Below are 56,537 nucleotides of genomic sequence, written 5' to 3' on the forward strand. Positions count from 1 at the left end.
TCACGGGGCGCGTGTGGCGCGGCTCGGCGTTCGGTGGGGTGAAGGGGCGCAGCGAGCTGCCCGGCTACGTGGAGCGTTACATGAACGGCGAGATCAAGATCGACGAGTTCATTACCCACGATATGCCGTTCGAGCGGATCAACGAGGCGTTCGAGCTGCTGCATGCGGGCAAGAGCATCCGCACCGTGCTGCACTATTGATTGATAGGCGCCCGGACCCGCGCCCAGTCACAGGCGCCGCTTTTCATCACGCCTAAAACCGCAGGACACGCGAAGGGCGCCGGGTCCGATTGCCATGAGAAGGACCCGATACGCACCCGAATCGCGAAGGGGCCGAGACGTGTCCGGCACCGAACGAGTCGCCGGCACGCGCCGGAAGTCCCACGATGCAACGGCCCTGTTCGTAGGGCCAAGGAGTCAGCCCATGAGCCTGTTGGAGACCCTCCAGCGCTGGTTAGGCGGCAAGCCGGCCACCACGAACGCCACCCGACACACCGCGACACGCACGACGGCGACGCCGAACACACCCCGTACCCCGCCTTCCGCAGCAGCAAACCCCTCGACAACGACAACACCGGGGAGCCGATCCACCATGAGCCACCACAGCGTTCACATCCACCCTGCCGTCGATGACGGCGTCAAACGCGGCAACGACAGTTTCACTGGCGGCAAGCTGTATTGCCATTGCAGCAGCGACCAGGTCGAAGTGACGGTCGACGCGCAATGCGCCCACAACCATGTCTGCGGCTGCACCAAGTGCTGGAAGCCCGAAGGAGCGCTGTTCTCGATGGTCGCCGTGGTTCCTCGCGACAAGCTGCGCGTCACCGCCCACGAGGAGAAACTCGAGGTAGTCGACCCAACTGCCGCCATCCAGCGTCATGCCTGCAGGGAGTGTGGTGTACACATGTATGGCCGCATCGAAAATACCGAACATCCGTTCCATGGCCTGGACTTCATCCATACCGAACTCTCCCGCGACGAGGGCTGGGCCGGCCCCGAGTTCGCCGCGTTCGTCTCGTCCATCATCGAATCCGGCGCCGATCCGCAGAACATGGATGCGGTGCGCTCGCGGCTCAAGGAGCTCGGCCTGCCACCCTACGACTGTCTGTCGCCGCCGCTGATGGATGCCATCGCCACGCATACCGCCAAGTCGAAGGGGGGGCTGTAAAAGGCCGATATGCCGCACGGCGGACCGGCAGATAGTCCGCCGTGCCTATATACCGACAGCTCAGTGCCGGGCGGTTCCCGCTGCCTGGCGCTGCCTCGTTCGCTCCTTTTCCACTCGCCAGGGCCGATGCAGAACCAGGTAGGCCGCGCAACCGATCACCACGCCCCAAAAGGCCGACCCCAGGCCGAACAAGCTCATGCCCGAGGCGGTAGCCAAAAAGGTAATGATCGACGCCTCGAGATGCTCCTTCTCGGCGGCGGCCGCGCCGAGGTTGCCGGCGATGGCGCCGATCAGCGCCAGCCCTGCCAGCAGCGCGACGAAAGTCGCCGGCAGCGAGGCGAACAGCAACACGATGCTGCCCGAGAACAGCGCCCCGAACAGGTAAAAGACGCCGTTGGCCACGCCGGCCACGTAGCGCTTGTCGGGATCGGGATGAGCCGCCTTGCCGGTGCACAGCGCCGCGGTGATGGCCGCCACCACCGTGGTGATGCCACCGAACAGCGCCATCGGTATCGACACCAGGCTGGTCACAGTGAGGATCGGGCGAGCCTGGATGTCATAGCCGGCGCCGCGCAGGATCGCCATGCCCGGCAGGAACTGGCCGGTGAGACTCACCAACGCCAGCGGTATCGCCAGCCCCAGCGTGGCATGCAGAGTCCACTCGGGGCGAATCGGCTCGGGCGAGGCCAGTTGCCACGAGACGCCCGCCAGGCTGGCCCCTTCCAGCAGCACCGCCAACACGATCCCCACCAGCAGCAACAGCACCAGGAAGTAGCGCGGGAAAAGCCGCTTGAAGACCAGATAGGCCGTCAACATGCCCAGCGCCAAGGCCGGCGCGCCCTCCAGCGCGGTGAACACGCCGACACCGAACTGGAACAGGATGCCGGCCATCATGGCCGCGGCGATGCCCGGCGGGATCAGCGCGATGATGCGGTCGAAAGAACCGCTCACGCCGATTGCGAAGACGATGAGCGCCGCGGTGAGATAGGCCCCCACCGCCTCGTTCAGCGACAGCTCGGGAAACAGGGTAACCAGCAGTGCCGTGCCCGGCGCCGACCAGGCGGTCACGACGGGCACCTTGAGCCACAAGCTCAAGCCGATGCCCGATAGCGCGGCGCCGATGGAGATCGCCCACACCCAAGAGCTCATCATCTGTGTGGAAATCTCCGCGCTCTGCGCGGCCTGGAAGAAGATCGCCAGCGGGCCGGCATAGGAGATCAGCACCGCCACGAATCCGGCGGTAACGGCCGACAGCGACCCATCATGACGCAACGACATGCTTCACCTCGTCTTGGTGGTATCGGCAAAAAAGGCCCGCAGCGAGGTCATCGGCAGCGGGCCAAGTGGCGTTTCGAACCGGTGGCCAGCCACCAGCCTTAACGGTTTCTGGCCTCAGCGCGCCGAAGCGGCAGCCCTGCGCGAGGTGACGGATTCACGGGAGAAGTCGAAGTCCCTGAATTCCACCAGTAGGGAGAGCCCCGCCCCCAGCACCAACGCCCAGAAGGACGAGCCGACCCCCAAGATCTGTATTCCCGATACGGCAATCAGGAAGGAGAACATCGCGCCCACCTCGTGCTTGCCGGAAAAGGTCATGTGCATCGCCGAGCCGATCACCCGCAGCAGTGCCAGCCCGGCGATGATGGCGATGAAGTAGCTCGGCATGGCTTCGATCAGGCTGAACACGAAGCCGTAGAAGGGCGCCGCCGTGATAAAAATGATGCCAACGATGACCGCCGCCACCCAGCGCTTGTCGTGACTGCCGGCCTCCGGCCCTGAGCAGATCCCGGTCATCGGTGCGGCGATGCAGGTGCTGTGCAGGTTGAAGAAGGCCGAGATCATGGTACCGAAGCCCCCGAGGGCAGTAATCGCATTCGCCGGCGCGCTCTTGTAGCCCATGCCTTTGACCAGCCCCACCCCGGCGGGTGTCTCCATGCCCACGAGAATCAGCGCCAGCGGTAGGCCGTAGGCCAGGAAGGCCTCCAGGGTAAAGGCGGGCATGATGAACTCGGGCAGCTTGAAGGAAAGCGTCACGCTGGAGAAATCGGCGCCGGAGAGCGCCATGTAGCCGACGCCCACCAGCAGCGTGACCACTAGCGGCGGCACCCGGCGCAGGTAGCGCGCGGCGAAGAAGAAAGAAAGGATCATCACCGACGCCGGCAGCAGCGCATTCTGCAGCGGCATCACCATGTTGGTGCCGAACTTGAGCAGTATGCCCGCCACCATGCCCATCACGATGGGCATCGGGATCAGTCGCATGACCAGGCTCATCCACCCCGCCAGGCCCACTACCAGTGCGATGGCTCCCGCCATCAGCGTGGCGCCCAGCGCCTCGTTGAGTCCCACCACCGGAATGATGGCGGCGAACAGCAGCGCGCCGGGAATCGAGTTGGCCATGGGGAGCGGCAGCCGGTAGTAGGCCGGCAGGAACAGCCCGAACAGGCCGTTGATCATCAGGTAACTGATCACCCACAACAGGGTGAACTCCTGGGGAAGCCCCGCCGCGGTGCCGGCGCTGATATGGATGACACCGGCGCTGAGGCCGAAGATCCCGGCCACCACGCCGGCACTCAGGTTGTCGGCGTTGAGGTCACGGACGAAGTCGCGTGGCGCCGTGGTGAGTCCGGCGCCCTTCTCGATATGTTTCACGTTGTGCTCCAGGGGATTTTTTATGATTGAAGTGTTGGCGCGAGTAGTGGAACGTGCTGCGTACGACCAATCAGCCGCTATCACCTCCTGCCACCGGCAGCACGCTGCCGGTGATGTAGCCGGCCTCGCGCGAGGCCAGGAACAGGATCGGGCCGGCCTGCTCGTCTAAGGTGCCGTAGCGCCCCATGAAGCTGGTGGCCTTGGTCTGGTCGATGAGCTGCTGGTACCACGCCTTCTCCCGCTCGCCGGGCTCGGCCGTATTGCGCGGCGTGATCCGTGGCGGCGCCTCGGTGCCGCCGGGGGCGGTGGCGTTGACGCGAATGCCGTGCTCGGCGTACTCGAAGGCCAGCGCCACAGTCATGGCGTTGACGCCGCCCTTGGCCGCGGCGTAGGGCACCCGATTGATGCCGCGAGTGGCCACCGAGGAGACATTGACGATGTTGCCCCGGCTCTTCAGCAAGTAGGGCAGCGCCGCGCGACAGCACCACAGGGTGGGGAACAGCGAGCGACGCACCTCGGCCTCGATCTGCTCGGGTGAATAATGCTCGTAGGGCTGGGCCCAGATGGTGCCGCCGACGTTGTTGATCACGACATCGATTCGGCCGTAGTGCTCCTGGACCTGGCGCATCACGCCATCGGCGCCCTCCCAGGTTTCCAGGTCGGCCTTGAAAGCGATCGCCTCGAAGCCCGCCTCGCGCAGCTCGGCCGCCACCGCATCGACGTGCTCGGCGCGATCCACCAGCGCCAGCCGGGCGCCTTCGGCCCCGGCGCGCTCGGCGACACGCCGGCCGATGCCTTGGGCGGCACCGGTAATCACTAGCGTCTGTCCCTCGAAACGCGCGCTCATGCCACCGCCTCCTTGGCCGCTTCCGGGGCCAGGCTCGGCGTGAACTTCTCGTAGTGGAAGCTGGCCGGGGCGATGCCCTGCTCGCGGAAGTGAGCGAGCACCGCATCGACCATCGGCGGCGGCCCGCACAGGTAGACGTCGACCTCGCCGTCGTGCAGCAGCTCGGGGGCCATGTGGTGGGTCACGTAGCCCTTGCGCGGATGCCCGCTGGCCGCGTCGGCCACCACTGTGGTGTAGGCGAAGTCGGGCAGCGCCTCGACGAAGGCGTCGAGCTCGTCGAGCTTGACCAGATGGTCATCGACGTTGACGCCGTAGAGCAGGCGCACCGGCTGGTTGCAGCCGCGCGCCTGCAACTGGCGAAGCATGGCCAGGAACGGCGCCAGGCCGGTGCCGCCGGCCAGCATCAGCACGGGACGCTCGACTTCGCGCAGGTAGAAGCTGCCCATGGGCCCGGTCAGGGTCAGCGCATCCTCGGGCTTCGCCGTCCCGGTGAGATAGCCGCTCATCAGTCCGTCCGGCACGTTGCGGATCAGGAACGAGGCGCGCCGCTCGCCGGGCAGCGAGCTGAACGAGTAGGAGCGGGTCTCGTCGCTGCCCGGTACCTGGATGTTGACGTACTGGCCCGGCAGGAAGACGAGATCCTCGCCCTCCTCCAGGTCGACGATCAGCTCGAAGCTATCCTCGGAGAGGCGCGAAACCTCGGCGACCCGACCGGGGAACTCACCGACGCCGGTCTTGCACAGGGTCGAGGCCACCGGTACCTGCACCACACAGTCGGATGACGGCACCATTTGGCAGGTCAGCACCTTACCTTCGGCGACCTCCTCGTCGGAGAGCGCCTCGTCGATGTACTCGTCACCCAGATCGAACGCACCCTGCTCGCAGGTGCCCTTGCAGGTGCCGCAGACGCCGTCGGAGCAGTCCATCGGCAGGTTGACCTTGTGACGATAGGCGGCGTCGAGCACCGTCTCGCCGTCCTTGCAGCGGATGAAGCGGGTCACGCCGTCTTCGAAGTTGAGGGCTATGGTGTAGCTCATGCTCGTCTCCTCCCACCGGGCTCGAGGTCGCTCAGATGTGGTAGATGTCGATAACCTGGTGGATGTAGTCGTTGTTCAGCACCACCTTCTTGTAGGTGATCAGCGGCGCGTCGCCGGACACGTCCAAGGTGTAGAACGAGGTACCGAAGTAGGCGCTGGTCTGCTGGTAGCGATGGCTCAGGGTGTGCCAGTTGAAACGCAGCTCGACCGTGTCGCCCTGCTGGGAGAGGACCTCCAGGTTGGTGACCTGGTGGGTGGTGCGCGGCTCGGGAATGCTGGTGGCGCCGGAGCGCTCGGTCTTGATGCGGTAGACGCGGTCCTCGAGCCCCTCGCGGTTGGGGTAATAAATCAGCGAAATCTCGCTCTGGGGGTCCTCGGTCAGCCGGTCGTCGTCGTCCCAGGCCGGCATCCAGAAAACGACGTCCTTGCTGTAGCAAGTCAGCCACTCGTCCCACTCGCGGTCGTCGAGCAGGCGAGCTTCACGGTGTACGAAGGCCTGGATGGCCAGAAAGTCGATGCTCATGGTGCCCTCCTCAGGATGCGCTTGTTGCGACGGGCGTGGTGGCGATGAATTGGCTGCGCTCCTTGTCGATGGCGCGCAGCATCTCCTCGACCCAGTGCTTGTGGTGCAGCACGTAGAGCCCCTCGTCCTCGGGCGAGGCGCCACTGAGCAGCGGCTTCATGTCGATGGCCTTGGCGTTATCGTCGGCGCCCTCGATCCACTGCCTGGCCCCGCGCGAGAGATCGTTCCACTCGGCGTCGAGCCCGGCGTAGCCGTTCTGGCAGGCGCGGAACTCCTCCAGGTCGTCGGGCGTGCCCATGCCGCTGACGTTGAAGAAATCCTCGTACTGGCGGATACGCAGGGCGCGGTTCTCGGCGGACTCGCCCTTGGGCGCGAAGCAGTAGATGGTGACCTCGCTCTTGTCCACGGCGATCGGCCGAATGACCCGGATCTGAGTGGAGAACTGATCCATCAGGTAGACGTTGGGGTAGAGGCAGAGATTACGGGTCTGGTTGACGATGGAGTCGGCCCGCGCCTCGCCGAGCTCCTGCTCGATGCGCTCGCGCTGGGAGTAGACCGGGCGCACCTCGGGATTGAGCAGGCGGGTCCATAGCATCATGTGGCCGTTCTCATAGGAGTAGAAGCCGCCCATGCTCTTCGACCAGCCGTTGGCGTCCACCGCCTTGGTGCCACCGGCGTCGTAGTTGCGCCGTTCCATGGTCGAGGCGTAGTTCCAGTGCACGGTGCTGACGTGGTAGCCGTCGGCCCCGTTCTCGGCACCCAGCTTCCAGTTGCCGTTGAAGGTGTAGGAGGAGGTGCCGCGCAGGATCTCGATGCCCTCCGGGGCCTGGTCGACGATGTTGTCGATGATCTTGGTGGTCTCGCCGAGGTACTCGGTGAGCGGGGCAACGTCGGCACTGAGGCTGCCGAACAGGAAACCGCGATAGCTCTCGAAGCGCGCCACGCGCTTGAGGTCGTGGGAGCCCTCCTGCTTGAAGCCCTCGGGGTAGGCGCCGGTCTTCTCGTTCTTGGCCTTGAGCAGCTTGCCGTCGTTCTTGAACGACCAGCCGTGGAACGGACAGGTGAAGGTGCCCTTGTTGCCGCGCTTCTTGCGGCACAGGGTCGCGCCGCGGTGGGCGCAGGCGTTGATCAGCGCGTGCAGCTCACCCTGCTTGTCGCGAGTGATGATCACCGGCTGGCGCCCCATGGTGACGGTCATGTAGTCGCCCGGCTCGGCGATCTGGCTCTCGTGGGCCAGGAACAGCCAGTTGCCTTCGAAGATGTGCTTCATCTCCAGTTCGAAGAAGGCCGGATCGGTGAACATGCTGCGGTGGCAGCGGAAGATGCCGTTCTCGGCGTCGTCGACGACGGCGCCGCGAACGCGTTTCTCGAGACGATCAAGCTGTGCGGTCATGGCTCCAACTCCTCGTGGCTCTTGTCAGGGTCGAGGCTCCCCTACCCGCCGGCAGGCGCCGGCGGGTGGTTCGCTTCGTGTCGTCAGTCAGGTGGCGTCAGGTAGCGGGCGCTCAGGCCTCGGCGGGCTCGCGCCTGGCCGGTGCCGCCTCGTCCTCCAGCGCCCGGGGGCGCTTGTGGCGGCTCTGCCGCTCGGGGTCGGCGGTGGGCGCGAGCTCGACGTCGAACACCACTTCGGTGAAAGGCGCTTCGAGCCCGCGCTTGGCGGCCTCGCCGGCGTCCTCGATGCGGGTGGCATCGACCACCAGCTCCTCGCGGGTGGCGAAGGCGAAATCGTCCCAGGTGTATTCGTCGCCGGCCAGGTTGATCTGGGTGGTCAGATGACGGTGGCCCGGGGCGGAGACGAAGAAGTGGATGTGCGCCGGGCGCTGGCCGTGACGACCCAGCAGCTTGAGCACCTGGTCGGTGGGGCTGCCGGCCGGCACGCCGTAGCCGGAAGGAATGATGCTGCGCGCACGATAGCGACCCTCGGCATCGGCGAGGATGGTGCGGCGCAGGTTATAGTCCGACTGCGACGGATCGAAGAACGAGTAGTTGCCCTTGGAGTCGGCGTGCCAGATCTCCACTTGGGCGCCGGGTACCGGCTTGCCCTGGGTGTCGCGCACCTGGCCGGTCAGCCACATGACCTCGGCGCCTTCGTCGCTGCCGTCATCCATGCGCGCCTCGCCCTCGCTCACCGGCGCGCCGGCCACATAGAGCGGGCCTTCGATGGTGCGCGGCGTGCCGCCGGTCAGGCCGGCCTGCTCGTCGGCGGCGTCCATGCGCATGTCGAGGTAGTGATCGAAGCCGAGCCCCGGGGCCAGCAGGCCGAACTGCGACTCCTTGCCCAGCTCGTTGAGCAAGCTCACCGCCGACCAGAACTCCTCGGGACTGACATCGAAGTCGTCGATCAGGCGGTATACGTCGGAGAGCAGGCGATGCAGGATCCGCTTGGCACGGTGGCTGCCGCCCTGCTCGTCGAAGCCGGCCACGGCCTTGAGAAAGTTCTGCACGTCGGGGGTGTCATGGATCTTCACGGTCATGGGTCTTTCCTCGTTGTCATTGGTCGCCCCGCGGGGCTGGCGTGGGCTGCCGGATCAGCTGTCGTCGTCGCGGATGGATGACGGATGGCGGCACAGCGGCTTGACGCCGATCTCCATCCAAGGGAAGAGCGGCAGGCCCGCGACGATTTCCTGCAGCTCGGCGTTGTCGCGCACGTCGAAGATGCTGACGTTGGCGTAGCTGCCGGCGACCCGCCATAGATGGCGCCACTTGCCCTGGCGCTGCAGCTCCTGGGCGTACTCCTTCTCGCGCGCCTTGATCTCGGCGGCCTGTTCCGCCGGCATCTCTGGCGGCAGCTTGACGGTCATTTCCACCTGAAACAGCATGCGTGAGACCTCCGGTTACTTGCGTGTGAAGTGGGCGAGCTTGTCTTCATCCAGGGCGATTCCCAGCCCCGGCCCGGTGGGCAACTCGACGCCGAACTCGCCGTAGGCGAGCGGCTCGGCGACGATATCGTCCTTGAGCAGCAGCGGGCCGAACATTTCGCTGCCCCAGGCCAGCTCGGGCAGCGTGGCCCAGGCGTGCAGCGAGGCCGCGGTGCCGATGGAGCCCTCCAACAAGGTGCCGCCGTAGAGACCGATGCCGGCCGCCTGGGCGACCTGCGCCAGCGCCAGGGCACCACGCGGGCCGCCGGCCTTGGCGATCTTCAACGCGTAGGCGCCGTTGAAGCCGGCCGCGGCCAGCGCAAAGCCGTCGCGGGCGTCGGCCACCGCCTCGTCGGCCAGCATCGGCACCTCGAAGCGGCTGGCCAGGCGCACCAGGCCGGCATGCTCGCGGGCGGGAATCGGCTGCTCGATCAGGTCGATACCCGCGGCTTGCAGCGCGGCGATGCCGCGCACGGCGGAGCTCTCGTCCCAGGCCTGGTTGACGTCGACCCGCACGCTTGCCCGCTCGCCCAGCGCCTCCTTGATCGCGGCAACGTGGCGCACGTCGTCATCCACGGCGTTGGCACCGATCTTGAGCTTGAAGTCACAGTGACGGCGCTGCTCCAAGCGCTGGAAGGCTTCGTCGATGTCGCGGCCGGTGTCGCCGCTGGCCAAGGTCCACAACACCGGCAGGTGGTCGTGGTGCGCGCCGCCGAGCAGCTGGGCCATCGGCAGCCCCAAACGCTTGCCCTGGGCATCGAGTAGCGCGGTTTCCAGTGCCGACTTGGCGATGGCATTGCCGCGGGCATGACGGTCGAGGCGGCTGCGCAGCGCGGCAACAGCACCCGCCGGCTGGCCAATCAGCAGCGGTGCCAGATACGTGTCGATGTTGCGCTTGATGCTTTCGGGGCTCTCGGGGCCGTAGGCGAGCCCGCCGATGGTGGTGCCTTCGCCCAGGCCCTCAATCCCGTCGGAGTCGCGCAGGCGCACGATGACCAGCGTCTGGCAAGCCATAGTGGTCATGGAGAGCTTGTGGGGGCGGATGGTCGGCAGATCGACCAGCAGCGTTTCGATGGACTCGATGACAGATGACATGCGCGCTCCGGCAGTTCGGTGTTTCGATACCGTGGCAGTCTGATTGCCCCAACGCGGCCGAACCAATATCGTTTAGGTCCAGAGCCATACCCAGGAGGTATCATGGAGCTGCGACATCTGCGCTACTTCTGCGTGGTGGCGGAGGAGCTGAACCTGACCCGGTCGGCGGCCAAGCTGCACATGGCACAGCCGCCTTTATCTCGCCAAATCAAGCAGCTGGAAGGTGAGATAGGCGCCGAGCTGTTCGAGAGGAGCGCGCGTGGGCTGCGCCTGACGCCAGCGGGCCAGTTCTTTCATGAGCATACTCTGCAGATACTGGAGAAGATCGACGCCACCGTGGCCGCCACCCAGCGCCTGGCCCGCAGCAAGCGCGTGATGTTCGGCATCGGCTTCGTTCCCTCGGTGTTTTACGGGCAATTGCCCCTGCTGGTGCGCGAGTTACGACAAAAGGATAACGTCGAGTTGGTACTGGCGGAGCTGACCACGGTGCAGCAGGTGCAAGCGCTCAAGAGCGGGCGCATCGATATGGGTTTCGGCCGCATGCGTATTGACGATCCCGACGTTGAGCAGGAAAACCTGTTCGACGAGCCGCTGATGGCCGCCCTGCCCGAAGGTCATCCGCTGGCCGAGACCACGCCGACGCTGGCCCAGCTCGCCGAATATCCCCTGGTACTGTTTCCGGCCCAGCCGCGCCCCAGCCTGGCCGACATGACACTGGGACTGTTTCGTCGTCGCGGGCTCAAAGTCACCGTGGCCCAGGAAGCCAACGAGCTGCAGACGGCGCTGGCGTTGGTCGCCTCGGAAATCGGCATTACCCTGGTGCCGGAGCAGGTCAAGCGCGTCCGCCGCGACGGCATCGTCTACGTCTACCTCGCCGACCCGGGGCTGACCTCGCCGGTGATCTGCAGCCGGCGCAAGGGGGAAGCGCCCTCGCCGATCATGCAGGAGGCCAACGCCATTCTCGAGGTGTTGGTGGAGAACCGCCGCAGCGGGCGTTATCCCTAGTCGGTGCGAAAGGGACGGTCGCGGGGTTGCGCCACGGCCAGGCACGACGCCCGGCCGCCGTGCTGTGACAGCAGCGTGAACTCCTCCAGCGCCAGGCCGGCGGCGTCGAGCTGCGACTTGAACGCTTCCTCGTAGGTCACACGGCCGAAATCGATGCTGGTGAGCCGCTTGAGCATGGGCTTGAGCCGCTCCATGCCGCGAGAAGGGCGTTGCTGGAAGGTCTGGGTGAAGAAAAGACGGCCATCGGGTTTCAGCAGCGTACGGCAGTGGCGCAGCGCCCGCTCGGGCTCCGGCAGGAGCATGAAGCTGGCGGAGAAGTAGACCGCATCGTAGGGGGCATCTTCGTGATCGTAGAGGGATTCGAGACGGACCGAGACATGCTCTGCCAGTGAGGAATCCCGTAGACGCTTGCGGGCCCGCGCGACGTAGTCGGCATCGATGTCGATGCCGGTGATGCGCAGCCCCTTGCGTTTCGCCGCCTCGGCATTGGCCAGCAGCGCGCCGCCCGTGCCGATGCCCACGTCGAGCAGCTTGGCCTCATCGGGCAGCCGATTCAGCACCTCGGCGTACCAGCGCGCGGTGAGCCGCAGGATGAGGGTGTCGTAGATCAGGCTTCGGATCATGGGCGCATTTCAGCAAAAGGGAGGCCGGCCGATCAAGACGCCTTCGGCACGGCGCACCGCCGCCCGCCCTGCCCCGCGGCAAGGCGCGCTTCGACCCTGTCCCGATGCTCCGGCGATTCCAGACACTCCAGATGCAAGGCCCATTCGCGCCGCAGCCCCTCATCGAAGGGTTCGTATACGGCGGCCCGCAACGCCGCGAGCATCCGGTTGCAGGCCGGGTTGTCCCGCTCTTCCTGGGGCAGGGCCCGATACTGGACGTCGAGCCAGCCCGCCACGTCGGCCACCGGCACCCTGATGCGTCGATCACGAGTACGACGCACGCCATGCGCTGCCTGCTTCCACGCTTCCTGCTGCTGCTCTGCTTCCGCGTGCAGGCGCGGTGCGATGCGGTCGATCAACCCGAGCCGCTGCGCTTCGCCGGCACCGATGGTGTCACCGGACAGCAACAGCCGCAGCGCGGCGGCCAACCCCACCAACCGGGGCAGGCGCTGGGTGCCGCCGGCGCAGGGAATCAGCCCCAGGGCGATCTGCGGCAGCCCCAGGCGCAGCTCGGGCGGGCCGATTCGATAGTCGCAGGCCATGGCCAGTTCCAGCCCTCCGCCGAGCACCGCCCCGTGCAGCCAGGCCACGCAGGGCTTGGGGCCGCTCTCGATAGCGCGGGTCAGCTCGGGCAATGACGGAGCCTCATGGAGCCGATCGAGTTCACCCATGTCCGCGCCGGCGGAAAAGCAGCGCCCGCCCGCTCTCAGCAATATCCATTCGACTGCGTCGTCGCCCTCGGCATCGCACAGTGCCGCGAACAGCTCCCGACGAAGCCGCCGGCTCAGGGCATTGACCGGCGGATTGAACAGGGTGATCCGTGCACAGCCGCCCTCACGGATCAGGGTCACGGCTCGGCTCATGGGTCGTCTCGCTGTGTGATGGGTTGGCGACAGGCGCCGCGGCACATGACAAGAGCTTGTCACGTACCGGTGCAGTGCGCCATCGTCCTGAGCCATGAGCCCCCCGAGGCGCCGGGGAACCGCTTCATCACCGAGCGCGAGCCGGTGGCGAGCATCGCCACGTTTCGTGGCTCTGAGCGCCGCAAACGCAAAAAAGCCCGGGCGATTAGCGATGCCCGGGCGAAGTACGACGGTGGCGTCGTTACTCGAGGGATTCGTAGGGCAGGCCGACGTAGTTCTCGGCAATGGTCGTCAGACCTGCCTCGGAGGAGGTGAGATAGTCGAGTTCGGCCTGCTGCATGCGGGTCTCGAAGTCCTCCTCGTCGGAGAACTTGTGCAGCAGCGAGGTCATCCACCAGGAGAAGCGCTCGGCCTTCCAGATGCGCTTGAGACAGGTCTGCGAATAGCGGGGGATCAAATCGGTGCGATCTTCATGATAGACCTTGACCAGCAGCCGGTAGAGCGTGTTCACGTCGCTCGCCGCCAGGTTGAGCCCCTTGGCGCCGGTGGGCGGCACGATATGCGCGGCATCGCCCACCAGGAACAGGCGGCCGTGCTGCATGGGTTCGACCACGAAGCTGCGCAGCGGCGCGATGCTCTTCTCGATCGAAGGGCCGGTGGCCAGCCTGGCCGCCACCTCTTCCGGTAGGCGCCGCTTGAGCTCCTCCCAGAAGCGCTCGTCGGTCCACTTCTCGACCTCCTCGTCGAGCGGCACCTGGACGTAGTAACGGCTGCGCGTCGGCGAGCGCATGCTGCACAGGGCGAAGCCGCGCGTGTGGCGGGCGTAAATCAACTCGTCCGACACCGGCGGCGTATCGGAGAGCACGCCGAGCCAGCCAAACGGGTAGAGCTTCTCGAACACCTTGAGGCGATCGGCGGGGATCGATTGGCGCGACACGCCATGGAAGCCGTCGCAGCCGGCCACGTAGTCGCAGTCGAGGCGCAGCGTCTCGCCGTTCTTGTCGAAGGTGACGTAGGGGTGATCGGTCCCGAGAGCGTGAGGCCGGACGTTGTCGGCCTCGTAGACTGTCGTGCCGCCGCTGGTCTCGCGCGCCGCCATCAGGTCGCGGGTCACCTCGGTCTGGCCGTAGACCATCACCGTCTTGCCGCCGGTCAACCCGGCCAGATCGACCCGCACGCGACGGTTGTCGAAGGCGAGTTCAACGCCGCTGTGCGGATGGCCCTCCGCGTTCATGCGCTTGTCGACACCGGCCTCGCGCAGCAGATCGACCATCCCCTGCTCCAATACGCCGGCACGGATGCGGCTGAGCACGTACTCACCGCTCTTGCGCTCGAGAATGACGTTGTCGATGCCCTGGCGGCTCAGCAGCTGGCCGAGCAGCAACCCGGAGGGGCCGGCACCGATGATCGCAACCTGGGTCTTCATGGCATCCTCTCATGCGCTACGCTCATTTAACTTGTATTTTTCAATGAACCAGGCGGTGAAATAAGGCATGATTGGCCGGAATAATTGGACTTTCGGCATTTTCCCTGCCGACTTTGGTCGAACCTCGACGAGGCTGTCATGAGCGTTGCCCACCCTTCCCAGGTACCTGTCTTCAAGCTCTATGGCGAAACCCGCCACTGGCCGACACCGGACCTGCTGCACTGCGAGTCGATACCCGAGCGCAGCCGGCTGCACGATTGGCATATCCGCCCCCATCGACACGCCGATCTGGTGCACGTCCTGCACGTGGCCGGCGGTCAGGTCGAGCTGGAACTGGAGGGCACCCGTCAGACCCTGCGGGGGCCGCTCGCAATCGTCGTACCGGCCATGACCATTCACGGTTTCCGCTTCTCGCAAGATATCGAGGGGCATGTCGTCACCCTGGCCCAGCCGCTGGCCGAGCAGCTCGGTCAACGCCTCGGGGAATGGGCCGGCGTGCTTCGGCACGCCGACTGTCATCGTCTCGCGCAACCGCGAAAGGCCCGCCGTCTGGCTACCTTGGTGGAACAGATCGATGCCGAGTACCGTCAGCCCGCGCCGGGGCGCGACCGCATGCTGGAGGCGCTGGTCCAGTCCTTGACGATCGAACTCTCCCGGCTGGCCATGCCGCACGCCCCGCCCGGCACCGCCCCGGGGCCACGCCAGCGCGACCGGGGTCACGAGCACCTGGCGAGTTTCCAGGCTTTGATCGAGGCGCAATATCGCCACCAGCCCCGCATCGAGCGGTTTGCCGAGCAGCTCGGCATGAGCAGCGCCCACCTCAACGCCCTATGCCGCCGCCTGGCCGACCGCAGCGCGCTGCAGCTGTTGCATGAGCGCCTGCTGCTGGAAGCCAAGCGCCAGCTCACCTACACCAACATGACCGTCAGCCAGGTCGCCGACAGCCTGGGCTTCTCCGAGCCGGCCTACTTCACCCGCTTCTTCAAGCGCAACACCGGCCTTGCGCCGCGGGACTTCCGCTTGCGACAGCACACGGGCGCAACCACGTAAGCACGACGCCCCCGGTCAGGCGAGCTGAGCCGGGGGCGTGATGAGTGTCGACGCGCTCAGATCAGGAACAGCGTCGTCAGCACGGGGAAGGCCACCAGCACCGCCAAGCGGATGAAGTCCGAGACGATGAACGGCGCCACGCCACGGAAGATCTCGCCCAGTCCCACGTGGGGTGCCATCGCCTTGATCACGAACACGTTCATGCCCACCGGCGGTGTGATCAGCCCCAGCTCCACGGTCAGCACCGTGATGATGCCGAACCATACCGGATCGATGCCCAGCGACTGGATGATCGGGTACACCACCGGCACGGTGATCACCAGCATGGCGATGGAGTCCATGAACATGCCCAGCACGAAATAGAGCAGCAGAATGCACAACACCACCAGCATCGGGGTGAGATCCGCGCCGTAGAGAAAGTCGCTGATCGAGAACGAGATGCGCGACACCGAGATGAAGTAGCCCAGCGTCTCGGCCCCCACCAGCATGAAGAACACCACCGCGGAAAGCGCCAAGGTCTCCTGCACGCTCTGCCACAACCCGCGCCGGCGCATGCCCTTGGCCAGGGCATAGAGCAGCGTGGCGAACGCGCCGACGCTGGCCCCCTCGGTGGGGGTAAAGGCGCCGAAGTAGATGCCCAGGATCATCACCAGGAACACCGCGAAGAAGGGCACCAGTCCGCCCATCGACAGCAGCTTCTCCTTCCACGGCGTGGGCTCGCCGGCTACCGCCAGCGAGGGGCGCAGACGCATCACCACGCTGACCGTGAGCGCGTACATCACCAGCCCCATCAGCCCCGGCACCAGGCCGGCCATGAACATGTCGCCCACCGACTGCTCGGTGAGGATGGCGTAGATCAGCAGCGCGATGGAAGGCGGGATCATGATGCCGAGCGTGCCGCCGGCGGCCAGGGCGCCGGTGGCGAGTCCCCGGTGGTAGCCGTAGCGCTCCATCTCCGGCAGCGCGACTCGGGTCATGGTGCTGGCGGTGGCCAGCGATGAACCGGAAATCGCCGAGAAGATGCCGCACGAGCCCACCGCGGCGATTGCCAGGCCGCCCTTCCAGCCGCCGCAAATTACCCGGGTGGAGTGGAATAGCTTGCCGGCCATGCCGGAGTGCGCCGCCAGCACGCCCATCAGAATGAACATGGGCACGGCGCTGAAGCTGTAGTTGGAGAGCACTTCCACCGGTACGGTCTTCACCTGGGCGATTGCCGCCTCCCAGCTGATGACCTGAGCAAAGCCCACCACCCCGACGATCAGCATGGTCAATGCCACCGGCACGCGCAGCACCATCAGCACCAGCAGCATGCCGAGACCGATGGCGCCGATCGTTTCACTCCCCATGGGACACCTCCTGTTCGGCGCCGAAGAGCGCGCCGAGCAGCGCATGGATCAGACTACGCACGCCGAGCAACAGGCTGAGCGCCGCGGCCGCCTGGTAGATGGGGCCCATGGGCAGGCGCAGGTCCTGGGTGACCTCGCCGTGACGGGTCGCCGACGCGGCCGAATCGAGCAGACCGAGGAAGAGCACCAAGCCGAGCGCCGCGAAGCCCAGCAGATAGACGCCATGCAAACGGTGCTTGATGGCGGGCGCGAGACCATGGGAGAAGGCCTCCACCACCACCTGGCTGCGCTCCACGTTGGCCGCCATGGCGGCCAGCAGCGCGCAGAGCATCAGGTAGCTCACCAGCTCCACGCTACCGGAGACACGCAGGGCGACGGTCCCCTCGGTGAGGCGATAGAGGTAGCGGGTGCCGACATCGGCAATGGTCACCGTCAGCAGCGCCAGCAGGGCGATGCCGGCGACGATGCGACAGGCCAGGGCCAGCCAGTGGCTGGCCCGTTCGAGGAAAGCCCGCATGGCTTACCCCTGATCGGCCGCGCAGGACTCGCTGGCGGCAAGCGCCGCCTCGTAGACCTCACGAGCCGGGAGGCCGCGCTCCTCGACGTCAGCCAAGTAGCTCTCGATGCCTTCCTGGAGCGGTGCCTGCCAGTCCGGATCCTCCAGCGGGTTTTCGATCTCGCGGATGGTGTGGCCGGCGTCCCTGGCCTCCTGCTTGCCTTCCACGTCGAGACGGTCGAAGACAGCGCCGGCGTTCTCCGCCCACTTCATGCCGGAGTTGGCGTCGATCACGGCCTGCTGCTCGGGGCTCAGACCGTCATAGGTACGCTGGCTCATGGTGGCCACGAAGATCAACGTGTAGAACGGCACCTCGGTGTGATAATTCACCAGCTCGTTGATGCGGAAGCCCTTGAGTCCCTCCCACGGGAAGCTCAGGCCGTCGACCACGCCACGCTGCATAGCGGTATAGATTTCCGGCGCCGGCATGCCCACGGGATTGGCGCCCATGTTCTCGAGCATCTCGCCGGCGACCGCGGTGGGGCGACGAATACGCAGGCCCTCGAGATCGGAAGGCACCTGTACATCGGTATCGACGGTGTGGATCCCGCCCGGTCCGGTAGTGAACATGAACAGCGGCCGCGTATCGGCATACTCCTCGTCGAGGTGGCCCTCGTCGTAAAGGGTCTGGAGCACACAGGCACCCTGGGTGGCGGTGGCCGCCACGCCGGGCAGCTCGACGATCTGGGATAAGGGGAAACGACCGGCGGTGTAGCCCTGTGCCGTGGCGCCGATATCGGCGATGCCGTTGCCTACCGCTTCGTAGATGGCGTCGGGCTTGGCCAAGGTGCCGGAGGGGAACATCTCGACGCGCAGCTCGCCGCCGGACTCCTCCTCGATGGTGTCAGCCCAAGCCTCGAAGATATCCTGATTGATGCCCGATGCCCCCGGCCAGAAGTGGGCCATGCGCAGGGTGGTCGCGGCTTGTGCCGAGGCAACGGTGAGACTGGCGATGGAAGCGGCCAACAGGCAGCGGGACAGGTTGCGGTTCATGGGATGCCTCCGGAAATCGTTATTATGGACTTTTTAATTGTTCGTCATCCGAATTTACGTTCGGGATAATAGCTAAACTACCCCACTCACCCTGGTCCAGATAATCGACATTAGTCTAGATTTCGAGGATTTTTCTCCGTCCCGTACGGTTGCCGATAAAAGCCCTTCTCTTATCAGGATTATCGATTCGACTTCTTGGACTTTTCGAAGATCGACATCAACGAAACCGAAACGCCGGGCACGAGCGCCCAGAAGGAGGCGCCGGTAATCAGTATCGCCGAGATGAAGTAGTGGATGTGCGCCGGGGGTGTCGAAAAACTCGAGCGTCATTGGGCGGCTCCATTGCGAATTTCTAGGGTGATGCATAGAGTGCTATGTCAGCTTGAGCGCATCAGGCAGAGGCAGTCAGCGAGCCGGTTTCCCACCCCAGTCGTACTCTGGCCGCGGCCACGTCGTCCTGCGGGTCGTGGTTCCAAAGCCAGTCGAAACGGGTCTCCAGGTCGATGGCGAGGCGCGCCTCGTCGTCGCCAATCCCTGGCGCGCTGTACTCGTAGAGATCTCCTGCCTGGTGGGAGGTGCGCTGTACCTTGCAGGTGCGCTCGAGGCGAACGCTCTCGAAGGCCGCCAGGACCTGCTGTACGTTTTGTCGGGTGCAGGCCTGATCAGTAAGCAGGCTGGCCAGCACGTAGGCGTCTTCCAGCGCCTGACCCGCGCCTGCCCCTTGGTGGGGCACCATGGCATGGGCCGCATCCCCCACGATCAATACCCGCTCGAAGTGATAGCGAGGCAATTCCGGCAGCTCATGCAGCGCCCAGCGCGTCGGCTCGGGAATACAGGCGAGAATGGCCTGAGAGGCGGTACCCCAGCCCGCAAAGACTTCCAACATTTCCTGTTGGGTCACGGCTTTTACCCACTCCTCGCCCTCGGGCAGCCGGGGATTGGGCGTGGAGCGGTCGGTGATGAAAGCCACCACGTTGATCAGTTCGGACTGCTTCACCGGGAAAGTCAGGAGGTGACGGTCGGGACCGAGGTACATCTGCGGCACCAGCGCCAGGCGCTTGTCGGCCCCCCTGGCCTCCAGCGCCGCCTCCAGCCGCGTGGTGGGTATCATGCCGCGATAGGCATAGGTGCCGCTCCAGAACGGGCCGAGGTCGCCATACTGCGCCGGCGGCAGCACGTGCTCGCGCACTGCCGACTTGATCCCGTCGAAGCCGATCAAGATATCGCCAGTGAAGGAGGTCCCGTCATCAAAGCGCGCCGTCGCGCGGTTATCATCTTGCTGCACCTCGATACAGCGCTTGCCGAAGTGGGCGATTCCTTCGGGCAGGTTGGCGACGATGGCATCCAGAAAGTCGGCCCGGTGCACCGAGGACTGACCGCAGCCTGGCGCTAGAGTGGCGGTCAGGTAGGCGTCGTCCTGCCAGCGCCTCCATTCGAACCAGACGTCCTCATAGGGGGCCGGAGAGGCGTCGGCGATGCGACGGTACGAACGCTCCAGGCCGAGCCGTTGTATGGCCCGCACCGCGTTGGGCCCGAAGGAGACGCCGGCGCCAATCTCGGAGAACTGCGGTGCGGCCTCGAAAAGCTGGACGTCGAGGCCAGGGACCCGCGAGAGGGCCACGGCAAAGGCAACGCCGCCAATGCCGCCGCCGACGATGCCGATGGAAAGGCGTTCTTGTTGGGGGATGGGTACCATGGTCGTGCTCCCGTGGACTGGTTAGGATGTACGCTCACGCTAGGCGCGCTGCCCATCGGTGACCACACAGCCATCTGCATTCACGGCATAAGCGCGACTAATAAGTCCATAAAACAAGTGCCTGGGTGATTGCCCGCCTGTCGAGACTCGACGTTTGTCGAGTGCCAGGAACGAACCGAAACGCCCCTTGACGACGAAAACGCCATGCTCAAGCTGTCGGAGATCGACGTAAATCTGCTGGTGGTCTTCGACCTCCTCTACCAGGAGCGGAACACCCAACGCGCGGCGCTGCACCTCGGCATTACCCAGCCCGCGGTCAGCCACGCCCTGAAGCGGTTGCGCACCCTGCTCGGCGACGAACTCTTCGAGCGCACCTCCAGAGGTTTGATGCCGACACCGCTGGCTACCCGACTACACCCCTCCATCGCTCAGGCTCTCGCCCAGTTGCAGGAAACCCTCAACCGGCCGGATGACTTCAATCCAGCCGTGAGCAAGCGCACCTTCAACGTCGCCATGACCGACATCGGCGAGATCGTCTTTCTGCCTCGCCTGCTCGAACGCCTGGCCCGGGAGGCACCGGGCATCGCCCTGAGCACGGTGCGCAGTCAAAACGAGGACCTGAAACGAGAGATGGAGGAGGGAAGAATCGACCTGGCCATCGGCCTGATTCCCCAGCTCGGCGCCGGCTTCTTTCAGCAGCGGCTCTTCGTGCAGCGCTATGTCTGCCTGATGAGAGCGGATCATCCCCTGGCAGAGGGGCGTTTCGATCTGGAGGCTTTCAGCGCTGCCCAGCATGCCGTGGTGGTGGCCCGCGGAACCGGCCATGGCATCGTGGAGGAGCAACTGGCCCGGTCAGGCATCAGTCGGCCGGTCAGGCTCCAGTTGCCCCACTTCGCGGCGGTACCCTATATCGTCAGCAGCACCGACTTGGTGGTAACCGTCACCGACAAACTGGCCGAGGTGACCCAGGAGCGGTTCCAATTGGCAATGCGAGAGCATCCCGTGCCCTTTCCCGAGATTCCCATCAACCTTTTCTGGCATCGACGTTTTCATCAGGATGCCGGCAGCCGCTGGCTGCGCGGCTTGCTCTTCGAAATGTTCTCCGAATGACGCATTACCGACACCAGACCGAAGGACTCCTCGTGGCAGAGCCGCCTTACCGTGGTCACACCAACGTCCAGTCCCGGCGAACAGTTTCATGCGCCGCTTACCGAGAACGATCTAGCTCTCCATCGCCGCGAACGCCTCGGCAATGGTCGGCGGCGCCGTGGGACGGGAAGACATCACCTTCCGGTACTCTCTCAACCGCGGTGCGGCGTCGAGCATCTTCTCTTCGTGCGCCCAATCGAGGGTATAGGCGGCGTTGAAGTCAGCCACGCTAAGTCGGTCGCCAACCATGAACTCGCGTTCCTTCATGTGACGCTCAAGCACGGCCACCATCTCCTCGCATTCCTGCCTCGCCTGGTCGGCATCCTGAGGCAGCCGCTTCTCTTCCGGGTAGATGAACGTGTGGCGCGCGATGCGCCACAGCGGCTGCTCGATCTCGGTCACCAGAAAGAACATCCAGCGATACATTTGAGCTCTCTCCTCTATCGCTTCTGGGATGAGGCCCGCCTGGGGAAATTTCTCGGCTAGGTAGAGTTGGATCGCGGCCGATTCGGTGATCACGCGGCTACCGTCGACCAACACAGGGACCTTGCCGGCACGGTTGAGGGCAAGGAAGTCTGGTTGAAGGTGCTCGCCTCCCATGAGGTTCACCGGGAGCATTTCATACTCCAGGCCCAGTTCGTTGAACAACCAGATGACACGCAGAGCACGAGTCGGGGGCGTTCCGTAGAGTTTCATCGTTTCCAGCTCCGTCAATTTTCAGATAACCGCTATATCTCGTCTCCTGAACCCGTCGAGCGAGTATCCAGAGAATCGACATAGCGGGCTGTGGGGGGCCGAATCAGATGACGCTAGATGATGCAGCTAGATCGGATAGTGCCGCGGCCCCAGTTGCACCGTGATCCAGCGCAGCTCGGTGAACGCCTCGATGCCCGCCTTGCCGCCGAAGCGCCCGTAGCCGCTCGACCTGGTGCCGCCGAAGGGCATTTGCGGCTCGTCGTGCACCGTGGGGGCGTTGATGTGGCAGATGCCCGAGCGGATCTTCCCGGCCACCTTGATTCCACGTGCCGTATCGCGACTGAACACCGCCGCCGAGAGGCCGTACTCGCTGTCGTTGGCCACGCGGACGGCTTCCTCCTCGCCCTCGACGCGCATCACTGCTACCACCGGCCCGAAGGACTCCTCACTATAGAGGCGCATTTGCGGCGTCACGCCATCCACCACCGTGGCCGGCATGACCACGCCTTCCGCCTTGCCGCCACTGGCGAGCCGCGCCCCGTGGCTCTCGGCATCGTCGAGTAGAGCATTGAGCTTCTCGCCCGCTTCGGCACCGATCAGGGTGCCCAGCGCATTGCCCTCTCCCCGCGGGTCGCCGGCCTTGAGCGCCGCGGCACGCGCGGCCAGCTTGTCGACGAAGGCGTCGGCCACCGAGGCATCGACGATCAGTCGCTCGGTGGACATGCAGATCTGCCCCTGGTTGAAGAAGGCACCGAAGATCGCCGCGTCCACGGCGGCGTCCAGGTCGGCGTCGTCCAGCACCAGGAACGGCGCCTTGCCGCCCAGTTCCAGCAGCACCGGCTTGAGGTGGCGTGCCGCCTTCTCGGCAATGATGCGCCCCACCGCGGTGGAGCCGGTGAAGTTGATCCGAGCGACTTGAGGATGCGCGATCAGCGCCTCGACCACCTCGGGCGCATCGGCCGGGGCGTTGGTGATCACGTTGACCACGCCCTCGCCGAGCCCCGCCTCGACCAGCACCTCGCCGATCAGGTGGTGGGTCGCCGGGCACTGCTCCGAGGCCTTGAGAATCACCGTGTTGCCGCACGCCAGCGGCGTGGCCACGGCCCGGGTGCCGAGGATGATCGGCGCGTTCCACGGTGCAATGCCGACCACCACGCCGCAGGGCACCCGCACGCCCATGGCCAGATTGTCGGGCACGTTGGAAGGGATCACGTCGCCCTGGATCTGGGTGGTCAGCGACGCCGCCTCGCGCAGCATGCCAGCGGCCACCATCACGTTGAAGCCGGCCCAGGCCGGCGTGGCGCCGGTCTCGTCGACCATGCGCTCGACGAACTCGGCCTGGCGCACTTCCATCAGCTCGGCGGCCTTGAGCAGCTTCATTCGCCGCTCGCCGGGGCCGCTCTGCGACCAGGCCTCGAAGGCCTTCCCCGCGGCATCCGCTGCGGCATTGGCGTCCGCAACCGAAGCGGCCGCCGCCGTGGTCGTGGCCTGGCCAGTAAAAGGGTTGGCGCGCTCGAAGGTGGCGGATTCGTGGGCGGGCCGGGATTGGCCGCCGATCAGCAGGTCCAGGGTATTCATGGCGTGCTCCGTGTTGTTCTAGCGAAGTGTCTTGGTGGAAACCGGTAGGCCTGATATTAGGTTCTGTCTGAAAGTCGACGAGCGATGGCCAGGGCTAGGCCCGTTCCCTACGGGCCAACGCACTTCCCACATCCCTGTGGGTCGCAAAGCAAAAATGATGAAATAATGGAGTTGTCGAGCTGTAAATGAGTATTTTGAGCCGATTTTTAACGCCGTATGGCCGAGCGCAGGCATTTTTCTGACAGAGCCTAGCACTTACGCCTCGCACTGCTCGCGCAGGCCCATGGCTTTCTCGTAGATACCGCGGGCCTCATCCAGGCCACGCTCCTCGAGCCGCTCGAGGTAGTTCTCGGTGCCCTGGTTGAGCGGCTCGGCCCAGTCGGGGTCGTTGAGCGGGTCCTCCACGACGTGGATGGTGTCGCCCTGGGCCACGGCTTCCTCGCGACCTGCCTCGTCCAGCGCGTCGAAGACCCGCCCCGCCTGCTGGGCCCATTCCATGCCGCTGTTCTCGTCGATTACTGCCTGCATCTCGGGGGAGAGGCGCTCGTAGCTTGCCTGGCTCATCGTCGCCACGATGGCACCGGCGTAGTACGGCACCTGCAGGTGATACTTCGTCAGCTCGTTGATGCGAAACACCTTCATCGCCTCCCACGGGAAGCTCAGGCCATCCATCACCCCACGCTGCAGCGAGGTGAAGATGTCCGGCGCCGGCATGCCCAGCGGCTGGGCGCCCATGCTGGCGAGCATCTCGCCGGCCACCTCGCTGGGGCGGCGGATGCGCAGCCCTTCGAGGTCGGTCGGCGTCCGGATCTCGGTATCGCGGGTATGCAGGTAAGCCGGTCCAGTGGTGAACAGGAACAGCACGCGGGTATCGTTGTACTCCCCGGCGATGTCGCCCTCATCGTAGAGCGTCTGCAGGATGCACGCGCCCTGGGAGGCGCTGTTGACGATGCCGGGCAGCTGCACGATCTCGGTGAGCGGGAAACGCCCGGCGGTGTAGCCCTGCAGCGTGACGGCGATATCGGCGATGCCGTTGACCGCCGCGTCATAGGCCTGGTCGGCCTTGCTCAAGGTCTGCGAGGGGTAGATCTCGACCTTGAGTTCGCCGCCCGAATCCTGCTCTACCCGCTCCGCCCAGGCCCGGTAGATCTCCTGGTTGACCGCCGAGCCCTCCGGCCACAGATGCGCCATGCGCAGGGTGGTTTGTGCGCCGACCGAGGCGCACAACCCCAGCGCGGAAGTGGCGAGCAGCAGGCGTGAAATGGCGTGTTTCATATCGGTGTCCTCTTTGTCGTTGTAGTGGTTAGGTGATGGGGCTCAGGTGGGCAGGGTCGGCACCTCGATCAGCAGCGGCCGGTCCATCGCAAAGCCTTCCTGCAAGGCAGCCTTCAAGGCCTCGCGGGAGTCGGCCAGGCGCGCCTCGACCCCGTAGCCGCGGGCCAGGGCGCAGAAGTCGATGCCCGGCACGTCGAGCCCGGGGGCATCGTCGACCGCCATGTGCCGGGCGAAGCCGCGCAGGGCACCGTAGGTATCGTTCCTGAGGATGATCAGCACCGCCGGAATCCGGTACTGCGCGGCGCTCCACAGCGCGGTGATGGCGTAGCTGGCCGAGCCGTCGCCGATCACGCCGACCACTTGGCGCTGCGGCTGGGCGAGCTGCACGCCCAGCGCCGCCGACAGGCCGAAACCGAGCCCGCCCGCGGCGGGAAAGAAGTAGCTGCCGGGCTCACGCATGCCGACACGCTCCCAGAAGATTTCCACCGTCGAGGTCGACTCCTTGACGTAGATGGCGTCCTCCGGCGCCAGCGCATCGAGGGTATCGAACACGTTCGCCGGGGCCAGGCGCCCCTCGGCATCCTCTGCTGCTGCCGGCTTGGGCAACGGCTCGGGCATGGCCCGCTCGCTCGGCGCGATGTGCGGCAGCAGCGCCTTGAGGATGGCGTGCACGTCGCCCACCAAGGCATCGCCCATGGGGGCGCGGGCCGCCTCGTTGGCATCTCCGGTCACGTGCACCAGCCGCGCCCCCTCGGGCAAGTAACGCCCCGGCGCGTACTTGTGATAGCGGAACACCGGGGCACCGACCACCACGACCAGGTCGTGCCCCTCCAACTGCGCGGCGATGCCGGCAATGGCCGCCGGCAGCACGCCGCGAAAGCAGGGGTGCCGATTGGGAAACGGGCAGCGCGAGGCGGAAGGCGCCACCCACACCGGCATACTCAAGCGTTCGGCCAGTTCCACGGCCAGCCCGTTGGCCTGGTGGGCGTCGACCTCGGGCCCCAGCACCAGCACCGGGTTGTCGGCGGCGTTGAGCCGCTGCGCCAGCCGCTCGAGCTGCGCGGGTGAAGGCACCCCGGCGTGGTCGATCTCGCGCTCGATCACCAGCGCGGCGTCCTCGCCCGCTTCGCGATCCCAATCGTCGTGAGGAATCGAAACGTAGACCGGCCCTCGCGGCGGCAGCGTGGCGCTATGGATCGCCTGGCTCAGCGCACGGGGTACATCCTCGGGGCAGGCGGGCTCATAGCTCCACTTGACCAGCGGCTTGGGCAACTGCGGCGCCTCCACGTTGGCCAGCATCGACTCCACGCCGATCATCGAGCGCGCCTGCTGCCCGGCGGTAATCACCAGCGGCGAATGCGAATACCAGGCGTTGGTCAGCGCCCCCATGGCGTTGCCGGTACCCGCCGCGGCGTGCAGATTGACGAATGCGGGCCGCCCGCTGGCCAGCGCGTAGCCGTCGGCCATGCCGGCCACCACGCCTTCGTGCAGCCCCAGCACGTAGCGAAAATCCTCGGGGAAGCCCTTGAGAAAGGGCAGCTCGTTGGAGCCGGGATTGCCGAAAACGGTGGTGATGCCCTGGCGGCGCAGGAGCGAATAGGTGACGGCGTGAACGCTCGGCATGCTCGATTCCTTATTCTTGTGCGGTACGTGCCTTCACGCTAGTCGCCGCTGCTACAATCGAGCAAATCGATACTCTTTCTATGAAAAATAAAGCGTGCCTATGCGATGAATCACGTCGATCTCAACCTCATGCGCACCTTCGTCCTGTTGTACGAAACCGGCAGCGTCACCCAGACGGCCAAGCGGCTATACGTCACCCAGCCTTCGGTCAGTTACGCGCTGGCCCGGCTGCGCGACCTCTTCGAGGACCGCCTGTTCGTGCGCACCCGCCAGGGCATGGAGCCCACCATTGCCGCCCGCCAGCTCTACCCCTCGCTGCGCGACGCCCTGCAGCAGCTTCAGGACACCATCGAGAGCAGCCGTGACTTCGACCCGGCGACCTGTACCCGCCGCTTCCGATTGGCGCTGACCGACCTGGGCGAAATGGCGCTGCTGCCGAAGCTAATGCGCCACCTGCACGACCAGGCACCGCAAGCCGAGCTGGAAGTGGTACCGCTGGAGATCGAGCATGCCGAGGAGTGGCTGGCCGCCGGCCGGGTCAACGCACTGATCTGCAGCCGCCCGCTGACGAGCACGGCGATTGCGCGCCATGTGCTGTTGAGGGACCGCTACGTGTGCCTGCTCAACCAGGAACGCTTCGGGAAAGGCCCACTGACCCGCGAACGCTTCATCGCCGCCCGCCACGTCGCCGTGACCTCCTCTTCCGGGCATGGCATGGCCGAGGAGGTGATGCGCCAGCAGGGCATTCAGCGCAAGGTGAGCCTCGAAATACCGCACTTCTCGGTGCTGCCACGCGTACTCCACGACAGCGACCTGATCGCGATCATGCCGCTGCAGGTCGCTGCCAGCTTTACCGAAGGCTCGCCACTGACCGTCCACGAATTGCCCTTTCACGTGCCCGAGTTCGAAGTCGCCCTGCACTGGCAGGCCCAGGCCAGCCGCTCCCCGTCGCAGCGCTGGTTCTGCGAGAGCATTATTGAGGCGATTGGGGATCGGGAGGGGTGAGGTTGTGGGGTGAAGCGTCCATGCGCGCGAAGCCTTTGGTCGCCGGAACCCCGGCCACGTAGAGCGAGCTCTCGAGGGTGTGCGGGCAATAGGCGGGAAGCTTATGCGGCGCCCAGCGAATCGGTTCGGTGACGGCATCGACGCCTATAGGACCTTCATGCCGAAATACCGTTGGTTGCCCTTTTGGCTCTTCTTCATCTCCCGAACGCGTTGCTTGGCCTTGTTCTTGTTGGGCATGCAATCACCGAGATGGGGGCATCGATGGTGTCCTGCGAAGGCCTCTTGCTCTGCGCCATGCTTGGATAAGCGAGCAAGCAAACGCTTAACGACCAAATGGTCGTTAAGGTATGGTAGCATTTGGGTTGTCGCTTTCTGTAGGGCTAAGCATTCCCATGACGCAAACACCGAAAGCGGTCAACGCTTCGACAAGAAAACGGACACGCTTGGCCGCTCCTGTTCGCCGTCAATACATACTGGACGCCGCGCTCGATGAATTCAGCATTGCCGGCTTTGAGGGGGCGACCGTCGAGCGTATTGCCTCCCGAGCGGGTATTACCAAGGCGGGACTTTACGCGCACTTCAAAAGCAAAGAGGAGCTGTTCGAGGCGCTGCTGGATACGGTCATGTTGTCACCGATGACGGATGAATCCTGGGTGCTTGATCATGAAAGCACGCTAGCATCAGCCGTGGATAGCTTTCTGGAACTTCTCTACAGCGCAATCGACTCGCCAAGAAGTATCGCCATCATGCGGCTGTTGATCGTCGAGAGCGGTAGAAGTCCCCATAGGGTCCAGCAGTGGTATCAAAACTCGTATCGCCCCTATATGGAAAAGCGCCAGCGCCTGATGGAAGCCTACTTGCGCCAAAACACCCACCTTAGCTCGGTAACGTCTGGGCATATGGCGCTGGCATTTTCCCCGGCGGTGCTGGCGCTGCTGTGGCAGATGGTAATCGGCGGTGAGAGCGCCGCTTTTGAGATCGACGCCATCCGCTCCAGTCACCGCGAACTATTGTTGCGGCTTCTTTCAACGGATTGAAAATATGCTGATCTCCTTTACCGGGTTTCGCCGGCTACTGTATCCATCAGGCTTGGGATTGCTGATGGGCGCCTGTTCGACGGTGCCTTCTCCTGAGCCAGCCCCGCCGCCGGTAGAACTCCCCGGCGCTTTTTTGGCGGCGACCGGACAGCAAGTATTTGCCGCCGATGCGTGGTGGCAGGATTTCCAAGACCCCGAGTTAAACAACTTCGTTAGCGTCGCCCTGGACGATAACCCCGGACTCGCCCAGGCCATCGCGCAGGCACGCATCGCCGAGGCGCAGTCACGCGGCGACCGCGCGGACCTCTTTCCTCAGATCAGCGCTGGGTTGAACAGCTCCCGGCAGCGTCGTCCGGGTGCGGAGGGTGGCGGGCAAAGCATCTCCAACAGTCATAATGCGTCGCTGGAAATCAGCTGGGAGGTCGACCTGTGGGGGCGTTTGTCGTCTCTATCCGCCGCGGGGCAGGCGGATTTTCTCGCCGCCAGCGAGCAGCTTAGGGGAATGCATCAATCCCTCACCGCAGATGTCGTGTCGCTTTATCTTGGCGTCGTGCAAGCCCGAGCCCAGGTGGAGCTTTCTGAAGACACGGTCGAGGCGCTTGGCGCATTCGCCCACCAGGTCGAAAATCGCGCCAATGCCGGGATCGTCTCGCCGACGGATGTCACCCTGGCCTATGCCAATTTGGGCTCTGCCAGGGCAGGGCTTGAGCAGCGCCGTGAAAACCTCGCCCGCGTGACGCGTCAGTTGGAAACCCTAATGGGAAAGTACCCTGCGGGGCAGTTGATCACGACCCGTGAGCTTCCCGCCGTGCCACCGCTTCCCTCTGCGGGCGTTCCTGCTGAGCTTCTGGCCCGCCGACCCGATGTACGCAGCGCCGAGTGGGCGCTGCGGGCGGCGGACTACCGGCTAAGCGCAGCAGAGCGTTCCTTTCTTCCCTCGATTTCATTGACCGGGAGCGCGGGCTCGACGGGCAGCGAGCTGGCGGATCTTTTCAGCAGCGGCTCTTTTATCTGGACGATTGCGGGCAATATCGTGCAGCCGGTCTTTCAGGGAGGACGACTGCGCGCTCAGGCCGATATCGCCGAAGGTCAGCGCGATGAGGCGTTTTATCACTTTGTCGACGTAGCGCTCACGGCGCTTTCAGAAGTCGAAACGGCGCTGGAGGTGGACAACCTGTTGGCCCGGCGCGTCGCGGAAAGTGGCGAGGCGGCCGACTACGCCGAGGAAGCGGTTCGCGTATCGTTCAACCGCTACATGCAGGGCATCGAACCCTTTTTGAACGTGTTGGAGAGCCACCAGCGCGCGCTGGATAGCCGCAGTGCCTATATCACCGCCCAGTACGATCGACTGGAAAACCGCATCGCTCTCCATCTTGCCTTGGGGGGTGGCTTTGAGGCCGTCTCAGCGCTTGACCCGTCCTTAACAGGAACCTCTGCACTATGAACATGAAATATGTCGCTTGCGGGCTGGCGTTTTTACTCCTGCTGAGCGCTTGTAGTCGTGAGGAAGAGAACGCACAAGAAGGCGTGCAGGCTCAAGAGGAGCCAGCGGTCAGTGTCAGAGTGCAGCCCGCCGAGGTGACCGCCTTGCAGGGATGGGTGTATAGCCAAGGCACGGCGCGCTCCATGCGGCGAGAGTACCTGACGTTTACCGAGCAGGGAAAAGTGACGTACGTGGATCAGGATCTGCGCGTGGGATCACCGGTTTCCGAAGGCCAGCTGATTGCGCACCAGGCCCCCGAGCGGCTGGAGGCGGAGCTTGCGTCCGCGCGTGCGGCCCTGAACGAGGCAGAGGCCAACCTGGCGCTGGCGCGGGTGACGCAAAACCGTTACGAGACGCTGATCGAGCAGCGCTCGGCCTCCGCTCAGGAGCTGGATCAGGCACGCGTAGAAGTCGAGCAGGCTCTCGCTTCTCGGGACAGCGCCCGTGCGCAGATCGCCCAGGCGGAACTTATGCTCGAAGAGTCCCGGCTTGTTTCGCCCATCGACGGCGTACTGGCACGCCTGAACATCGAGCAGGGGCGCTATTTCATGCCCCAAACGGTGGACTCCACCTCCGAGCAAAGCGCCCTGCAGACGGTACCGGCGCTGGTGATCGACCCCTCCCGGTTCGAGGTGAGGGTAGATCTCCCCTCCTATAATTTTGCCCAGGTCGAGGTAGGCGCGCACGTCATCATCGGTGGGCGGCCGCCTCAGCACGCAGACAGTATCGACCCCGAGATGCTGGAAAATCAGGTGACGGGGGAGATACACGCCATTAGTCCCTCGCTGGACCCACAGTCGCGTACCTTTGAAATCATTATCCACACAACGGACGATCATCCGCGCCTGCAGGATGGGGCCTTTGTAGCCGTCTGGATGGCTGAGCCCGAGAAGAAGAACGCGCTGAACGTACCCTTTAACGCCCTGCGCTTTTTGAACGATCAAGCCTTCGTGTTTGTGTACGACGAACAAAGCGGCCGGGTTGAGGAGCGCAGCGTAGCGCTTGGCCAGCAGGCCGGCGAGCGAAGAGAAGTGCTGGACGGCTTGTCCCCCGGCGAACGGGTGGTCACCGATGGGCGCACTCGGCTGACCGATGGGGAACGCGTAACGATCATCGAGGCCCAGCCATGAGTTCAAACGCTATCTCGTCGGGCATCCCGAAAGAAAGACACGAAACGCCAGAGGTTCGCAGTGCGCACCCGCTGATGCGTTTTTTCTTTCTCAAGCCAATTTTTGGCATTCTGCTAACGCTAACCCTGCTGTTGGGCGGGCTGTTCGCTTACTCGGCGCTGGTCAAGGAGGCGCTGCCCGGACTGGACATCCCCCAGGCGAGCATCACGACGGTCTGGTCCGGGGCGGATCCGCGCTCTGTGGAGGAGCAGATTACCGACCTGATCGAGGACGAAATCACCACGCTGAGCGGCGTTAATACGGTCAACAGCGCCTCTTTCGATTCGTTGTCCGTGATCTCCGTCGAATTCGACGCCTCGGTCGATACCACGGATGCCATGACGCGACTACGCGCCGCCGTGGCCGATGCGGAATCCGGCTTTCCTGCCGAGGTCGAGAACCCCAATATCAGCCAGAGCTCGGTAGACGACCGACCGATTCTAACCCTGGCGCTTCACGGCAACGCCGGTTCCGTAACGCTCAACCAGACCGCTCGCCGGATCCGTGATGCGCTGGAGCGCGTGCAGGGGGTTAACGAAGTGAATATCGGGGGAGAGCGCGAGGATATCGTGCAGATTCTCTTGAACCCGGACCGGCTGCTGGCACTGGGGGTATCGCCCACTGCCATACGGGATGCCGTGCAGCAAGCCAATATCGAGCAACCCTTTGGCGAAGTACGCAGTCAAAACATGGGCGCAGTAGTGCGTCTTGAAGGACGCTTTTCCGATATTGACGATTTGCGCGCGCTGCCCATCTCGCGACTCGAAAACAGCCAAAGTTCCCGCGCACTGACCCTGGGTGAAGTCGCGACTGTCAAGCGCATGCAGGAAACGGAAACCTCACGCGCCTTTTTTAGCGAACGCGGCAGCGACTTCGACGCCTCGCTTGAAATGTCCATCACGAAATCCCCGGGCGCCGATACGGTACAGCTGGTGGAGCGTGTTCGCGCCACGCTTGCCGACCTTGAAGCAGCCAATACCTGGCCCGAGCAGGTACACTACTCCGTGTTGCAGGATGATGCCGTCCAGATCTGGGATTCGCTGACGGAAGTCTTCGTCAGTGCTCTGCAGACCATGCTGGTCGTGTTTGCCATTCTCTTTATCACCATCTCGTGGCGCGAGGCGATCGTGGCTGGCTTAGCGGTGCCTGTCACCTTTGCCGGTGTACTGCTGGTCATTCTGCTATTTGGTTATTCGCTCAACGAGCTGGTGATCATCGGCATGGTGATTGCACTGGTGATGATCATCGATGTCTTCATTATCTTGATGGAAGGGCTGCACGACGAGATCTATCGCAACGGGCGTACCTTCGGCCAGGCGGTACTGATTACCGTCAAACGCTATGCGGTCCCCATCTTCGCTGCCCAAGTGACGACGTTGCTGGCCATGGCGCCGCTCATGTCGATCGGCGGTACCATGGGCGAGTTCATCCGGGTGCTGCCCACGACGATCATCATCTGCCTGGTGCTCTCTTTTATCGTGGCAATGCTCTGCGCGGTACCCTTGTCACGGGCACTATTGGGCAAGCAGGCCCGCGCAGAGGGCGAGGAGAACTCAGGGCTTGCCGACCGAGTCACCCAGCGGGCAGTTGACGGACTGGAGCGATGGAATAGCCGTTATATCCTGGCCAGCCGCGGGCGCTCCTGGCTCTGGGTGCTGGGCGCGCTTGCGCTGTTCGTGGTATCGATCATGGCGTTCACCCAGGCACGACTCGAGCTCTTCCCGCCCGTGGATGGCGAACGACTGGGTATCAACATCGAGCTGCCGCCCACCGCACCGCTGGAGACCTCCCAGGTCGTCGCCGATCAGGTGGGGGAAATGCTTCGCGAGAAGCCCTACTTCGAAAGCATTATCAAGCTGGTGGGGCTTAAAAGCCCGTTCGCCGCCGGCTCTGCGGCTTCCTCGCTACAGCCCAGCGAAGCCGAGAATTTCATTGGTTTCTCGGCGATGTTCAAACCCCGCGATCAACGTGACGAGGACTCCTACGTACTCGCAGACTCGCTGCGCTCCGAGATTTCCGACTTTCTGAAGCGCAACGTTGCGGGGGCCGAGCTTCTGGTCGTCCCCGAAAGCAGCGGCCCCTCGCCGGGCGACCCTATCGAGATACAGCTCATCGGCGGCAGCATGGACACGCTGAAAGCGCTGTCGCTGGAAGTCCAGGAAGTGCTCTCCGCCACGAACGGCGTGGTGGACGTTCGCGATAACCTGGGAGCGCCACAGCCACAGCTGGCGCTGCGCCCCAATCGTGATGCTCTCAGTTTCTTCGGCATTACGCACGAAGAGCTGGCCGCCCAGATCCGTATTGCGTTCAGCTCCGACATTATCGGCACGTTCGCCACCTCTGCCGACACTGATGACATCGATATCCGCTTGGGTACGGAATGGCCAAGCCAGCAGGGCGAAGCGGGCGGCCCGAGCAATGTCGAAGAGTTCTCGCGCGTGCGCGCCTATTTGCAGGATGGCGACTCTATCGCCATGTTCCAGCTTTTAAGCCCTACGCAGTCGGAAGGGGCGATCGCCATCTCCCACGTCAACGGGGAACGCGCCCTGACCGTCATGGCCAAGAACCAGGGCCGCACCGTCACCGAAATCATGAATGACGTGGCCCCACGTCTTGAAGCACTGCAGCGCGACTGGCCCGTAGGGTATCGCTTGGCGATCGGCGGCGAGTCCGCCGAAACGGCAGACACCGTCGGCTCAGTTGGCATTGCCATGGTAGTGGCCATTGTGTTGGTCGTCGGCGTACTGGTGATCGTGTTCAGCAGTTTCCGCCAGGCACTGATCATTTTTGCCACCATGCCCTTGGCGATTATCGGCACCGCGCTCGGCTTCTGGGCGTTTGGTATCTCGTTTTCGTTTTTTGCCATGATCGGGCTGGTATCCTTGATCGGTATTGCCATCAATAACGGTATCATCATGGTCGATACCATGAACGGCTTCCTCAAGGAGGGTATGAGCGTCACCGAGGCTGCCGCCGCAGGCGCGGCGCGCCGACTGCGGCCGCTTTTAACCACAGCGATTACCACCATCGTTGGACTTGTCCCGCTGGCTTTAAGCAGCGCCACCTACCGTCCGCTGACACTGGTCATTATCTTTGGACTGATCTCGGCTACGCTGCTGGCGTTGTTCGTGGTGCCCGCGCTTTATTACCTACTCACTCCGGCCGATGCCAACGAGCCTGAGATACTGGATTAACGGGTGTTTGTATATGCGCCAGCTGCAAGGCTGGCGCTACGGCGTTCATCATTGATTGACGAGCTGCGCCCAACGAGCGTACCGAAGCCCAGTTCAATGATCCGCCTGTTTCTCTGCGATGACTGTCACAAGCTCGCGTCATTGCCAGCATGGGATTTTACGGCCGCGGCAACACCTCGGCCAGGGCCGCCAGGCAGGCGTCGATCTCGTCGGCACTGTTGTAGTGCGCCAGCGAGACTCGGGTGACCGCCTTCAGCCCAAGCGGGCGCAGGATGTTGCCGGAGTAGACATCGTCCCTTCGCGCGTGGACGCGTATGCCCCGCGCTCCTAGCTCGGCGACCACCTGCTTGGCATCGACCCCCTCGACGGCGAACGACACCACACCCTCACGGTACGGTGAATCCGCCTGTCCAATCAGGTGAAGTCCAGGGAAATCGCCCAGCCCCGTCTGATCCGTACCGCCGTGCAGCAACCGATGCACCAAGGCACGCTCGTGGGCCTGCATCGCCTCGCCGGCGGCGACCAGGCGAGCCCGGCGAGACGGAGCCTCGGTGAAGTGCCCGCCCAGCCAGGCGAGGTAATCGACCATCGCGCTGACCCCGGCCAGAGCCGACGGATCGCGGCTGCCTAACTCCCAGGCATCGGCGGGCTTGCCCAAGAGCCGATCATGATCGACTACGCTCAGGCGATCGGAAAGCCAGGCATAGCCGTTGTTGAAACGGCAGTACGCCTTGTAGGGCGAGATGACATAGGCGTCGACACCGTAGTCATCGATGGCCAAAAACCCATGGGGCGCATGCTGAATGCCGTCGACGATGATCAAGCACTCGGGGGCCACGGCACGGATAGCGGATCCTCGAGCTTAACGAGCAACCCGAGCGCATGCTGCATCGCGTGCGTATCGGCTTCACCGATCTGGCCGCTCTTACCTGGCTACCGGGCTTTCTCAGGGATTACACCATCGAGCGGCCAGACATCCGGCTGGATATCACCATCGACATGAGCCGTACCCTGTACCAGCAGTTTCAGGACGGTGAACTGGATCTGGTGGTGATACCGCAGGTTCCCGAGGCTTTCGCCCAACCAGGCGTGGAAGCCCGGCTACTGGAAGAGGTGGAGATGGCCTTCATGGCCAGGAAGCACTTGGTGGACGGCCCCCGTCCCATCCCGATAGCAACGCTCGAACGCTACACCCTGATCAGCCAGGGCAAGCGCTCCGGATTCGCGCAGGACATCAACCGCTGGCTCTCCCACCAAGGCATGGCCGCCGCCAACCTGACTGCCGACAATCTGCTCGCACTGGTTGGCCTGGTGGCGGCGGGGCGTGGCATCAGCGTATTGCCAAGTCTCTGTGTCCAGCGCTTCGCCCGCGAGCAAGGACTGGAGATTCTCGAGACCACCCCCCGCCTGCCCACGATCGGTTACTACGCGCTGTACCATGGTGGAGTGCGCATCCGACTGCTCGAGGAGCTCGCCCAGCGCCTCGGCGACGCAGCCGACTTCACCCGCCCCTTCTTCTTGTCCGAGAAGCATTCTGTTTCGTGATTGACAGAGCCAAATGCTGTAACGACAAGAAAAACCAGCGCAATGCCGGCTCACGGTGCTAACGGCCCCTAGGCCAAAGCGGCGTTGGCTTCTGTTTCGTCCTCGAAGTAGAGGCGGGTCTACAGATGGGTTTTCGGTGGATTATTGCGGCGATTGGGGAGCGGGTGGGAACTGCGCTCACCGATTAGCGGCCAGCACAGCCGTAAGGCCTTCTTGCAGGTCCTTGACGAAAGTCTCGGGCACCTCCAGCGACGGAAAATGCCCTCCCTTTTCGGGCGTCCTCCACCGAATGATCTGCCGGTAACGCTGTTCTGCCCAGGGGCGCGGACACGTCTCGATGTCGCGAGGGTATATCGTGATGACCGACGGGACATCGACCCGGACTCCGTCGGCGGCGTTCCGTCGCGTTTCATCATTCCGGTTTCATCGATTGGCAGGCATCTGCCGTTTCGCATGTCTCGGGAACTCATCGAATAGGCGCATGCGCAATTGACACCGCATAACGAGAAGAGCCAGCGCAATGCGCTGGCTCTTCTCGTCGTGTCAGGTTGCCGGGCCGGCTGGGCCAGGCACGGCCTCGGCCGTTAGAGGTAGTAGTGGTTGCGCAAGATGGGCTTGTACTGTTCGTAGGCGCTCTCGGTCATGCGCTCGAGCAGACGGTACGCGGCAGAGCCGATGCGCTTGATCAGGGAAGCGCTGGTTTGGGTGACGAGTGCGCTGTGGGAAAGCGTCTGGGTGGTCATGGCTGGGTACTCGGTTACTTCATAAGGGTGCTAACAGAATAACCGATTATTAGACTTTGGTCTAATCTCTTCATCTTTAGTCGCAGATGCTCGGCCGGTGGCTTCTCTGGCAGCGCACCCTCAATGAATACCCTAAAAGCCGAGAGCCGGCGCATTGCGCTGGCTCTCGGTGTCTTACGGCCCTCTTCGGCCAGATTCGCTAAGATAGCGACGACTCAGAAATCGAAGAACACCGTCTCGCCTTCACCCTGCAGCTTGATGGCGAAGCGGTAGTGCACCTTGCCGTCGACTTCTTCGCGCTTGGCGATCAGCGTCTGACGGCGGGTCGGCGATTCGATGCGCGAGAGCACCGGGCAGGCGGCGTTGGCATCGGCTTCGTCCTCGAAGTAGAGGCGGGTCTGCAGTTGGATGTTCACGCCGCGGGCGAAGATCGCCAGGTTGATGTGCGGCGCCATGGGCTGCCCGTTGGGGTGGGCTACCTGGCCAGGCTTGACGGTCTTCAGCGACCATTCGCTGCCGTGGTCGAAAGTGGTGGCGGTGCGCCCGAAGCTGTTGAACGGCTTCTTCAGGTCGAACTCGGGCTGGTAGACGCCGTTGGCGTCGGCCTGCCAGGCTTCGAGGAAGGCGTCGCGTACCAGGTCGCCGTTGCCGTCGATCACGGTGCCGACGACTTCGATCAGCTCGCCCTCGGCACCTTCCCGGGCCATTTCGTTCCAGATCTCTTCGTCGCGGGTCGGGTTGCCCGCGGCGGCCAGAGCCAGGCCAATGTGCACGTAGGGTCCTGCGGTCTGGGAAGCGGTTTCGCGCAGCATCAGTTCGCTGGTGGGAACGGTATTCGGTTGTTTCATCACTGCTCCCTCCTCACTGATTTTCGAAATAGGTTTGGAGCTCGCCGCGTACCACCAGGTCGAAGCGATAGGCCAGGCAGTCCATGGGCTTGCTGTGCGCCATGTCGAGACGCCCGATCATGGTCTCGACCGCGGCCGGGTCCTTGAGGGTGTTGACGATGGGGCACAGCGGAATCAGCGGGTCGCCTTCGAAGTACATTTGGGTGATCAGGCGGGTGGAGATGGACGGGCCCATCACCGAGACGTGGATATGGGAGGGGCGCCAACTGTTGGGGTCGTTGGGCCAGGGGTAAGGGCCCGGCTTGATGGTGCGGAAGCGGTACCAGCCCTGCTCGTCGGTCAGGGTGCGGCCCACGCCGCCGAAGCCCGGATCCAGCGGGGCAAGGTAGCCATCCTTCTTATGGCGATAGCGGCCGCCGGCGTTGGCCTGCCACATTTCCACCAGGGTATGCGGTACCGGCTTGCCGAACTGGTCGGCGACGCGGCCGAACAGGATGATGCGCTCGCCCACGGGAAGGCCGGCCGCGCCCGCCAGCGACGGGTCTTCACGGAAGTTGAGCAGCAGGTCGTTGTCGTGAGGGCCCATGCGCAAGTGACGGAAGTCGGGGCCGGAAAGCTCGGAGACGCTGGGCTGCTGCATGCTGACCAATGCCTGCTGCGGCGAGCGGGCCACGCTGGTCTTGTAGCCGGGGGCGTAGGCCGGGGGGTGCCAGTTACGGTCGCGCTCCACGAAGCGCTTGTTGTGCTCATGCATGTCGTTGGTCTCTGGGGAGAGTGGTCTTGTCTCGCCCAGTGTGACGTCTCGCCAAAGGCTCGCCAATTGACGACTCGGGCACATCTCATAACCGCTGGGTTATGCTGCGCTGCATCCATGGTTATCCTGCACCGCTACCCGAGCCGCGCCCGGCACTGACTTCACGCAGCACCTCGCAGAAAGCTTCCCGCGCCAGCGTGGGCTGCATGCAGGCATTGACGCACAGCCCGACGGAGCCGCCTTGGGCTTCCAGGTTGATGGCTAGCCGACACAGCCGCCCCGCCGCCAGGTCCTCGGTGATGGCTTCCTCGGGGGCGACCCAGATGGCGTCGCTCTCCAGGGTGTAGCGCCGGCTGATGGGTAGCGAGAGGGTCTCGAGGCGCTGCCTCATAAGCGTAAGCGAGTGGCGCACGCAGAAGCTATCGACCTGCTGGCGCAGGGTGGTCTGGGGCGGCGGCAGCACCCAGGGGAAGTCGCCCAGCCGGGCGGGGTCTAGAGGGACGATGCCGGCCAGCGGATGGCCGCTACGCACGCTGAGCAGCAGCGGTTCGTAGTAGAGGTGCTCGAAGGCCAGGTCGCGGATCTCGCGGGCCTCGGTCATTCGCCCCACCACCAGGTCCAGCTCACCGCGGCGCAGGCGCGAGAGCAGGAAGGCGCTGGAGCCGGTTACCACGTTCACGCCCACGTCGCTCGGTTCGCCGGGCGCAGCGTGCCAACGCCGAATGGCCTCGGGCAGCAGTTGGCTCTCCACCGTGGAGAGCGCACCCACGCGCAGCCAGCGGTCGCCGCGGTGGGCATCGCCGGCAGAGGCCACACCTTCTTCCAGGGCACGTAAGGCCGGCCCGGCGTGGCGCAGCAGGGTCAGGCCGGCCTGGGTCAGCGCTACGCCCTGGGCGGTACGCTCGAACAGGTCCGTCTCCAGGATATCCTCGAGCTCGCGGATCGCCTTGGAAATGCCCGGCTGGGTAATCGCCAGGACCTCGGCGGCACGAGCGAAGCTGCGCCGCTTGGCAACCTCGAGAAAGGCCTGCAGGTGGCGCAGCTTGATGCGGGAGTTGAGCATGACGATTCGGCGTCGGCGTAAGGAACCGTTACCTTCGCGCAAACGACGTGAGAACGGAAGTCACGCGGCTCAGCGCGGCACGTGGGGGGAAGCGTGCGCGGCCGGCTCGCGACAGGCCAGCAGCCGCGGGATGATGCCGATCGCCGCCAGCCCGATGGCCGCCGTCGGCAGGAAGGCGAGGCTCGTCGTGCCGCTCAAGTCGTTCAGCCAGCCGCCCAGCACCGTGATGGCGAAAACCAGCAAGTAGCCGAAGCAGAGCATGCCGCTCATCAGCCGCGGCAGCTGCTCGAGCGTCACCAGCCAGGCCGGCAGCGCCAGCACGAAGATGAACAGCGCGCTGGTGAAGAAGCCGAACACACCCGCCGCCCAGACCACGTGACCGCCCGGCATCATCAGCATGGCGGGGATCGACAACAGGGCCAGCAGGGTAATGGCGATCAGCGGCCGGGCGCGGCCCATCAGGCGGTCAGCGAACAGGATCAGCAGCGCCGACGAGAGCATCTGGGCACCGTTGAGGGCGGTGAGGCTCGCCGCTAGCAGGTGCAGCCGCTGGCTCGCCTCGAGCAGCGGCGGCAGGAAGATGTTGCCGCAGAAATAGAGCGCCGCCGCCGCGCCGAGCAAGGCCACCAGACGCCACATGCGCCCGTCGCTCAGGTCCGGCAGGGTCAGGCGGCCCGCGGCAGGCGAGTGAGCCAGCGGCAGCCGGCGGCCCACCCGCAGTAGCGCCAGCATCAGCAGCGGCACCGGCAGCACCCACACCGTAAAGGCCCACTGCCACTGCGCGCCCAGCCACAGCGCCACCATTGGCCCCGTAGCGCCGGCCGCCAGCAGCTCGCCGACCAGCAGGCCGTTGGTGTACACCGCCGAGGCGCGGCCGACATGGCCCGGCGCCCATAGCTTGGCCAGTACCGGCATGGCGGCCTGCATGATGGCGATGCCCATCCCCATCAGCACGGTAGCCAGCATGAACGGCACGAAACCCTGCGGCAGGCTGCGCAGGCCGCTGCCCAGTGCCATCACCGCCAGGCCCAGCAGCAGGCAACCGCGCACGCCGAGCCGCGCCAGCAGCCATCCCACCGCCAGCCCACCCGCGGCCAGCGTCACCAACGGCAGGCTGGTGGCAATGGCCACCTCACCGTTGGTAAACCCCAGCAGCGCCTTGAGCTGGGGAATCAGCGGCGGCACCACCAGTACCGTGAGGCGCAGGTAGAGCCCCAGGCACCACAGCAAGCCATAGGTCAGCAGCGCCTGACGCAGCCCGTCCGAGGTCTGCGGGGTGGCGGTGTTCTGGGTCATTCCTTCTCTCCTGCGTTCATAACGTCATCCATCAAAGCCAAAACCGGCCACCAAGGGCCGGTTTCGGATCATGCCATGCCGAGCATATTGCTAGCATCCTAACAAAAAGTCCCGAGCACGGGCGCGAGCCATTGAACGGCTATCCGCAGGATCGATGCCCTCAGAGTTCAGGCACCATGCCGACGCAGGCACTGCGGCCCGAGTGAATCGAGGCGAGTGACGCCCAGCAGCGCCATATTGCGTTCGATTTCTCCTCCCAGCAGCGTCACGGCCTTGGCAACGCCGGCTTCGCCGGCGATACTCGCCGCATAGTTGAAGGGACGACCCAGGAACACGAAGCTCGCCCCCAGCGACAGCGCCTTCAGCACCTGGCTGCCACGCCGAAAACCACCGTCTATCATCACCGGCACGGCCCCATTCACGGCTTGCAGCACTTCGGGCAGCACGGTCAAGGGTGCCACGGTGGCGTCAAGCTGCCGCCCGCCATGATTGGAGAGAATCAGTCCATCGGCTCCCACTGCCACCGCCTGCCTGGCATCCTCGGAGTGCAGGATACCCTTGACGATCAAGGTACCGGACCAGCACTCACGTACCCGCTCGAGAGTCGTCCAGTCGAGGTGACGTCGGCCCGAGAAGTCTCGGTTCACGTTCTTGGAAATGACCGGGATGCCTCGCCTCGCGTAGTTGTTTTCGAAATGAGGCAAGCCGTGCTTGATCAGTGTGCGCAGCAAGGTGCCGAACAGCCAGCGCGGCCGCACCAGACCATCCCAGGCCAGACGAGCGCTCGGCTTCAGTGGCGAAGAGAAACCCGCCCGGCGATGATTCTCGGGGTTAGGTGGCACAGCGTAGTCGACGGTGATCACCAGCTTGGTAAAGCCGGCCCGTTCGACGCGCGCCAGTAGCGCATGGATCTCCGCCAGGGTACCGGGCAGGTAGGCCTGGAACCAATCGGTGCCCCCCTTTTCAGCTACCTCCTCCAAAGGAATCAACGAGCTACCGCTGAGGATCATGGGAATGCCTGCGGCCGTGGCCGCCCGCGCCTGAACGATGTCGCCGCGATAGGCGGACAACGCACTGATACCCATCGGCGCAATGCCGAAGGGATAAGCATAGCGACGCCCAAAGAGCTCGGTGGCGGTCGACACGGTCGAGACGTCGACCAGCGCACGAGGCACGAAGCTATAGTCGTCGAAGGCTTCGCGATTGGCCGCGAAACTGCGGCCCTCCTCCGCGGCACTCGCCACATAGCCATAAATCGGGCGTGGCAGGTGCCGCTTGGCGGCGCCCTCGAAGTCGTCGAGTTTGTAGATTCTGGCTAACCGCTTGCTCGTGCTCAATGTCCGTCCCCGTCGGTGGTTGATGATGCCATCCCTTGCTCAGGAGGGCAGGCAGGCCTCTTCGTTGACGATGTTGATGGGCCGCTCACCCTTGAGCGCGAGACAAAGATTATCCACGGCACGCTGTGCCATGGCGATGCGTGTCTCATGGGTGGCGGAGCCGATGTGCGGCAGCGTCACGACCTGAGGCAGCCGCAGCAATGGCGAATCGATCGGCAGCGGCTCCGTCTCGTAGACGTCGAGCCCGGCGCCGGCAATCCATCCTTCCTCCAAGGCTTGTACCAAGGCTTCCTCGTCGACCACCGGGCCACGGGCGATGTTGACGATGATCGCCGAGCGCTTCATGCGCCTGAATTGATCCCGCGCGATGAGATGGCGCGTCTGCGCTGCCAATGGCACCGTCACGCAGACGAAGTCGGCGCACTCGAGCAGCGCCTCGAGCGAGCATCGCCGTGCTCCCAGCTCGGCTTCCAGTTCGGGCTTGGGAGAGGCATTGCTGTAAAGGATCGGCATGCCGAATCCCAGCGCGCCGCGGCGCGCCACGGCGGCACCGATCCTTCCCATGCCGACCAGCCCCAAGGTCTTGCCATGCACGTCGCGGCCAAAATGTGGCGCGTCGATATGCGCCTTCCACTGCCCCTCGCGCACGAAGCGGTCCAGCTCCGGAACGCGCCTGGCCACGGCCATGATCAGCGCGAAGCCGGTATCGGCGGTGGTCTCGGTCAACACATCCGGCGTGTTGCACAGGAGAATGCCGCGCCGTGTCATTTCTCCTACGGGAAAGTTGTCGTAGCCCACCGAGATCGTGGCGATCGCCTCCAGATGCGGGGCGCCGTCCAGCATCTCCGGCGTCACCACCAGCTTGCCTCCGATCAGGCCATGGGCCTCGCGCAGGACCTCCCGGAAGCGCGTGGCGTGGCTCTCGCCGAGTTCAGGAAAGTAATCGACGTGAAAGTCCCGCTCGAGTTGCCCAAGGTGCTCTTCATGAAGGCGACGTACCGCCACCACCCGCTTGTGCATGCCGTTTTTCTCCTTATAGGGTTTGCGCTTCAACTCATGATGCCGATGTGCCAGGGCACGAATTCGTTGTCGCCAAGCCCCAGCAACTCGCTCTTCGAGCGCTGGCCCGAGGCAGTGGCCAACATCAGCGCGAAGATGCGCCGGCCCATGGTTTCGATATCGCATGTGCCATCGAGAATTTCGCCGCAGTTGAGGTCCATGTCGTCCGTCAGGCGCTCATACATGGGCGTATTGGTGGCCAGCTTGATGCACGGTGAGGGCTTGGCGCCGAACATCGAGCCACGTCCGGTGGTGAAAGCGAGCAGGTTGGCGCCACCGGCGATCTGGCCGGTGGCCGAAACCGGGTCGTAGCCTGGGGTGTCCATGAATACCAGCCCTTGGGCGGTGACAGGCTCCGCATAGCGATAAACGGCCATCAACGGGCCGGTGCCGCCTTTCATCGACGAGCCCAGCGACTTCTCGAAGATATTGGCCAGTCCGCCCATCTGGTTGCCGGGGCTGACCTTGCCGTTGATCTGTACATCGCGGCCGACCGAGTACTCCTCCTTCCACCAGCGGATGCGCTCCACCAGCTTCTCGCCCACCTCGCGACTCGCCGCGCGGCGCGTCAGGGTATGCTCCACGCCGTAGATCTCCGGCGTCTCGGAGAGAATCGCCGTGCCGCCGTGGCGCGCCAGGATATCCACGGCACGCCCCAGGGCGGGATTGGCGGTAATCGAGGAGAAACCATCCGAGCCGCCGCACTGCAGCCCCACGGTGAGGTGCGCCGCCGATACCGGCTGCCGCTCAACCCGGTTGGCCTCGGGCAGCAGCGCCCGTACCGCCTCGCTGGCGGCCTGAATCGTCTTCGTCGTACCGCCCATGGCTTGCATGGTGAAGGTTTGCAGCCGCCCTCCCGCGTCCAGTCCCTGCTCCTCCAGCAGCCCCTGGATCTGGTTGCGTTCGCAGCCCAGGCCGATCACCAGCACGGCGGCGAAATTGGCATGGCGGGCATAGCCGGCCAGAGTGCGGCGCAACAGCGCCATGGGTTCGCCGGTCATCTCCATGCCGCAGCCCAGCGAGTGGGGGAAGGCGACCACGCCGTCGACGTTGGGGTAGTCGACAAGGCGCTCCTCGGTGAACCGGTCGGCCACCTTGCGTGCCACGGTCGCCGAGCAGTTCACCGTGGACAGGATGCCGATGTAGTTGCGGGTGGCGATCTGGCCGTTGTCGCGCACGATGCCGTCGAAGGTCGCCACCTCGGCGTCGGACAGGCGCTCGACCGGCACGTACGCCTCGGCATGGCGGTAATCGCGATCGAACTCCTCGAAAGCCACGTTATGGCTGTGCACCATGTCGCCCGGTTCGATGTCGCGGGCAGCGAAGCCGATGGTCACATTGTACTTGAGGATCGGCTCGCCCCGACGAATCGCCCGGGTCGCCAACTTGTAGCCGGCGGGCACCTGGGCACGGCTTGTCAGTTCCTCGCCGGGAAGGAAGGCGCCTATGGCCACCTCTTCGCGGGCCACCACCACGTTGTCGTCAGGATGCAGGCGAATGATCGGACCGGAGATTCGCTTGTCGGCGGGCTTCGATAGGATCGTCATGGTGACTGCCTCTTCGTCGCCCCGTCTCGCGTCACGCGGACGAGGTATGGCTGGATGGAGGACTCGCTATGCGCCGAGACCCGGCATCGAAAAGCCCTGTTCGTCCAGGGCGGCCTTGAGTCCCTGGCGCTGGGCGTCGTCGAGCTCCACCAGCGGCGGGCGCACGTGGAACCATGGCTCGTCCCGGCCGTAGAGGGCGGTCGCCGCCTTGAGGGCCGGGATCATGGGATACCCTTCGAACACATGGCGCAGCCGGGAAAGCGCTGCCTGACGCTCGTCGGCGCCGTGTTCCTGCCAGGTCCGGGCGAGTTCGGCGATCGGGCCGGGGTTGACGTTGGCCGTGGCGCTGATACACCCCGCGCCGCCGGCACGCAGGGTGTCGAGCAGGAAGTGCTCGCTGCCGGCATAGACTTGGAAACCCTCCGCGGAGAATTCGCGGATCACCGCCTCGGTATTGCGCCAGTCGCCCGAGCTGTCCTTGATGCCGGCAACATTGTCGGGATAGGCCTTGAGCAACCGCTCGATCAAGGCCAGCGTCAGGGGCACCTGGGAGACCGGTGGAATATGGTAGAGGTAGACCTTGAGCGAGCGGTCCGCCACGCGCTCGATGACCTCCGCAAAGTAACGGTAGAGCCCTTCGTCGGACACACCCTTGTAATAGAAAGGTGGCAGCATCAGCACGCCCGCGCAGCCGTGCCCGACGGCATGGCGAGTGAGCGCAACGGTATCGCCGATCGCGCACTTGCCCGTGCCGGGCATCATGCGCTCGCCGGGAACCCCGGCCTCGGCCAGGGCATCGATGAGCTCGCACTTCTCGCTCACGGTCAGGGAGTTGGCTTCGGAATTGGTACCGAAGATCGCCAGGCCGACGTCATTGTCGAGCAGCCAGCGGCAGTGCGCGGCGAAGCGCTGGGGATCGGGCGACAGATCGTCGTTGAAGGGCGTGATGACAGGCGACCATACGCGGCCTGCATGGGTGGGCTGAATCATGGGAGTCCTCGTCTCGTCTTGTTCGTGAGTAATCCACTGCGGAGGTCTTCTACGCTCAGTGCCAGTCATCGGTGGCGTAACGTTCGATTGCCTCGGTGTCGAAGCCGAACCCCAGCCCGGGGGTTGTCGGCAACGCCAGGCGCCCTTCGGAGAACGCCAGTTGGGTATCGACCAGCCGCCGAAAATTGAGGACCTGGTCGTCGGCGAAAAACTCCACCATCGGCACGTTGGGTGCCGAGGCGACGAGATGGACATGCAGGTCATGGAACCAATGAGGATAGATATCCACCCCGAAGCTCGCCGCAGTGGCGGCGATGCGACGGAATTCGGTGATGCCACCGCATACCGCGGCATCGGTCTGCAGAATCATGGCGCTCTCCTTCTCCAGCAGCTCGCGAAAGCGCCAACGGCCGGCCTCGATCTCGCCGGTGGCCACCGGTACCGGGGTACGCTCGGCCAGGCGACGATGGTTGTCGATATCGTCGGGGCTGAAAGGCTCCTCGATCCCGAACGGGTTGTAGGGCTCGGCCATGCGCATGAAGGCCAGCGCCGACGGCAGGTCCCGCCATGCGTTGTTGGCATCCAGCATCACATGAACGTTGGGGCCGACAGCCTCCCGTACCGCCGCCAGGCGGGCTTCCTCGCCGGCCAGGTCCTCGCGCCCCACCTTCATCTTCACGGCGGTGAAACCCTGGGCGACATAGCCGGCCATCTCCTTCCCCAGGCGCTCGGGGGTCTTGCCAGCCAGGTAGTAGCCACCGCTGGCATAGGCAGGCACGCTCTCGGTGTCGCTGGCTCCTAGGTATTTGTATAGCGGCAACCCCGCCGCCCGGGCATTGCGATCCCAGAGAGCCGTGTCGAGGATGCTGATAGCGCGCATTACCGAGCCACAGCGGCCATGCAGCAGCGACTCCTGATACATGGCCTGCCACAGAGCCTCGGTGGCGTGGGCATTCGCCCCCACCAGTACCGGCCGCAACAAGTCGCGTACGGCATGGGCCACCAGCGATCCGGCATTGTTGCCGCCGTAACAGAAGCCGATGCCGACATGGCCGTCATCACCGGCCACCTCGACCAGCACATAGTCGCGTTTCACCACCTGGCGGTTGGAGAAGCTGGTGGGGTTATCCAGCGGTACGCTGACCGTCCTGGCACGCACTTCGGTAATCGTTGTCATGAGGAAGTCCTCGCAAAAAGGGGAGATCATTCGGCCTGCGCACGCGGGCACAACGCATCGCGCAGCCAGCGGAAGAACGGCGTGGCCTGCAGTACCGAGAACGCGACAACACAGAGCAGCACCACGGCGATCGGGCTCGTCAGGAAGATGCCCGGGTTGCCTTGTCCGATCAGCATCGACTGCTGGAAACTGGTCTCCATGACCGGCCCCAGGATCAGCCCGATCACCATCGGCGCCGACGAAACGCCAGCCTTGTTCATCCAGTAGCCGAACAGCCCGAAGCCGAGCATCAGCCCCACCTCGAACAAGCTATTGTTGATGGCGAAGGCACCGACCACGCAGAGCGTAATGATCGCGCAGGCCACGAAACTGTCGGGGATGCGAGTCACACCGACGCATAGCCGAGTGAACAACAGACCCACCGCCAGCAACCCGACGTTGGCGAAGATCACCGCCCAGATCAGGGTGTAGGTGACGTCGCCGTAATCGGTCAGCAGATTGGGACCGGGGAGGATGCCCTGCACCATCAAGGCGCCGAGCAGGATGGCGGTGGAAGAACTGCCAGGAATGCCCAGGGCGATGGTGGGTATCAACGCGCCACCCACCACCGCATTGTTGGCCGCCTCGGGCGCCGCCACCCCGGCGATGTCGCCCTTACCGAAGCGGCTCTTGTCCCCCGCGAAGCGCTTGGCCTCGTTGTAGGCGAACCAGCTCGCCGTATCGCCGCCGGTTCCCGGGATCAGGCCGGTGACGATGCCGATCCCGCCGGAACGGAAGATGTTGGGCAGCAGGTGTCGGATCTCGCCGAGCCGCGGCATCAGCCTGTCGGTGATCCTGCTCGCGATTTTCTGCGAGCCGTGGGCATTCTCGATCAGCACCAACGCCTGGGGAATCGAGAACAACCCGATCAGCGCCACAGTGAATTCGATCCCCGAAAACAGGTTGATGTTGCCGAAGGTCATACGTGGCGTACCGGTGATCAGGTCCATGCCCACCGTACTCACCAGCAACCCCAGGGCACCCGACAACAGGCCGCTCACCACCGACCCTTGCGAGAGCGAACCGATGATGGTGATACCCAGCACGGCGATGGCGAACAACTCGATCGGGCCAAACTTGAGTACCAGCACACCCAGCAGAGGCGCCGCTGTGAGTAGCGCGATGCCGCTCATCAGGCCGCCGACGAAGGAGGCGAACAGCGAAATCCCCAGCGCCTTGCCGGCCTGGCCCTGCTGCGACAACGGAAAGCCGTCGAGTACCGTGGCCGCCGCGGACGGAGTGCCCGGAGTCCGCAACAGGATGGCGGCGATGGAGCCACCGTAGGAGGCCCCCACATAAAGAGACGCCAGCATGCTGAGCCCCGTGGCGGGATCCATACCGAAGGTCAAGGGAAGCAGCAGCGCCAGGGCCATGGTCGCCGAGAGCCCCGGCATGGCCCCGACGAAGAGCCCCAGCAGGGTTCCCCCAAGGATCAAGGCGATATTGGTGAACGAGAGGACGTTGGTCAGGCCCACCAGAACGAGGTTTTCCATATGGCTAAGCTCCAGGAGCCGATTCCGGGCACCGGATGCCTCGCCCGGCCTGTAGGCGGCCGAGTCCGGCAAGGTGGGATGCCCGGCGGGGCATCGGTGTCATGAAAGGACGGGAGGCAACAGGGGGACGGGAAGCCCGAGAAAGCCGAGGAACACCAGGCACACCACCGCCACCAGCACGGCAATGCCCACCAGGGCGAAGCGCCAGGAGACATGGCCGACCAGCGTCAGGGCCAACCCCATGAAGGCCACGGTGGACAGCAAATAGCCCAGCAGCGAGATGCTGTAGACGTAAAGGGCGGCCAGCAGGAAAACCAGCATGGCCTTCCACAGCTTGCGCCGGCCGCCCTGCCCGGCGGATGTCGCCATATCCTCGACGTCTTCCGTCCCTGATGGCGAGACGGTTACGCCGACCACTCCCGCCATCCGGCGTCGGTGCAACGCGCCGACCAGCTCCTGGCCGACCACCGCCGCGCCCAGCAGGGCTACGACGACCGAATAGATCAGAGGCATGTTCGCCGCCCGCTGGGGATACCCCAGGGCAGTGACGTAGAAGGCAATGGCCACGCCGATGGTGAAGACTCCCAGAGTCAGACGACTGACGTTCATATGACACCCCCGTGTCGCTCGTGGCAGACAGGCGCCTACACGCCTTACTCGTTGACCTCATCCTTGATCTCGTCCCAGATTTCCGCGAACTGCTCTTCCATGTCCTGCATCATCTGGGCGTACGCATCACCGGTAAGGATGTCGAGGTTCATGGCGCGCTCCTGGGCGGTCTGCTGGAATTCTTCGTCGTCCTTGAGGGCCTCGAAGGCGGCGATCAGCTCCTGGCGCGCCTGGTCCGGAATGCCCGCCGGTGCGCTGTAGCCACGCGAGGACCCCGCCACCACGTCGATGTCCTTCTCCACCAGGGTCGGTACATCGGGTAGCACCTCCAGGCGCTCGCGGGTGAATACCGCCAACGGGCGCAGGTCGCCAGAGCGAATATGCCCGTAGACGTTACCCAGGTTGTTGAAGCTGGCGTCGATCTTGCCGCCCAGGGCCGCAGTGGCCGAGGGACCATCGCCCTGGAAGGGCACCTTCTGGAAAGAAAGGCCGGTGGCCTTTTCGATCATGATGGTGGAGAAGAAATCATCCCCACCGACACCGGAATTACCCACCGTGATCTGACCGGGGCGCTCCTCGGCCGCGGCGAAGAAGTCTTCCACCGTCTGGTACGGACTTTCCTTGGGCACCACGATAACGCCCGGGTCGGTCACCACGTTGGCTATCGGGGTCAGCTCGTCGATCGAGTAGTTGATGGCGTCGTTCATGAGGTAGTTGGTCATCAGCATCGGCGTATTGGTGATGCTGATCACACTGCCATCGTTGGGCGCCTGCTTGGCCAGGCGAGTCCAGGCAATTCCCCCGGTAGCTCCCGGCAGGTACTCATTGACGAATTCGACACCCAGGGATTCCCGCAGGAAGGGTTGGGTCAGCTGGGCCAGTGCGTCACTGCCTCCACCGGCCTTGAACCCCTGCAGGACTTTCAGCTCGTCTCCTGCTGAGTACTCCGCCTGGGCGATCCCGGAAAACAGTAGGGTGGTTAAGAGAGTGGCGGCGAAAGCTCCACGATTTTGCATGGTGGTTTCCTCGAGTGCTGTTTGTCGTTGTGCTGCACATTCGGTGCAAGTCTCGCTTGCCTGATCCAACCTAGTAGGTGGAAAACAATATTGTCAATAATCTTGTCAACCAAATTGATAACACCTAGCCTAGCCTTCATGCGCCGTGCACACGGGCAATTCGTTTATGCAGCAATGACAGAGGAAACCTCGATGAGTCAGGACGTTCACAACGACAAGAACGGCAACGGATGCCATGGGAAGCAGCAAGAAGAAAAATCCACCAGAGGCATGTCCAACCGCTTGACCAACTACGGAGATTCGGCCTTCTCGCTGTTCCTGCGCAGGGCCTTCATCAAGGGCATGGGCTACACCGACGAGGCTCTGTCACGCCCGGTGATCGGCATCGCCAACACGTACAGCGGCTACAATGCCTGCCACGGCAATGTGCCGGGCCTGGTGGAAAGCGTGAAGCGTGGGGTAATGCTTGCCGGCGGGCTGCCGGTGGACTTCCCTACCATCACCCTCCACGAATCCTTCGCCCATCCCACCAGCATGTACTTGCGCAACCTGATGGCGCTGGATACCGAAGAAATGATCCGTGGCCAGCCCATGGATGCCGTTGTCCTGATCGGCGGCTGCGACAAGACAGTGCCTGCTCAGCTGATGGCCGCTGCCAGTGCCGGCATCCCTGCCGTCCAGGTCGTCACCGGCCCCATGCTCTCAGGTTCCCATCGCGGCGTTCGGGTCGGCGCCTGCACCGATTGCCGACGCTACTGGGCCGCTTACCGGGGCAAGGATATCGACGACGAGGAGATCAACGAGGTCAACGACAAGCTGGTACCCACCGTCGGTACCTGCTCGGTGATGGGTACGGCGAGCACCATGGCCTGCCTGGCCGAGACGTTGGGCATCATGCTGCCCAATAGCGCCACAGCCCCGGCGGTGTATGCCGACCGGCAGCGCATCGCTGAGCAGTCCGGCGCCCAGGCCGTGCAGCTCGCCCGTGGTGGCGTCACCCCCGAGCAGATCCTGACTCCCCAAGCCTTCGAGAACGCACTGCGCGTGCTGCTCGCCCTGGGTGGCTCTACCAACGCCCTGATTCACCTCACCGCTATCGCCGGCCGGCTGGGAATCGACATCGATCTCGAGGCTTTCGACCGCATGAGCCAGGAAACGCCAGTCCTCGTCGACCTCAAGCCTTCCGGCGAGGGCTACATGGAAGACCTTCATCGCGCCGGCGGCCTGCCCACCCTGTTACGAGAGCTGGCGCCGCTATTGCACCTGGATGCCATGACGGTCAACGGCCGGACCCTGGGAGAAAACATCGAGGCGGCGGTACACCTCGTTGACCAGAAGGTGGTGCGTCCGCGCAGCAGGCCGGTCTATGCCCAGGGGGGCATCGCCGTGCTGCGCGGCAACCTGGCTCCCGCCGGTGCCATCATCAAGCAATCGGCCGCCTCGCCCGAACTCATGACGCACCGTGGACGCGCTGTGGTGTTCACCGGCCTGGAGGATTTGGCCAGGCGCATCGACGATCCAAGCCTCGACGTGCGGGCCGACGACGTTCTGGTGCTGCAGAACATCGGCCCCAAAGGCGCCCCCGGCATGCCCGAGGCGGGCTATATCCCGATCCCGAAGAAGCTTGCCGCCCAAGGCGTCAAGGACATGGTGCGGATCTCCGATGGCCGTATGAGCGGCACCGCCGCAGGTACCATCGTGCTTCACGTCTCACCCGAATCCGCCGAAGGCGGCACCCTGGGCCTGGTGCAGGATGGCGATATCATCAGCCTTGACGTGCAGACCAACCGTCTCAGCCTGGAAGTGGATGATGCGGAGCTGGAGGTTCGACGTCAGGTGTTCCAGGCCCAGGCTTCGAGTGAGCCCCTGCTTGGCTACCGGCGACTGTTCCTGGAGCAGATACTGCAGGCCGAAGAGGGTTGCGATTTTCGCGCCTGCCGCCCGGTACCCAGCGTTAGCGTACCGCGAAGCCATGAAGCCTGAAGGTACCCTTTGATACACTCACCGGAGGGCAGCGGTCCTGTACCGGCTGCACTCCCCCACCCTGCCGATGACCGCTGGGGAAACAGACATGAACCGAACGACAATATCCCTCGAGTCGCGTCACGCCGAAGCCACCGATGCCTCGCCGGTGGTTGGCGTTGACGATATCGTGGCAGCCGTGGAGGAAGACATCGTGCTCGGCCGCCTCCATCCCAAGGAGCGGCTGGTCGAGGAAGCGATGATGGAACGCTTCGATGGCAAGCGCCACGTCGTCAGGCAGGCACTCTTCCAGTTGGAGAGCATCGGCCTGGTCGAGCGAATCAAGAACCGCGGCGCCTTCGTCAAGAGCTACCCTCCGGAAGAGGTCGAGCACCTCTATGCCATGCGCGAACTCCTTGAGCTCGCCGCGGTCGAGGCCTTGCCCCTGCCCGCATCGCCAGAGTGGCTGACGGAGCTGGAGGACATCCACCGGCGCTACAGCGAAGCCGTCGACGCGCTCGATCTGCGCCGGGTCTTCCGGCTCAACATAGCCTTCCACCGTACCCTGTTCAGGGCCGCGGGCAACCCGTTCCTCTACGAAACCATCAACGAGTTCGCCCAGAAGGCCCATGGCATCCGTTTCATCGCCATCGCCGACAAGGACTCTCTGGCTCAGGCCCAGCGCGAGCACCAGGCCATGATCGACGCTATCCGAAGCCAGGATCGGGAACAACTCGCCCGGCTATGCCGGGAGCATCTGATACCTTCGAAAGAGCGTTACCTGAGCCTGTATAAGCACGCCTACGCTTAGCTAGGGTCAGCGTTTCCCTCACCCCAGCCCAGCTGCTTGGCCAGCGCAAACGCATGGTTGGCCGCCGGTACGCCGGCGTAGACAGCCACGTGCATCAGTACCTGCCGCAGCTCCGCCTCGCTCAGACCGATGCGCTTGGCGGTCCTGAGGTGCAGCGTGAGCTCATCACGGCCCAGGGCGGCGAGGATCCCGGTGGTGATCAAGCTGCGCTCGCGCCGGGTGAGGTCGTCGTTGCTCCACAGCTCTCCCCAGGCCAGGCGGGTGATCATCTGCTGGAAGGGGATGTCGAGGCTGTTGGCGTTCTGGCTGGCGCGTTCCACGTGCTCCTCGCCCAGCACCTGCTTGCGGGTCTCGAGACCCTCGGCATAGCTCACGCCCTGCTCGCCGACCTTTTCCCGGTCTTTGGCCATCCACAGCAGCAATCGCTTGGCCGTGGCAGCGGGGTCTTCGACCGAGGGCACGTGAGCGAAGCCTTCGAGAATTTCCAGTGGCGCGCCGCCACATTCGGCCGCCAGCGCCTGCAGGGTCTCGGGCGGGGTGGCCACGTCGTCGCTGCCGCCGAGCAAGTGCACGCCGATGCTGGGATGCTGCGCCAGCGGCCCCTTCAGCTTGCCGCGGAAGTCGGTGCGGCCAAGCATCTCGCACAGCCGGGCGTAGGATTCGCCGTCGGTACGTGCCATCTGGGTACGCCAGCCGGCCTCCAGTGCAGGCTCGTCTTTTAGTCGCTGGGCCGAGAACCAGCGCGGCACGATATCGCAGACCATGGCCGAAAGACCCTCGTCACGCACGCGCCCGGCACGGGTGGTCCACAGCTCGCTGCTGCCGATCACCGCGCCGGTGTTGGTCAGGGTGATGGAGTAGAGCCGCTCGGCATGCTCGGCGATCAACTGCTGGCCCACCACGCCGCCGATGGAGGTGCCGACGAAATGAAAGCGCGAGGCGCCGGCATGCTCGGCCAGCGCCAGGGCCTCGCGAGCCAGCGTTGCCGGCGTGATCTCGCCGCTTTCAACGGGCCAGGCCTCGCTGGCGCCGTGGCCGGGCAGGTCCCAGGTCAGCACGCGGTAGCGCGGCAGCAGCGTCGGCAGCAGGTCATCCCACACCGCCTGGGTCATGCCCAGCGGATGCGCCAGCACCACCAGCGGCAGCGCCTCGGGGCCAAGCAGGCGATAAGCGACGCTGCGGCCGTCGATCTCGAGAAATGCCATTCATCCTCTCCTGGCGAAGCGCCTAGGCAAAGACCCGGCGCTTTTTTGTAACGAGAGGGAAGCCGGGCTTCGCCCTTGAAGAAGAACGTAGCTTCGCCACGTCTTTTTTCCTTCTTTTCCCTTCCCTCCTATCTCTTACCGCTGATGTCTTATCTCGTTTCTATACACGCTCGATTACCGTGGCAATCCCCTGCCCCACGCCGATGCACATGGTGCACAGGGCGAAACGACCACCGCTGAGCTGCAGTTCGTGCATGGCGCTGGTGACGATGCGAGCGCCGGACATGCCGAGCGGATGGCCCAGGGCGATGGCGCCGCCATTGGGGTTGACCCGCGGGTCGTCGTCGGCGATACCCAGCTCGCGCAGGCAGGCCAGCGCCTGAGCGGCAAACGCTTCGTTGAGCTCGATGTGGTCGAGCTGATCCACGCTCATGCCCAGGCGTTCAAGCAGCTTCTGCGAGGCCGGTACCGGACCGATGCCCATGATTCGCGGCTCGACGCCGGCGGTAGCCATGCCGTGGATACGCGCCATCGGGGTCAGATGGTAGCGCTTCACCGCGGCCTCGCTGGCTACGATCACCGCCGCCGCGCCGTCGTTGACGCCCGAGGCGTTGCCCGCGGTGACCGAGCCCATCACGCTGGAGCCGGCGGCGCGGAACGGCGTGGGCAGACTGGCGAGCTTCTCCAGGGTGGTTTCACGCGGATGCTCGTCGGTGTCGAAGATCAGCGGCTCCTGCTTGCGCCGCGGGACCTCCACCGGAACGATCTCGCGCGCCAGGCGGCCGCTTTCCTGGGCACGCTTGGTCTTCACCTGCGAGTCATAGGCGAACCGATCCTGGTCCTCGCGGGAGATCTTGAACTGCTCGGCGACGTTTTCGGCAGTCTCGGGCATCGAGTCGACGCCGTACTGCTTTTTGAGCAGCGGATTGATGAAGCGCCAGCCGATAGTGGTGTCTTCCATTGTCTGGCTGCGCGAGAAGGCGCTGTCGGCCTTGCCCAGCACGTAGGGCGCACGCGACATCGACTCGACGCCGCCAGCGATCATCAGCTCGGCCTCGCCGGCACGCACCGCGCGCGCCGCGGTGCCGATGGCGTCCATGCTCGAGCCGCATAGGCGGTTGATGGTCGTGCCGGGCACGCTGGTCGGCAGGCCCGCCAACAGCGCCGACATGCGCGCCACGTTGCGGTTATCCTCGCCGGCCTGGTTGGCGCAGCCCATGATCACGTCGTCGATCCCGGCAGGGTCGAGATCCGGCGCTCGGGCCAGCAGCGCTTCGAAGATGCGCGCGGCGAGATCGTCGGGACGCACGCTGGCAAGCGTGCCGCCGAACTTGCCGATGGCCGAGCGCACCGGATGACACAGGTAGACGTCATTCATAAATTCAACTCTCCTGACATTCGCTGTAGAACGTGACGAGGCATGGCCAGCCGAGGCGAGAGACAACCTTTGCCCTATCTCTCGATACGTATGACCAAGCGCAGGCCGCTATAAAAGCGGATTTACTCGCCCGTGTGCTTGCGTTCGGTCCTGGCCTTCAGTTCACGCAGCACTTCCAGCTCGCGAGCGCTGGGCTCGGGCGTGGTCTCGAGCACGTCGGCGAAACGAATCTCCCAACCGGTGGCCTCGATCACCTCTTCACGGGTCACGTTCGGGTGCAGCGAGACGACGACCAATTCCTTGGTCTCGGGATCAGGCTTCATCACGCACAGATCGGTGATGACCCGGGTCGGGCCGCGACCGATGTTGGGCACGCCATCTCGCCCCTTGCCATCGCGGCCGAAGCCCAGCGTAGTGACGAAATCGACGTCCTTTACGAAGGCGCGCTTGGAGTGCTTCAGGGTAATGAAGACCTCGCCGGCATTGGTGGCGATCTCCGGCGCACCGCCGCCGCCCGGGAGGCGTACCTTGGGATCATGGTAGTCGCCGATCAGGGTGGTGTTGAGGTTGCAGTAGCGATCGATCTGGGCGGTGCCGAGGAAGCCCACGTCGATTTTGCCGCCCTGCAGCCAGTAGCGGAACATCTCGGGCACCGAGACGGTGGTCAGTGCCGATTCGCACAGTTCGCCGTCGCCGATCGAAAGCGGCAACACGTCAGGCTTGGTCTGCAGGGTACCGGACTCATAGATCAGCACCACGTCCGGCGCATGGGTGAGGCGCGCCAGGTTGGCGGCCTCGCTGGGCAGGCCGATGCCGACGAAGCAGGTCATGCCATTCTCGAGCGCGCGCGCGGCGGTGACGCTCATCATCTCCGAGGAACTGTATTCGAGGCGCATCAGGATTGTCCTCCTGCGTGGTAGACGTTTTCCTCCAGCCAGGCCTTGAAGCGTTCGCGGTCGCGGGCGATGGCGTCCCATTCCTTGTAGAAGCGGTTGTCGCGCGGGTAGTAGCCATGCGCGTAGGAGGGGTAGGAGCCCTTCTCCGCCACGGCGATGGCGCTGACCGCCCAGCCAGGAATGATGCAGGCGTTGGGGTGGTAGTCCGGCTGCGTCGTCAGGTCGTCGACGATCTCCTCGACGGTGACGATGCTCTGCCTGGCGGCCAGCACCGCCTCCTTCTGCACGCCCACGATGCCCTCGACCAGTACGTTGCCGGCACGGTCGGCTTTTTGTGCGTGGACGATGGAAACGTCGGGGCGCACCGAGGGCACCGCGGCCAGACGTTCGCCGGTGAACGGGCATTCGATGAACTTTATCTGGTCGTTGACGCTCGGCAGTTCGCTGCCCACGTAGCCACGCAGCACGGCGAGCGGCAGCCCGGCGGCACCGGCCTCGAAGGCGCAAGCCATGGCGGCGTGGCTGTGCTCGAGAATCTCGACTTTATGCGGCCAGCCCTTCTCCACCGCGTCGCGCAGGCGGTGCAGCGAACCCACGCCGGGGTTGCCGCCCCAAGAGAAAATCACCTTCTTTGCGCAGCCGGCCCCGATCATCTGGTCGTAGACCAGGTCGGGGGTCATGCGGATCAGGGTGAGGTCGCGTCTGCCCTGACGAATCACTTCGTGACCGGCGGCGACGGGGATTAGATGGGTGAAACCTTCCATGGCCACGGTGGCGCCGTCTTCGACGT

The 56,537-nt window shown here is 64.5% G+C and carries 50 protein-coding genes and 1 pseudogene (1 of these 51 running past the window's edge); 13 read left to right on the forward strand and 38 right to left on the reverse strand.

Annotated elements, in window-relative coordinates:
* Together F0A17_RS19665 and gfa are read left to right on the forward strand one after the other, a co-directional pair.
* A pseudogene (locus F0A17_RS19665) lies at positions 1–200 on the forward strand (S-(hydroxymethyl)glutathione dehydrogenase); the annotation flags it as partial.
* 391 nt (positions 201–591) lie between these two features.
* Entirely contained in the window at positions 592–1,167 is a 576-nt protein-coding gene (gfa, locus tag F0A17_RS19670) for an S-(hydroxymethyl)glutathione synthase (protein WP_149330075.1), read from the forward strand.
* A gap of 60 nt (positions 1,168–1,227) precedes the next feature.
* Here the strand turns inward: gfa and F0A17_RS19675 are convergent, their stop codons facing one another.
* The 9 genes from F0A17_RS19675 to F0A17_RS19715 all read right to left on the reverse strand — a co-directional run bounded on the left by F0A17_RS19675 (position 1,228) and on the right by F0A17_RS19715 (position 10,173).
* Positions 1,228–2,445, reverse strand: a complete 1,218-nt coding sequence (locus F0A17_RS19675) for a benzoate/H(+) symporter BenE family transporter (RefSeq protein WP_149330076.1) — start codon at positions 2,443–2,445, stop codon at positions 1,228–1,230.
* 114 nt (positions 2,446–2,559) lie between these two features.
* On the reverse strand, positions 2,560–3,813 hold the full coding sequence (locus tag F0A17_RS19680; protein ID WP_149330077.1) for a benzoate/H(+) symporter BenE family transporter: 1,254 nt from the start codon (positions 3,811–3,813) through the stop codon (positions 2,560–2,562).
* 70 nt (positions 3,814–3,883) lie between these two features.
* Positions 3,884–4,660 carry a benzoate diol dehydrogenase BenD gene (gene benD, locus F0A17_RS19685; RefSeq protein WP_149330078.1) on the reverse strand — a complete coding sequence of 259 codons (777 nt, stop codon included), beginning with the start codon at positions 4,658–4,660 and terminating at the stop codon, positions 3,884–3,886.
* Positions 4,657–5,697, reverse strand: a complete 1,041-nt coding sequence (benC, locus tag F0A17_RS19690; RefSeq protein ID WP_149330079.1) for a benzoate 1,2-dioxygenase electron transfer component BenC — start codon at positions 5,695–5,697, stop codon at positions 4,657–4,659. The genes benD and benC overlap by 4 nt, the downstream gene beginning before the upstream one ends.
* Positions 5,698–5,728: 31 nt before the next feature.
* Positions 5,729–6,220 carry a benzoate 1,2-dioxygenase small subunit gene (benB, locus tag F0A17_RS19695; RefSeq protein WP_149330080.1) on the reverse strand — a complete coding sequence of 164 codons (492 nt, stop codon included), beginning with the start codon at positions 6,218–6,220 and terminating at the stop codon, positions 5,729–5,731.
* A 10-nt stretch (positions 6,221–6,230) separates the two neighbouring features.
* Positions 6,231–7,613 (reverse strand): Rieske 2Fe-2S domain-containing protein, encoded by a 1,383-nt coding sequence (locus F0A17_RS19700; RefSeq protein ID WP_149330081.1) that lies wholly within the window; start codon positions 7,611–7,613, stop codon positions 6,231–6,233.
* Positions 7,614–7,725: 112 nt separating this feature from the next.
* Positions 7,726–8,694, reverse strand: coding sequence for a catechol 1,2-dioxygenase (gene catA / locus F0A17_RS19705; protein WP_149330082.1), 969 nt, complete (start codon positions 8,692–8,694; stop codon positions 7,726–7,728).
* Between the two features lie 54 nt (positions 8,695–8,748).
* Entirely contained in the window at positions 8,749–9,039 is a 291-nt protein-coding gene (gene catC, locus F0A17_RS19710) for a muconolactone Delta-isomerase (protein ID WP_149330083.1), read from the reverse strand.
* A 15-nt stretch (positions 9,040–9,054) separates the two neighbouring features.
* Positions 9,055–10,173, reverse strand: coding sequence for a muconate cycloisomerase family protein (locus F0A17_RS19715; protein ID WP_149330084.1), 1,119 nt, complete (start codon positions 10,171–10,173; stop codon positions 9,055–9,057).
* Positions 10,174–10,275: 102 nt separating this feature from the next.
* On the opposite strand from F0A17_RS19715, the gene F0A17_RS19720 reads away from it, so the two are divergent.
* Positions 10,276–11,178 carry a LysR family transcriptional regulator gene (locus F0A17_RS19720; RefSeq protein ID WP_149330085.1) on the forward strand — a complete coding sequence of 301 codons (903 nt, stop codon included), beginning with the start codon at positions 10,276–10,278 and terminating at the stop codon, positions 11,176–11,178.
* On the opposite strand, the gene F0A17_RS19725 is transcribed toward F0A17_RS19720, so the two are convergent.
* From F0A17_RS19725 to pobA, 3 genes are all read right to left on the reverse strand, one after another.
* Positions 11,175–11,801, reverse strand: a complete 627-nt coding sequence (locus F0A17_RS19725) for a class I SAM-dependent methyltransferase (protein ID WP_223111583.1) — start codon at positions 11,799–11,801, stop codon at positions 11,175–11,177. The two genes, F0A17_RS19720 and F0A17_RS19725, sit on opposite strands and share 4 nt — an antisense overlap.
* A 32-nt stretch (positions 11,802–11,833) precedes the next feature.
* The gene (locus F0A17_RS19730) at positions 11,834–12,703 is read right to left on the reverse strand and encodes an enoyl-CoA hydratase/isomerase family protein (RefSeq protein WP_187774749.1); all 870 of its coding nucleotides are present in this window, start codon (positions 12,701–12,703) and stop codon (positions 11,834–11,836) included.
* A gap of 241 nt (positions 12,704–12,944) precedes the next feature.
* Entirely contained in the window at positions 12,945–14,129 is a 1,185-nt protein-coding gene (gene pobA, locus F0A17_RS19740) for a 4-hydroxybenzoate 3-monooxygenase (RefSeq protein WP_149330087.1), read from the reverse strand.
* Positions 14,130–14,267: 138 nt separating this feature from the next.
* Between pobA and F0A17_RS19745 the strand changes: the two genes are divergently transcribed.
* The gene (locus tag F0A17_RS19745) at positions 14,268–15,179 is read left to right on the forward strand and encodes a helix-turn-helix domain-containing protein (RefSeq protein ID WP_149330088.1); all 912 of its coding nucleotides are present in this window, start codon (positions 14,268–14,270) and stop codon (positions 15,177–15,179) included.
* A 56-nt stretch (positions 15,180–15,235) separates the two neighbouring features.
* Here the strand turns inward: F0A17_RS19745 and F0A17_RS19750 are convergent, their stop codons facing one another.
* The 4 genes from F0A17_RS19750 to salA all read right to left on the reverse strand — a co-directional run bounded on the left by F0A17_RS19750 (position 15,236) and on the right by salA (position 19,770).
* On the reverse strand, positions 15,236–16,525 hold the full coding sequence (locus F0A17_RS19750; protein ID WP_149330089.1) for a TRAP transporter large permease: 1,290 nt from the start codon (positions 16,523–16,525) through the stop codon (positions 15,236–15,238).
* Positions 16,515–17,042, reverse strand: coding sequence for a TRAP transporter small permease subunit (locus tag F0A17_RS19755; RefSeq protein WP_149330090.1), 528 nt, complete (start codon positions 17,040–17,042; stop codon positions 16,515–16,517). The genes F0A17_RS19750 and F0A17_RS19755 overlap by 11 nt, the downstream gene beginning before the upstream one ends.
* A 3-nt stretch (positions 17,043–17,045) precedes the next feature.
* Positions 17,046–18,074: a TRAP transporter substrate-binding protein gene (locus tag F0A17_RS19760; protein WP_149330091.1), complete on the reverse strand. Its 1,029-nt coding sequence runs from the start codon at positions 18,072–18,074 to the stop codon at positions 17,046–17,048.
* A gap of 391 nt (positions 18,075–18,465) precedes the next feature.
* Positions 18,466–19,770, reverse strand: coding sequence for a salicylate 1-monooxygenase (gene salA / locus F0A17_RS19765; RefSeq protein WP_149330092.1), 1,305 nt, complete (start codon positions 19,768–19,770; stop codon positions 18,466–18,468).
* Positions 19,771–19,974: 204 nt separating this feature from the next.
* Between salA and F0A17_RS19770 the strand changes: the two genes are divergently transcribed.
* Complete coding sequence (locus F0A17_RS19770) at positions 19,975–20,880, forward strand: LysR family transcriptional regulator (RefSeq protein ID WP_149330093.1); 906 nt, start codon at positions 19,975–19,977, stop codon at positions 20,878–20,880.
* A gap of 111 nt (positions 20,881–20,991) precedes the next feature.
* Here the strand turns inward: F0A17_RS19770 and F0A17_RS19775 are convergent, their stop codons facing one another.
* The 4 genes from F0A17_RS19775 to mdlC all read right to left on the reverse strand — a co-directional run bounded on the left by F0A17_RS19775 (position 20,992) and on the right by mdlC (position 26,091).
* Positions 20,992–21,615, reverse strand: a complete 624-nt coding sequence (locus F0A17_RS19775; protein WP_149330094.1) for a glutathione S-transferase family protein — start codon at positions 21,613–21,615, stop codon at positions 20,992–20,994.
* Between the two features lie 126 nt (positions 21,616–21,741).
* A complete protein-coding gene (locus tag F0A17_RS19780) occupies positions 21,742–23,193 on the reverse strand; it encodes an aldehyde dehydrogenase (RefSeq protein ID WP_149330095.1) in 1,452 nt (483 codons plus the stop codon).
* A gap of 255 nt (positions 23,194–23,448) precedes the next feature.
* Positions 23,449–24,468, reverse strand: coding sequence for a TRAP transporter substrate-binding protein (locus tag F0A17_RS19785; RefSeq protein WP_149330096.1), 1,020 nt, complete (start codon positions 24,466–24,468; stop codon positions 23,449–23,451).
* 42 nt (positions 24,469–24,510) lie between these two features.
* On the reverse strand, positions 24,511–26,091 hold the full coding sequence (gene mdlC / locus F0A17_RS19790) for a benzoylformate decarboxylase (RefSeq protein ID WP_149330097.1): 1,581 nt from the start codon (positions 26,089–26,091) through the stop codon (positions 24,511–24,513).
* A 105-nt stretch (positions 26,092–26,196) separates the two neighbouring features.
* Here mdlC and F0A17_RS19795 point away from each other — a divergent pair, with 105 nt between their 5' ends.
* The 5 genes from F0A17_RS19795 to F0A17_RS19815 all read left to right on the forward strand — a co-directional run bounded on the left by F0A17_RS19795 (position 26,197) and on the right by F0A17_RS19815 (position 33,979).
* Positions 26,197–27,096 (forward strand): LysR family transcriptional regulator, encoded by a 900-nt coding sequence (locus F0A17_RS19795; RefSeq protein ID WP_149330098.1) that lies wholly within the window; start codon positions 26,197–26,199, stop codon positions 27,094–27,096.
* Between the two features lie 392 nt (positions 27,097–27,488).
* Positions 27,489–28,133: a TetR/AcrR family transcriptional regulator gene (locus F0A17_RS19800; RefSeq protein ID WP_187774750.1), complete on the forward strand. Its 645-nt coding sequence runs from the start codon at positions 27,489–27,491 to the stop codon at positions 28,131–28,133.
* Between the two features lie 4 nt (positions 28,134–28,137).
* On the forward strand, positions 28,138–29,577 hold the full coding sequence (locus F0A17_RS19805; RefSeq protein WP_149330100.1) for an efflux transporter outer membrane subunit: 1,440 nt from the start codon (positions 28,138–28,140) through the stop codon (positions 29,575–29,577).
* The gene (locus tag F0A17_RS19810; RefSeq protein ID WP_149330101.1) at positions 29,574–30,746 is read left to right on the forward strand and encodes an efflux RND transporter periplasmic adaptor subunit; all 1,173 of its coding nucleotides are present in this window, start codon (positions 29,574–29,576) and stop codon (positions 30,744–30,746) included. The genes F0A17_RS19805 and F0A17_RS19810 overlap by 4 nt, the downstream gene beginning before the upstream one ends.
* Positions 30,743–33,979, forward strand: coding sequence for an efflux RND transporter permease subunit (locus F0A17_RS19815; protein ID WP_149330102.1), 3,237 nt, complete (start codon positions 30,743–30,745; stop codon positions 33,977–33,979). Before F0A17_RS19810 ends, F0A17_RS19815 begins: the two co-directional genes overlap by 4 nt.
* Before the next feature lie 157 nt (positions 33,980–34,136).
* Here the strand turns inward: F0A17_RS19815 and F0A17_RS19820 are convergent, their stop codons facing one another.
* Positions 34,137–34,817, reverse strand: coding sequence for an aminotransferase class V-fold PLP-dependent enzyme (locus F0A17_RS19820; protein ID WP_228716976.1), 681 nt, complete (start codon positions 34,815–34,817; stop codon positions 34,137–34,139).
* 44 nt (positions 34,818–34,861) lie between these two features.
* On the opposite strand from F0A17_RS19820, the gene F0A17_RS19825 reads away from it, so the two are divergent.
* Entirely contained in the window at positions 34,862–35,524 is a 663-nt protein-coding gene (locus F0A17_RS19825; RefSeq protein WP_149330104.1) for a substrate-binding domain-containing protein, read from the forward strand.
* 584 nt (positions 35,525–36,108) lie between these two features.
* On the opposite strand, the gene F0A17_RS20620 is transcribed toward F0A17_RS19825, so the two are convergent.
* The 13 genes from F0A17_RS20620 to F0A17_RS19890 form a co-directional block, all read right to left on the reverse strand.
* Complete coding sequence (locus F0A17_RS20620; RefSeq protein WP_187774751.1) at positions 36,109–36,267, reverse strand: hypothetical protein; 159 nt, start codon at positions 36,265–36,267, stop codon at positions 36,109–36,111.
* Positions 36,268–36,482: 215 nt separating this feature from the next.
* Positions 36,483–37,115 carry a protocatechuate 3,4-dioxygenase subunit alpha gene (gene pcaG, locus F0A17_RS19835; protein WP_149330105.1) on the reverse strand — a complete coding sequence of 211 codons (633 nt, stop codon included), beginning with the start codon at positions 37,113–37,115 and terminating at the stop codon, positions 36,483–36,485.
* 13 nt (positions 37,116–37,128) lie between these two features.
* Positions 37,129–37,869 (reverse strand): protocatechuate 3,4-dioxygenase subunit beta, encoded by a 741-nt coding sequence (gene pcaH / locus F0A17_RS19840; protein WP_149330106.1) that lies wholly within the window; start codon positions 37,867–37,869, stop codon positions 37,129–37,131.
* A 121-nt stretch (positions 37,870–37,990) separates the two neighbouring features.
* Positions 37,991–38,932 carry a pca operon transcription factor PcaQ gene (gene pcaQ, locus F0A17_RS19845; protein ID WP_149330107.1) on the reverse strand — a complete coding sequence of 314 codons (942 nt, stop codon included), beginning with the start codon at positions 38,930–38,932 and terminating at the stop codon, positions 37,991–37,993.
* Positions 38,933–39,001: 69 nt separating this feature from the next.
* On the reverse strand, positions 39,002–40,228 hold the full coding sequence (locus F0A17_RS19850; protein ID WP_149330108.1) for an MFS transporter: 1,227 nt from the start codon (positions 40,226–40,228) through the stop codon (positions 39,002–39,004).
* A gap of 167 nt (positions 40,229–40,395) precedes the next feature.
* Complete coding sequence (locus tag F0A17_RS19855) at positions 40,396–41,565, reverse strand: alpha-hydroxy acid oxidase (RefSeq protein WP_228716977.1); 1,170 nt, start codon at positions 41,563–41,565, stop codon at positions 40,396–40,398.
* A 39-nt stretch (positions 41,566–41,604) separates the two neighbouring features.
* The gene (locus tag F0A17_RS19860) at positions 41,605–42,585 is read right to left on the reverse strand and encodes a 2-hydroxyacid dehydrogenase (protein WP_149330110.1); all 981 of its coding nucleotides are present in this window, start codon (positions 42,583–42,585) and stop codon (positions 41,605–41,607) included.
* Between the two features lie 29 nt (positions 42,586–42,614).
* Positions 42,615–44,171, reverse strand: coding sequence for a UxaA family hydrolase (locus tag F0A17_RS19865; protein WP_149330111.1), 1,557 nt, complete (start codon positions 44,169–44,171; stop codon positions 42,615–42,617).
* A 66-nt stretch (positions 44,172–44,237) separates the two neighbouring features.
* On the reverse strand, positions 44,238–45,161 hold the full coding sequence (locus tag F0A17_RS19870) for a dihydrodipicolinate synthase family protein (RefSeq protein ID WP_149330112.1): 924 nt from the start codon (positions 45,159–45,161) through the stop codon (positions 44,238–44,240).
* Between the two features lie 55 nt (positions 45,162–45,216).
* Positions 45,217–46,338, reverse strand: coding sequence for a mandelate racemase/muconate lactonizing enzyme family protein (locus tag F0A17_RS19875; RefSeq protein ID WP_149330113.1), 1,122 nt, complete (start codon positions 46,336–46,338; stop codon positions 45,217–45,219).
* A 26-nt stretch (positions 46,339–46,364) separates the two neighbouring features.
* Positions 46,365–47,870 carry a tripartite tricarboxylate transporter permease gene (locus F0A17_RS19880; protein WP_149330114.1) on the reverse strand — a complete coding sequence of 502 codons (1,506 nt, stop codon included), beginning with the start codon at positions 47,868–47,870 and terminating at the stop codon, positions 46,365–46,367.
* Positions 47,871–47,969: 99 nt separating this feature from the next.
* Positions 47,970–48,479, reverse strand: a complete 510-nt coding sequence (locus F0A17_RS19885) for a tripartite tricarboxylate transporter TctB family protein (RefSeq protein WP_149330115.1) — start codon at positions 48,477–48,479, stop codon at positions 47,970–47,972.
* A 44-nt stretch (positions 48,480–48,523) separates the two neighbouring features.
* Positions 48,524–49,495, reverse strand: coding sequence for a tripartite tricarboxylate transporter substrate binding protein (locus F0A17_RS19890; RefSeq protein ID WP_149330116.1), 972 nt, complete (start codon positions 49,493–49,495; stop codon positions 48,524–48,526).
* 192 nt (positions 49,496–49,687) lie between these two features.
* Here F0A17_RS19890 and F0A17_RS19895 point away from each other — a divergent pair, with 192 nt between their 5' ends.
* Positions 49,688–51,478 carry an IlvD/Edd family dehydratase gene (locus F0A17_RS19895; protein ID WP_149330117.1) on the forward strand — a complete coding sequence of 597 codons (1,791 nt, stop codon included), beginning with the start codon at positions 49,688–49,690 and terminating at the stop codon, positions 51,476–51,478.
* 88 nt (positions 51,479–51,566) lie between these two features.
* Complete coding sequence (locus F0A17_RS19900; RefSeq protein WP_149330118.1) at positions 51,567–52,268, forward strand: GntR family transcriptional regulator; 702 nt, start codon at positions 51,567–51,569, stop codon at positions 52,266–52,268.
* Here the strand turns inward: F0A17_RS19900 and F0A17_RS19905 are convergent.
* The 4 genes from F0A17_RS19905 to F0A17_RS19920 form a co-directional block, all read right to left on the reverse strand.
* Positions 52,265–53,473: an alpha/beta fold hydrolase gene (locus F0A17_RS19905; protein WP_149330119.1), complete on the reverse strand. Its 1,209-nt coding sequence runs from the start codon at positions 53,471–53,473 to the stop codon at positions 52,265–52,267. The two genes, F0A17_RS19900 and F0A17_RS19905, sit on opposite strands and share 4 nt — an antisense overlap.
* Before the next feature lie 160 nt (positions 53,474–53,633).
* On the reverse strand, positions 53,634–54,851 hold the full coding sequence (gene pcaF / locus F0A17_RS19910) for a 3-oxoadipyl-CoA thiolase (protein ID WP_149330120.1): 1,218 nt from the start codon (positions 54,849–54,851) through the stop codon (positions 53,634–53,636).
* Between the two features lie 122 nt (positions 54,852–54,973).
* Positions 54,974–55,747 (reverse strand): CoA-transferase subunit beta, encoded by a 774-nt coding sequence (locus tag F0A17_RS19915; protein ID WP_149330121.1) that lies wholly within the window; start codon positions 55,745–55,747, stop codon positions 54,974–54,976.
* Positions 55,747–56,537, reverse strand: partial view of a CoA transferase subunit A gene (locus tag F0A17_RS19920; protein WP_149330122.1) — the 3' portion only. It continues 40 nt past the right edge of the window; 791 of the gene's 831 nt are visible here — the last part of the coding sequence; its start codon lies off the right edge, out of view; the stop codon is at positions 55,747–55,749. The genes F0A17_RS19915 and F0A17_RS19920 overlap by 1 nt, the downstream gene beginning before the upstream one ends.

It is taken from the genome of Billgrantia pellis, from assembly GCF_008297955.1.
In the GTDB taxonomy this organism is placed as follows: Bacteria; Pseudomonadota; Gammaproteobacteria; order Pseudomonadales; family Halomonadaceae; genus Halomonas; species Halomonas pellis.

Excerpts from the sequence above, each read along its gene's own strand:
- gfa (WP_149330075.1), top strand. The coding sequence starts at position 592 with ATGAGCCACCACAGCGTTCACATCCACCCTGCCGTCGATGACGGCGTC.
- F0A17_RS19675 (WP_149330076.1), bottom strand. The coding sequence starts at position 2,445 with ATGTCGTTGCGTCATGATGGGTCGCTGTCGGCCGTTACCGCCGGATTC.
- benD (WP_149330078.1), bottom strand. The coding sequence starts at position 4,660 with ATGAGCGCGCGTTTCGAGGGACAGACGCTAGTGATTACCGGTGCCGCC.
- benC (WP_149330079.1), bottom strand. The coding sequence starts at position 5,697 with ATGAGCTACACCATAGCCCTCAACTTCGAAGACGGCGTGACCCGCTTC.
- benB (WP_149330080.1), bottom strand. The coding sequence starts at position 6,220 with ATGAGCATCGACTTTCTGGCCATCCAGGCCTTCGTACACCGTGAAGCT.
- F0A17_RS19700 (WP_149330081.1), bottom strand. The coding sequence starts at position 7,613 with ATGACCGCACAGCTTGATCGTCTCGAGAAACGCGTTCGCGGCGCCGTC.
- catA (WP_149330082.1), bottom strand. The coding sequence starts at position 8,694 with ATGACCGTGAAGATCCATGACACCCCCGACGTGCAGAACTTTCTCAAG.
- catC (WP_149330083.1), bottom strand. The coding sequence starts at position 9,039 with ATGCTGTTTCAGGTGGAAATGACCGTCAAGCTGCCGCCAGAGATGCCG.
- F0A17_RS19715 (WP_149330084.1), bottom strand. The coding sequence starts at position 10,173 with ATGTCATCTGTCATCGAGTCCATCGAAACGCTGCTGGTCGATCTGCCG.
- F0A17_RS19720 (WP_149330085.1), top strand. The coding sequence starts at position 10,276 with ATGGAGCTGCGACATCTGCGCTACTTCTGCGTGGTGGCGGAGGAGCTG.
- F0A17_RS19725 (WP_223111583.1), bottom strand. The coding sequence starts at position 11,801 with ATGATCCGAAGCCTGATCTACGACACCCTCATCCTGCGGCTCACCGCG.
- F0A17_RS19730 (WP_187774749.1), bottom strand. The coding sequence starts at position 12,703 with ATGAGCCGAGCCGTGACCCTGATCCGTGAGGGCGGCTGTGCACGGATC.
- pobA (WP_149330087.1), bottom strand. The coding sequence starts at position 14,129 with ATGAAGACCCAGGTTGCGATCATCGGTGCCGGCCCCTCCGGGTTGCTG.
- F0A17_RS19745 (WP_149330088.1), top strand. The coding sequence starts at position 14,268 with ATGAGCGTTGCCCACCCTTCCCAGGTACCTGTCTTCAAGCTCTATGGC.
- F0A17_RS19750 (WP_149330089.1), bottom strand. The coding sequence starts at position 16,525 with ATGGGGAGTGAAACGATCGGCGCCATCGGTCTCGGCATGCTGCTGGTG.
- F0A17_RS19755 (WP_149330090.1), bottom strand. The coding sequence starts at position 17,042 with ATGCGGGCTTTCCTCGAACGGGCCAGCCACTGGCTGGCCCTGGCCTGT.
- F0A17_RS19760 (WP_149330091.1), bottom strand. The coding sequence starts at position 18,074 with ATGAACCGCAACCTGTCCCGCTGCCTGTTGGCCGCTTCCATCGCCAGT.
- salA (WP_149330092.1), bottom strand. The coding sequence starts at position 19,770 with ATGGTACCCATCCCCCAACAAGAACGCCTTTCCATCGGCATCGTCGGC.
- F0A17_RS19770 (WP_149330093.1), top strand. The coding sequence starts at position 19,975 with ATGCTCAAGCTGTCGGAGATCGACGTAAATCTGCTGGTGGTCTTCGAC.
- F0A17_RS19775 (WP_149330094.1), bottom strand. The coding sequence starts at position 21,615 with ATGAAACTCTACGGAACGCCCCCGACTCGTGCTCTGCGTGTCATCTGG.
- F0A17_RS19780 (WP_149330095.1), bottom strand. The coding sequence starts at position 23,193 with ATGAATACCCTGGACCTGCTGATCGGCGGCCAATCCCGGCCCGCCCAC.
- F0A17_RS19785 (WP_149330096.1), bottom strand. The coding sequence starts at position 24,468 with ATGAAACACGCCATTTCACGCCTGCTGCTCGCCACTTCCGCGCTGGGG.
- mdlC (WP_149330097.1), bottom strand. The coding sequence starts at position 26,091 with ATGCCGAGCGTTCACGCCGTCACCTATTCGCTCCTGCGCCGCCAGGGC.
- F0A17_RS19795 (WP_149330098.1), top strand. The coding sequence starts at position 26,197 with ATGAATCACGTCGATCTCAACCTCATGCGCACCTTCGTCCTGTTGTAC.
- F0A17_RS19800 (WP_187774750.1), top strand. The coding sequence starts at position 27,489 with ATGACGCAAACACCGAAAGCGGTCAACGCTTCGACAAGAAAACGGACA.
- F0A17_RS19805 (WP_149330100.1), top strand. The coding sequence starts at position 28,138 with ATGCTGATCTCCTTTACCGGGTTTCGCCGGCTACTGTATCCATCAGGC.
- F0A17_RS19810 (WP_149330101.1), top strand. The coding sequence starts at position 29,574 with ATGAACATGAAATATGTCGCTTGCGGGCTGGCGTTTTTACTCCTGCTG.
- F0A17_RS19815 (WP_149330102.1), top strand. The coding sequence starts at position 30,743 with ATGAGTTCAAACGCTATCTCGTCGGGCATCCCGAAAGAAAGACACGAA.
- F0A17_RS19825 (WP_149330104.1), top strand. The coding sequence starts at position 34,862 with ATGCTGCATCGCGTGCGTATCGGCTTCACCGATCTGGCCGCTCTTACC.
- F0A17_RS20620 (WP_187774751.1), bottom strand. The coding sequence starts at position 36,267 with ATGACCACCCAGACGCTTTCCCACAGCGCACTCGTCACCCAAACCAGC.
- pcaG (WP_149330105.1), bottom strand. The coding sequence starts at position 37,115 with ATGAAACAACCGAATACCGTTCCCACCAGCGAACTGATGCTGCGCGAA.
- pcaH (WP_149330106.1), bottom strand. The coding sequence starts at position 37,869 with ATGCATGAGCACAACAAGCGCTTCGTGGAGCGCGACCGTAACTGGCAC.
- pcaQ (WP_149330107.1), bottom strand. The coding sequence starts at position 38,932 with ATGCTCAACTCCCGCATCAAGCTGCGCCACCTGCAGGCCTTTCTCGAG.
- F0A17_RS19850 (WP_149330108.1), bottom strand. The coding sequence starts at position 40,228 with ATGACCCAGAACACCGCCACCCCGCAGACCTCGGACGGGCTGCGTCAG.
- F0A17_RS19860 (WP_149330110.1), bottom strand. The coding sequence starts at position 42,585 with ATGCACAAGCGGGTGGTGGCGGTACGTCGCCTTCATGAAGAGCACCTT.
- F0A17_RS19865 (WP_149330111.1), bottom strand. The coding sequence starts at position 44,171 with ATGACGATCCTATCGAAGCCCGCCGACAAGCGAATCTCCGGTCCGATC.
- F0A17_RS19870 (WP_149330112.1), bottom strand. The coding sequence starts at position 45,161 with ATGATTCAGCCCACCCATGCAGGCCGCGTATGGTCGCCTGTCATCACG.
- F0A17_RS19875 (WP_149330113.1), bottom strand. The coding sequence starts at position 46,338 with ATGACAACGATTACCGAAGTGCGTGCCAGGACGGTCAGCGTACCGCTG.
- F0A17_RS19880 (WP_149330114.1), bottom strand. The coding sequence starts at position 47,870 with ATGGAAAACCTCGTTCTGGTGGGCCTGACCAACGTCCTCTCGTTCACC.
- F0A17_RS19885 (WP_149330115.1), bottom strand. The coding sequence starts at position 48,479 with ATGAACGTCAGTCGTCTGACTCTGGGAGTCTTCACCATCGGCGTGGCC.
- F0A17_RS19890 (WP_149330116.1), bottom strand. The coding sequence starts at position 49,495 with ATGCAAAATCGTGGAGCTTTCGCCGCCACTCTCTTAACCACCCTACTG.
- F0A17_RS19895 (WP_149330117.1), top strand. The coding sequence starts at position 49,688 with ATGAGTCAGGACGTTCACAACGACAAGAACGGCAACGGATGCCATGGG.
- F0A17_RS19900 (WP_149330118.1), top strand. The coding sequence starts at position 51,567 with ATGAACCGAACGACAATATCCCTCGAGTCGCGTCACGCCGAAGCCACC.
- F0A17_RS19905 (WP_149330119.1), bottom strand. The coding sequence starts at position 53,473 with ATGGCATTTCTCGAGATCGACGGCCGCAGCGTCGCTTATCGCCTGCTT.
- pcaF (WP_149330120.1), bottom strand. The coding sequence starts at position 54,851 with ATGAATGACGTCTACCTGTGTCATCCGGTGCGCTCGGCCATCGGCAAG.
- F0A17_RS19915 (WP_149330121.1), bottom strand. The coding sequence starts at position 55,747 with ATGCGCCTCGAATACAGTTCCTCGGAGATGATGAGCGTCACCGCCGCG.